The organism is Kitasatospora sp. NPDC058032, from assembly GCF_042885845.1.
Taxonomy (GTDB): Bacteria; Actinomycetota; Actinomycetes; order Streptomycetales; family Streptomycetaceae; genus Kitasatospora.
In genome coordinates, this window is sequence record NZ_JBHVRK010000036.1 from 1 (window position 1) to 53,821 (window position 53,821).

At 75.4% G+C, this 53,821-nt stretch carries 48 protein-coding genes; 25 read left to right on the top strand and 23 right to left on the bottom strand.

Annotated elements, in window-relative coordinates:
* Positions 1–222 precede the first annotated feature (222 nt).
* The 4 genes from ACFVUH_RS33970 (at position 223) to ACFVUH_RS33985 (ending at position 5,122) form a co-directional block, all read left to right on the top strand.
* On the top strand, positions 223–1,647 hold the full coding sequence (locus ACFVUH_RS33970; protein WP_387917336.1) for an acyl-CoA synthetase: 1,425 nt from the start codon (positions 223–225) through the stop codon (positions 1,645–1,647).
* 216 nt (positions 1,648–1,863) lie between these two features.
* On the top strand, positions 1,864–2,760 hold the full coding sequence (locus ACFVUH_RS33975; protein WP_387917338.1) for a C40 family peptidase: 897 nt from the start codon (positions 1,864–1,866) through the stop codon (positions 2,758–2,760).
* 359 nt (positions 2,761–3,119) lie between these two features.
* Positions 3,120–4,187, top strand: coding sequence for an NUDIX domain-containing protein (locus ACFVUH_RS33980; protein ID WP_387917340.1), 1,068 nt, complete (start codon positions 3,120–3,122; stop codon positions 4,185–4,187).
* 107 nt (positions 4,188–4,294) lie between these two features.
* On the top strand, positions 4,295–5,122 hold the full coding sequence (locus ACFVUH_RS33985; protein ID WP_387917342.1) for a DUF4184 family protein: 828 nt from the start codon (positions 4,295–4,297) through the stop codon (positions 5,120–5,122).
* A 117-nt stretch (positions 5,123–5,239) separates the two neighbouring features.
* On the opposite strand, the gene ACFVUH_RS33990 is transcribed toward ACFVUH_RS33985, so the two are convergent.
* On the bottom strand, positions 5,240–6,610 hold the full coding sequence (locus ACFVUH_RS33990; RefSeq protein ID WP_387917344.1) for a dipeptidase: 1,371 nt from the start codon (positions 6,608–6,610) through the stop codon (positions 5,240–5,242).
* 258 nt (positions 6,611–6,868) lie between these two features.
* Here ACFVUH_RS33990 and ACFVUH_RS33995 point away from each other — a divergent pair, with 258 nt between their 5' ends.
* The gene (locus ACFVUH_RS33995; protein ID WP_387917345.1) at positions 6,869–8,116 is read left to right on the top strand and encodes a geranylgeranyl reductase family protein; all 1,248 of its coding nucleotides are present in this window, start codon (positions 6,869–6,871) and stop codon (positions 8,114–8,116) included.
* A gap of 80 nt (positions 8,117–8,196) precedes the next feature.
* Here ACFVUH_RS33995 and ACFVUH_RS34000 read toward each other — a convergent pair whose 3' ends face one another.
* Positions 8,197–10,494, bottom strand: coding sequence for a glycosyl hydrolase family 18 protein (locus tag ACFVUH_RS34000; protein ID WP_387917347.1), 2,298 nt, complete (start codon positions 10,492–10,494; stop codon positions 8,197–8,199).
* 256 nt (positions 10,495–10,750) lie between these two features.
* Positions 10,751–11,050 (bottom strand): hypothetical protein, encoded by a 300-nt coding sequence (locus ACFVUH_RS34005; RefSeq protein WP_387917348.1) that lies wholly within the window; start codon positions 11,048–11,050, stop codon positions 10,751–10,753.
* Positions 11,051–11,135: 85 nt separating this feature from the next.
* Here ACFVUH_RS34005 and ACFVUH_RS34010 point away from each other — a divergent pair, with 85 nt between their 5' ends.
* Complete coding sequence (locus ACFVUH_RS34010) at positions 11,136–12,473, top strand: MFS transporter (protein ID WP_387917350.1); 1,338 nt, start codon at positions 11,136–11,138, stop codon at positions 12,471–12,473.
* Positions 12,474–12,484: 11 nt separating this feature from the next.
* On the opposite strand, the gene ACFVUH_RS34015 is transcribed toward ACFVUH_RS34010, so the two are convergent.
* Entirely contained in the window at positions 12,485–12,907 is a 423-nt protein-coding gene (locus ACFVUH_RS34015; RefSeq protein ID WP_387917352.1) for a RidA family protein, read from the bottom strand.
* A gap of 107 nt (positions 12,908–13,014) precedes the next feature.
* On the opposite strand from ACFVUH_RS34015, the gene ACFVUH_RS34020 reads away from it, so the two are divergent.
* Together ACFVUH_RS34020 and ACFVUH_RS34025 are read left to right on the top strand one after the other, a co-directional pair.
* Positions 13,015–13,584: a Uma2 family endonuclease gene (locus ACFVUH_RS34020; RefSeq protein WP_387917353.1), complete on the top strand. Its 570-nt coding sequence runs from the start codon at positions 13,015–13,017 to the stop codon at positions 13,582–13,584.
* 131 nt (positions 13,585–13,715) lie between these two features.
* Positions 13,716–14,489, top strand: a complete 774-nt coding sequence (locus ACFVUH_RS34025; RefSeq protein ID WP_355369850.1) for an enoyl-CoA hydratase family protein — start codon at positions 13,716–13,718, stop codon at positions 14,487–14,489.
* A 33-nt stretch (positions 14,490–14,522) separates the two neighbouring features.
* Here ACFVUH_RS34025 and ACFVUH_RS34030 read toward each other — a convergent pair whose 3' ends face one another.
* Positions 14,523–15,287, bottom strand: a complete 765-nt coding sequence (locus tag ACFVUH_RS34030) for a maleylpyruvate isomerase family mycothiol-dependent enzyme (RefSeq protein ID WP_387917354.1) — start codon at positions 15,285–15,287, stop codon at positions 14,523–14,525.
* A gap of 175 nt (positions 15,288–15,462) precedes the next feature.
* Between ACFVUH_RS34030 and ACFVUH_RS34035 the strand changes: the two genes are divergently transcribed.
* Positions 15,463–16,221, top strand: a complete 759-nt coding sequence (locus ACFVUH_RS34035) for a DapH/DapD/GlmU-related protein (RefSeq protein WP_355369846.1) — start codon at positions 15,463–15,465, stop codon at positions 16,219–16,221.
* A 106-nt stretch (positions 16,222–16,327) separates the two neighbouring features.
* Here the strand turns inward: ACFVUH_RS34035 and ACFVUH_RS34040 are convergent, their stop codons facing one another.
* A complete protein-coding gene (locus ACFVUH_RS34040) occupies positions 16,328–16,909 on the bottom strand; it encodes a HutD family protein (RefSeq protein ID WP_387917356.1) in 582 nt (193 codons plus the stop codon).
* Positions 16,910–16,952: 43 nt separating this feature from the next.
* Entirely contained in the window at positions 16,953–18,212 is a 1,260-nt protein-coding gene (locus ACFVUH_RS34045) for an MFS transporter (RefSeq protein ID WP_387917358.1), read from the bottom strand.
* Positions 18,213–18,229: 17 nt separating this feature from the next.
* On the opposite strand from ACFVUH_RS34045, the gene ACFVUH_RS34050 reads away from it, so the two are divergent.
* Together ACFVUH_RS34050 and ACFVUH_RS34055 are read left to right on the top strand one after the other, a co-directional pair.
* Positions 18,230–19,519 carry an ROK family protein gene (locus ACFVUH_RS34050; RefSeq protein ID WP_387917359.1) on the top strand — a complete coding sequence of 430 codons (1,290 nt, stop codon included), beginning with the start codon at positions 18,230–18,232 and terminating at the stop codon, positions 19,517–19,519.
* 179 nt (positions 19,520–19,698) lie between these two features.
* A complete protein-coding gene (locus ACFVUH_RS34055) occupies positions 19,699–20,799 on the top strand; it encodes a PLP-dependent cysteine synthase family protein (protein ID WP_387917400.1) in 1,101 nt (366 codons plus the stop codon).
* Between the two features lie 47 nt (positions 20,800–20,846).
* On the opposite strand, the gene ACFVUH_RS34060 is transcribed toward ACFVUH_RS34055, so the two are convergent.
* The gene (locus ACFVUH_RS34060) at positions 20,847–21,299 is read right to left on the bottom strand and encodes a DUF4267 domain-containing protein (protein ID WP_387917360.1); all 453 of its coding nucleotides are present in this window, start codon (positions 21,297–21,299) and stop codon (positions 20,847–20,849) included.
* 113 nt (positions 21,300–21,412) lie between these two features.
* Between ACFVUH_RS34060 and ACFVUH_RS34065 the strand changes: the two genes are divergently transcribed.
* A complete protein-coding gene (locus ACFVUH_RS34065) occupies positions 21,413–21,997 on the top strand; it encodes a TetR/AcrR family transcriptional regulator (protein WP_387917361.1) in 585 nt (194 codons plus the stop codon).
* A gap of 66 nt (positions 21,998–22,063) precedes the next feature.
* Here the strand turns inward: ACFVUH_RS34065 and ACFVUH_RS34070 are convergent, their stop codons facing one another.
* From ACFVUH_RS34070 to ACFVUH_RS34120, 11 genes are all read right to left on the bottom strand, one after another.
* The gene (locus tag ACFVUH_RS34070; RefSeq protein ID WP_387917362.1) at positions 22,064–22,384 is read right to left on the bottom strand and encodes a DUF6191 domain-containing protein; all 321 of its coding nucleotides are present in this window, start codon (positions 22,382–22,384) and stop codon (positions 22,064–22,066) included.
* A gap of 41 nt (positions 22,385–22,425) precedes the next feature.
* Positions 22,426–24,840, bottom strand: a complete 2,415-nt coding sequence (locus ACFVUH_RS34075; RefSeq protein WP_387917363.1) for a right-handed parallel beta-helix repeat-containing protein — start codon at positions 24,838–24,840, stop codon at positions 22,426–22,428.
* A 339-nt stretch (positions 24,841–25,179) separates the two neighbouring features.
* The gene (locus ACFVUH_RS34080) at positions 25,180–26,058 is read right to left on the bottom strand and encodes an MOSC domain-containing protein (RefSeq protein WP_387917365.1); all 879 of its coding nucleotides are present in this window, start codon (positions 26,056–26,058) and stop codon (positions 25,180–25,182) included.
* Between the two features lie 313 nt (positions 26,059–26,371).
* The gene (locus tag ACFVUH_RS34085) at positions 26,372–27,175 is read right to left on the bottom strand and encodes a DUF6643 family protein (protein ID WP_387917367.1); all 804 of its coding nucleotides are present in this window, start codon (positions 27,173–27,175) and stop codon (positions 26,372–26,374) included.
* A 377-nt stretch (positions 27,176–27,552) separates the two neighbouring features.
* Positions 27,553–28,122 (bottom strand): large conductance mechanosensitive channel protein MscL, encoded by a 570-nt coding sequence (gene mscL, locus ACFVUH_RS34090; RefSeq protein ID WP_387917368.1) that lies wholly within the window; start codon positions 28,120–28,122, stop codon positions 27,553–27,555.
* Between the two features lie 196 nt (positions 28,123–28,318).
* Positions 28,319–29,512 (bottom strand): DegT/DnrJ/EryC1/StrS family aminotransferase, encoded by a 1,194-nt coding sequence (locus ACFVUH_RS34095; protein ID WP_355369832.1) that lies wholly within the window; start codon positions 29,510–29,512, stop codon positions 28,319–28,321.
* Positions 29,509–31,092 carry a hypothetical protein gene (locus tag ACFVUH_RS34100; RefSeq protein WP_387917369.1) on the bottom strand — a complete coding sequence of 528 codons (1,584 nt, stop codon included), beginning with the start codon at positions 31,090–31,092 and terminating at the stop codon, positions 29,509–29,511. The genes ACFVUH_RS34095 and ACFVUH_RS34100 overlap by 4 nt, the downstream gene beginning before the upstream one ends.
* 71 nt (positions 31,093–31,163) lie before the next feature.
* Positions 31,164–32,234, bottom strand: coding sequence for a GNAT family N-acetyltransferase (locus ACFVUH_RS34105; RefSeq protein ID WP_387917371.1), 1,071 nt, complete (start codon positions 32,232–32,234; stop codon positions 31,164–31,166).
* Between the two features lie 139 nt (positions 32,235–32,373).
* Positions 32,374–33,543 carry a glycosyltransferase gene (locus ACFVUH_RS34110; protein WP_387917373.1) on the bottom strand — a complete coding sequence of 390 codons (1,170 nt, stop codon included), beginning with the start codon at positions 33,541–33,543 and terminating at the stop codon, positions 32,374–32,376.
* Complete coding sequence (locus ACFVUH_RS34115) at positions 33,540–35,459, bottom strand: tyrosine-protein kinase family protein (protein ID WP_387917375.1); 1,920 nt, start codon at positions 35,457–35,459, stop codon at positions 33,540–33,542. Before ACFVUH_RS34115 ends, ACFVUH_RS34110 begins: the two co-directional genes overlap by 4 nt.
* A 431-nt stretch (positions 35,460–35,890) precedes the next feature.
* Entirely contained in the window at positions 35,891–37,021 is a 1,131-nt protein-coding gene (locus ACFVUH_RS34120) for a glycosyltransferase family 4 protein (RefSeq protein ID WP_387917377.1), read from the bottom strand.
* Between the two features lie 324 nt (positions 37,022–37,345).
* Between ACFVUH_RS34120 and ACFVUH_RS34125 the strand changes: the two genes are divergently transcribed.
* From ACFVUH_RS34125 to ACFVUH_RS34145, 5 genes are all read left to right on the top strand, one after another.
* On the top strand, positions 37,346–38,497 hold the full coding sequence (locus ACFVUH_RS34125) for a glycosyltransferase family 4 protein (protein WP_387917378.1): 1,152 nt from the start codon (positions 37,346–37,348) through the stop codon (positions 38,495–38,497).
* A gap of 104 nt (positions 38,498–38,601) precedes the next feature.
* Positions 38,602–39,285, top strand: a complete 684-nt coding sequence (locus ACFVUH_RS34130; protein WP_387917380.1) for a thiol:disulfide interchange protein DsbA/DsbL — start codon at positions 38,602–38,604, stop codon at positions 39,283–39,285.
* Positions 39,286–39,536: 251 nt separating this feature from the next.
* Complete coding sequence (locus ACFVUH_RS34135) at positions 39,537–40,448, top strand: ABC transporter permease (RefSeq protein ID WP_355369816.1); 912 nt, start codon at positions 39,537–39,539, stop codon at positions 40,446–40,448.
* A complete protein-coding gene (locus ACFVUH_RS34140; RefSeq protein WP_355369814.1) occupies positions 40,438–41,637 on the top strand; it encodes an ABC transporter ATP-binding protein in 1,200 nt (399 codons plus the stop codon). The genes ACFVUH_RS34135 and ACFVUH_RS34140 overlap by 11 nt, the downstream gene beginning before the upstream one ends.
* A 3-nt stretch (positions 41,638–41,640) precedes the next feature.
* Complete coding sequence (locus tag ACFVUH_RS34145; protein WP_387917382.1) at positions 41,641–42,840, top strand: glycosyltransferase family 4 protein; 1,200 nt, start codon at positions 41,641–41,643, stop codon at positions 42,838–42,840.
* 102 nt (positions 42,841–42,942) lie between these two features.
* On the opposite strand, the gene ACFVUH_RS34150 is transcribed toward ACFVUH_RS34145, so the two are convergent.
* Entirely contained in the window at positions 42,943–44,073 is a 1,131-nt protein-coding gene (locus ACFVUH_RS34150; RefSeq protein ID WP_387917402.1) for a glycosyltransferase, read from the bottom strand.
* Positions 44,074–44,139: 66 nt separating this feature from the next.
* On the opposite strand from ACFVUH_RS34150, the gene ACFVUH_RS34155 reads away from it, so the two are divergent.
* The gene (locus ACFVUH_RS34155; protein WP_387917384.1) at positions 44,140–44,910 is read left to right on the top strand and encodes a glutamate racemase; all 771 of its coding nucleotides are present in this window, start codon (positions 44,140–44,142) and stop codon (positions 44,908–44,910) included.
* A 485-nt stretch (positions 44,911–45,395) separates the two neighbouring features.
* On the opposite strand, the gene ACFVUH_RS34160 is transcribed toward ACFVUH_RS34155, so the two are convergent.
* Positions 45,396–46,592, bottom strand: coding sequence for a polysaccharide deacetylase family protein (locus ACFVUH_RS34160; RefSeq protein WP_355369806.1), 1,197 nt, complete (start codon positions 46,590–46,592; stop codon positions 45,396–45,398).
* 439 nt (positions 46,593–47,031) lie between these two features.
* Between ACFVUH_RS34160 and ACFVUH_RS34165 the strand changes: the two genes are divergently transcribed.
* From ACFVUH_RS34165 to ACFVUH_RS34190, 6 genes are all read left to right on the top strand, one after another.
* Complete coding sequence (locus tag ACFVUH_RS34165; protein WP_355369804.1) at positions 47,032–47,301, top strand: hypothetical protein; 270 nt, start codon at positions 47,032–47,034, stop codon at positions 47,299–47,301.
* Positions 47,302–47,549: 248 nt separating this feature from the next.
* A complete protein-coding gene (locus ACFVUH_RS34170; RefSeq protein WP_355369802.1) occupies positions 47,550–48,392 on the top strand; it encodes a polysaccharide deacetylase family protein in 843 nt (280 codons plus the stop codon).
* Entirely contained in the window at positions 48,385–49,569 is a 1,185-nt protein-coding gene (locus ACFVUH_RS34175; RefSeq protein ID WP_387917387.1) for a glycosyltransferase, read from the top strand. The genes ACFVUH_RS34170 and ACFVUH_RS34175 overlap by 8 nt, the downstream gene beginning before the upstream one ends.
* 43 nt (positions 49,570–49,612) lie before the next feature.
* Complete coding sequence (locus ACFVUH_RS34180; protein ID WP_387917389.1) at positions 49,613–50,371, top strand: sugar transferase; 759 nt, start codon at positions 49,613–49,615, stop codon at positions 50,369–50,371.
* Between the two features lie 26 nt (positions 50,372–50,397).
* Positions 50,398–51,024 carry a NeuD/PglB/VioB family sugar acetyltransferase gene (locus ACFVUH_RS34185; RefSeq protein WP_387917391.1) on the top strand — a complete coding sequence of 209 codons (627 nt, stop codon included), beginning with the start codon at positions 50,398–50,400 and terminating at the stop codon, positions 51,022–51,024.
* Positions 51,025–51,053: 29 nt separating this feature from the next.
* On the top strand, positions 51,054–51,542 hold the full coding sequence (locus ACFVUH_RS34190) for an NUDIX domain-containing protein (RefSeq protein WP_355369794.1): 489 nt from the start codon (positions 51,054–51,056) through the stop codon (positions 51,540–51,542).
* 26 nt (positions 51,543–51,568) lie between these two features.
* On the opposite strand, the gene ACFVUH_RS34195 is transcribed toward ACFVUH_RS34190, so the two are convergent.
* Both ACFVUH_RS34195 and ACFVUH_RS34200 read right to left on the bottom strand, forming a co-directional pair.
* Positions 51,569–52,498 carry an NAD-dependent epimerase/dehydratase family protein gene (locus ACFVUH_RS34195; protein ID WP_387917392.1) on the bottom strand — a complete coding sequence of 310 codons (930 nt, stop codon included), beginning with the start codon at positions 52,496–52,498 and terminating at the stop codon, positions 51,569–51,571.
* A gap of 131 nt (positions 52,499–52,629) precedes the next feature.
* Positions 52,630–53,169, bottom strand: a complete 540-nt coding sequence (locus ACFVUH_RS34200; RefSeq protein ID WP_355369790.1) for a PTS fructose transporter subunit IIA — start codon at positions 53,167–53,169, stop codon at positions 52,630–52,632.
* A gap of 286 nt (positions 53,170–53,455) precedes the next feature.
* On the opposite strand from ACFVUH_RS34200, the gene ACFVUH_RS34205 reads away from it, so the two are divergent.
* Positions 53,456–53,713: a DUF397 domain-containing protein gene (locus tag ACFVUH_RS34205; protein ID WP_355369878.1), complete on the top strand. Its 258-nt coding sequence runs from the start codon at positions 53,456–53,458 to the stop codon at positions 53,711–53,713.
* Positions 53,714–53,821: the final 108 nt, after the last annotated feature.

Sequence of the window (53,821 nt, forward strand, 5' to 3'; positions counted from 1 at the left end):
CCCCTCCACCCCCGCGGCTTTTGTGTCCCCCTCCCTGGGTTGGTGGTGGCTCCGGGCGGGGCGGGGGGCCGCGGGCCGGTGCGGCGCCCCCCCCCCCGCCGTCCTTCCCCCGGACGCCGGGCCGGCCGCCGTGGGCCCGTAGAGTCGGTCGGCGGCGCGCGGCGACCCCGCGGCGCGCCGCGGACCACCGTGGACATCCTGGACAGGGGCGAGGGCAGACGCATGACACTCTTGACGGCGCTTCAGGGCGGATCCGGCGACTCGGCCGACGCCCTGCGGATCTCCGACGGCCCCGGGCTCTCCCGCGAGCGGCTGCTCGGCGCGGCCACCGCCGTCGCCGACCGGGTGGCCGGAGCCCCCGCCCTGGCGGTGCTCGCCCGCCCCACCGCCGAGACCGTCGCCGCCGTCGTCGGCGGGCTGCTCGCCGGCGTGCCGGTGGTGCCGCTGCCGCCCGACTCCGGGCCCAAGGAACGCGCGCACATCCTGCGCGACTCCGGCGCCGCCCTGCTCGCCCACGCCGCCGCCGACGGCCCGCCGCAGGACGCCGGGATCCCCGGCCTCCCGGTCGACCTGAGCGAGCGCTCCGCCACCACGCACCCCGAGCCGGACCCGTCGGCGACCGCCTTCGTGCTCTACACCTCCGGTACCACCGGCGCGCCCAAGGGGGCGATGATCGGCCGCGCCGCCGTCGCCGCCGACCTCGACGCGCTCGCCGACGCCTGGCAGTGGACCGCCGAGGACACCCTGGTGCACGGCCTGCCGCTGTTCCACGTGCACGGACTGGTGCTCGGCGTGCTCGGCGCGCTGCGCACCGGCAGCCGGCTGGTGCACACCGGACGGCCCACCTCCGCCGGGTACGCGGCGGCGGGCGGCAGCCTCTATTTCGGCGTGCCGACCGTCTGGTCCCGGGTGGCGGGGGACCCGCAGGCGGCCGCCCGGCTCGCCTCCGCCCGGCTGCTGGTCTCCGGCAGCGCCCCGCTGCCCGTCCCGGTGTTCGAGCGGCTCGCCGCGCTGACCGGCCACGCCCCGATCGAGCGCTACGGCATGACGGAGTCGCTGATCACCGTCTCCACCCGGGCCGACGGTGAGCGCCGCCCCGGCAGCGTCGGCCTGCCGCTGGCCGGGGTGCGCACCCGGCTGGTCGGCGAGGACGGCTCGCCCGTCCCGTACGACGGCGAGAGCGTCGGCGAGCTCCAGGTGGCCGGGCCCACCCTGTTCCGCGGCTACCTCAACCGGTCGGACGCCGACGCCGAGGCCTGGACCGCCGACGGCTGGTTCCGCACCGGGGACGTCGCGGTGATCGGCCCGGACGGCTTCCACCGGATCGTCGGGCGCGCCTCGGTCGACCTGATCAAGAGCGGCGGGTACCGGATCGGCGCCGGCGAGGTCGAGGCGGCGCTGCGCGACCACCCGGCGGTGGCCGACGCCGCCGTCGTCGGCGCGCCGGACGAGGACCTCGGCCAGGCGATCGTCGCGTACGTGGTGGCGGATGGCCCCGTGACGGGTGAGCAGCTGACGGCCTTCGTGGCGGAGCGGCTCTCGGTGCACAAGCGGCCCCGCCGGGTGGTGCTGGTGGCGGAACTGCCCAGGAACGCCCTGGGAAAGGTGCTGAAGAAGCAGCTGACGGCGGACTCGGCACACGGGTGACGGGCGGTCACCCGGCGCCGGGTCGGGTGACGGTCGCTCACCTTGCGTGAGCCTTCCTTTGGCGCACTCCACTGCGCGCCGTGAGCGGACGCGTGCCTAACGTGACAAGCGGCGCGGCCGGGACCGACCAGGCCCCGCGCACCGCGTCCAGCGTTCAGCTCCCAGCGTTCGGCGCGATCGAGGCGCCCGGCGCGATCAGCGAAGGAAGACAGCAGCATGACGACCGTCAACACCGGCGCACCGGGTGCCGCCGACGACGCGACCGGGCAGCACACCGCCTCCTCCCCCCGGCCGGCGGCGGCTGCCCGGCCTTCCCGTGCGGCGCGGATCCGGCGGGGGATAGGCACGGTGGCCGTGATCGCGGCCGGGACCTGCGTGATCGGCCTGGGCACCGGCGCGGGAACCGCGGCGGCCGAGCGGGCGCCCGCCCACGCCGGCTGGGACGGCTCGCGGTACTGGTTCAAGGACGGCCAGGGCCACTGGCGCTGGACCTCGCACTACGACGTCTACCTGGCGCGCACCGGCGGGTCCGCCCCGGCGCCGGCGGCGTCCACGGCGAAGACGGCCGGCTCCGCCGGAGGGATCACCCAGGGGTGGGACGGCTCGCGCTACTGGTTCCGCAACAGCCAGGGCCAGTGGCGCTGGACCTCGCACTACGACGTCTACCTGGAACGCACCGGCGGGTCCGCCGCCTCCTCCTCCTCGGAGGACTCGGCGTCCCCGCCCCCGGCCGGGGCCCCGGCGGCGGACGGTGACGTCGAGACGGCTGTGCAGTTCGCGCTCGCGCAGCTGGGCAAGCCGTTCCGGACGGCCGGCAACGGACCGGACGGCTACGACTGCTCGGGCCTGGTCCAGCAGTCCTTCCGGCGCGGCGGCATCTCCCTGCCGCGGATCGCCAACGACCAGTACGCGGCCACCACGCCGGTGACGGCCGGGCAGCTGCGCCGCGGCGACCTGCTGTTCTGGTCGGACGACCGCACCGCGCGGGGCATCCACCACGTGGCGATCTACCTGGGCGACAACCAGTACGTGGAGGCCGCCCGGCCCGGCACCTCGATCCGGGTCTCGCGGATCAGCAGCGGCTACTACCCGACCCACATGGGCCGCCCCTGACGGGTCCGCGCCGTCCCGCCGGTGCCCCGGGCCGCCGAGGCCCGCACACCGGTGGGACGGGGGAACCCCGCACGCAACGGGGCGCGCGTGGTGCGGCGGGGGCGCGCGCCAAGGGACCGGACCCCGGTGCCCGGAGGGGTGGACGCCGGCGCGCCGGGGGTCGTACGGGAATCGTCGCAGACCCCTGACCTGGGCACATGCCCCTGTCAAGCGGAACGGGAAACCGTCATGAGCGGGGCGGACGTGGAGGTATGGGGACCGGCGTGGCGGGGGTACCACCTCCGGTGGCGCCGGCTCGACCGACGGGGGCGCCGCCCGGGGCGAACGGCGCCGGGGAGGGCGAGAACATGGGGGCGTGCGTGATTGTCTGGGTCAATGGCACATTCGGGGCGGGCAAGACCAGCTCCTGCCGCGAACTGGTGGAGCTGCTGCCGGGCAGCATGATGTTCGATCCCGAGCTGGTGGGCTTCGGGCTGCGCGCGATGCTGCCCGCCGACCGGATGGCGGCGGTGTCGGACTTCCAGGACCTGCCCGCCTGGCGCCGGCTCGTCCCCGAGACGGCGGCGGCACTGCTCGGTGAGGTCCCCGGGCCGCTGGTGGTCCCGATGACACTGCTGCGGGAGGACTACCGGGACGAGATCTTCGGGTCGCTCGCCTCGCACGGCATCGTCGTGCACCACCTCGTCCTGGACCCTGAAGAAACGATCCTGCGCGAGCGCATCGCCCAGCGCGACGAATTCCCGGACGACCCGCAGCGCAGCGAGCAGGTCCGCCGCTGGTGCCTGGAACACCTGCCGCGCTACCGCGCCGCCCGCCGCTGGCTGCGCCGCGACGCCCGGCTCGTCGACACCTCCGGCCTCACCCCGCGCGAGACCGCCGTCCGGCTCGCCCGGCTGGTCGACGACGGCTCGGCCCGCTGCCCGATCGCGCAGACCCCCGACCCCACCGGGGACACCGTGGCCGCCGCCGTCCTGTTCTTCGACGAGCAGGACCGGGTGCTGCTCGTCGACCCCGTCTACAAACCCGACTGGGAGTTCCCCGGCGGCGTCGTCGAACGCGGCGAGGCACCCACCGACGCCGCCCTCAGGGAGACCGCCGAGGAACTCGGCCTGCGCCTCGACCCGGCGGCGCTGCGCCTGCTCGCCGTCGACTGGGAACCGCGCACCGGCCCGCGCCGGGGCGGGCTGCGCCTGGTCTACGACGGCGGGCTGCTGGACGCCACCGCCCGGCAGGGGCTGCGGCTCCAGCAGGAGGAACTGCGCGGCTGGCGGTTCGTCAGCCTGGAGGAGGCCGCCGGTCTGCTGCCCCCGGGCCGCCACCGGCGACTGGCGGCGGCGCTGGACGCCCGCCGCTGCGGGGAACTGCGCTACCTGGAGGCCGGACAGCGGGCCGGCCTGGGGTCGGCCCGCACCGCCGACGCGGCGTGAGCCCGGCTCCGGGGTGAGCCCCGTTCCGGCGCGCGCCCCGCGAACGCGCCGCGCGCCGGAGCCGGGCGCCGCAGACGGGCCCGGCCGGGCGGCGGCAGGATGAGGACATGCCGTTCACCCTGAGCCACCCGGCCGCCGTGCTGCCCCTGCTGCGCGCGGCGGGCCGGCGCGGGCCGCTGGTCGCGTCGGCGCTGGTCGCCGGCTCGCTGGCGCCCGACGTGCCGTTCTTCGCCGAGTCGCTGCTGCCCGGGGTGTACCGGCACGGCGCGCCGACCCACCGCTGGTGGGCGGTGCCGACGCTGGACGTGGCGCTCGCGGCCGCCCTGGTGGCGGGCTGGCACGGGCTGGTGCGCGGGCCGCTGGTCGCGCTGCTCCCGGACCGGTGGGCGGGCGCCGCCGAGGCGCTGACGGCCCGCCGGGCCGGCCGGGGACGGCCGTCGGGCGCGGACCTCGGACGGTTCGCGCTCTCGGCGGCGGTCGGCGCGGCGAGCCACGTCGGCTGGGACGGTTTCACCCATGCGGGGCGTTTCGGGTCCCGGCTGGTGCCGGCGCTGGAGCGGCCGGTGGCGGGCGGCCCGCCGCTGTACCAGGTGCTGCAGTACGGCAGCTCGGTGCCCGCGCTGGCCGCGGTGGCGGGGTACGCGGTGCGGGCGGCCCGGGCGGTGGAGCCGGTCCGCCCGGCCGACCGGCCGTCGCGGCGGGCCCGGCGGGCCGGTGCGGTGGTGCTGGGGGCGGCCACCGCGGCGGGGGCGGCGCACCGGCTGCTGCCGCTGCGCCGCGGGCCGCTCGCGGAGCTGTGCTTCGGGGCGGGGGCCGGGCTGGCGGTGGGCGCGGCCGGCTGGGCACTGGCCCGGGCGGCGGTGACGGGTGCGGCGGGCGTCGCGGGGGCGCGCCGAGGCACAGTGGGTGCGCGGGCGGCGCGCGGGCGACCGTAGGGCGCGCGGGGAGCGGTTCGCGCGGGCGTGCGGTGGTGCGTTGGTGCGCTGGTGCCGGCGTGCGGTGCTACGGGGCGGGCCGCGCCGTCCTGGACGGCGCGGCCCGGTGCCGGGGCGTCAGACGGAGCGCAGCTCGGCGTAGCGGCGCAGGAACAGCGCCTCGGTGAGGGCCATCCGCTCCAGCTCCAGCGGGTCGACGCTCTCGTTGACCGCGTGGATCTGGGTGGTCGGCTCCTCGACGCCGATCAGGATGATCTCGGCCTGCGGGTAGAGGGTGCGCAGCGTGTTGCAGAGCGGGATCGAGCCGCCCTCGCCGGAGGCCACCATCGGGGTGCCGAAGGCCTCGGCCATCGCCTCGCCCATCGCCTCGTAGGCCGGTCCGGAGGTGTCGGCGCTGAACGCCGCGCCGTTGCCCTGCCGCTCCACGGTGATCTGCGCGCCGAACGGCACCCTGCTCTCCAGGTGGGCGACCAGCGCCTCCTGGGCGGCCGCGGTGTCCATGCCCGGCGGCACCCGCAGGCTGACCGAGGCCTTGGCGGACGCCTGCACGGAGGAGGTCGCGCCGATCACCGGCGGGGCGTCGATGCCGAGCACGGTGACCGAGGGGCGGGCCCAGAGCCGGTCGGCGACGGTGCCGGTACCGGTCAGCGCGACGCCGTCCAGCACCTTGGCGTCGGCGCGGAACTGCTCGTCGGGGTACTGCACCCCGCTCCAGGACTGGTCGGCGGCCAGGCCGGCCACCGCGACGTCGCCGTTCTCGTCGTGCAGCGAGGCGAGCACCTTGACCAGCGCCTGCAGGGCGTCCGGGGCGGCGCCGCCGAAGGCGCCGGAGTGCAGGTTGCCCGCCAGCGTGCGGACCGAGACGTCGACCACCGTCATGCCGCGCAGCGAGGCGGTGACGGTCGGCAGGCCGGGGGCGAAGTTGCCGGTGTCGCCGATCACGATGGCGTCGGCGGTGAGCAGCTCGGGGTGGGCCTCGGCGTAGCGCTCCAGACCGCCGGTGCCCTGCTCCTCCGAGCCCTCGACGATGACCTTCAGCCCGACCGGGTAGCCGCCGTCCACCTGGCGCAGCGCCCGAAGGGCCGTCAGGTGCATCAGGATGTTGCCCTTGCAGTCGGCGGCGCCGCGCCCGTACCAGCGGCCGTCGCGCTCGGTGAGCTCGAAGGCGGGGCTGAGCCAGGCGTCCTCGTCGAGCGGCGGCTGGACGTCGTAGTGCGAGTAGAGCAGCACGGTCGGGGCTCCGGCCGGGCCGGGGAGCTCGCCGTAGACGGACTGGGTGCCGTCGGGGGTGTCCAGCAGCCGGATGTTCGTCAGGCCCTCGGCGGCGAAGGCGTCGGCGACCCAGCGGGCGGCCTTCTCGCACTCCTCGACCGGGAACTGGCGCGGGTCGGCGACCGAGGGGAAGGCGACCAGGTCGGCGAGGTCGGCGCGGGCGCGGTCCATGAGGGACCGGACGGCGTCGGCCAGGGGCTGCTGCGGCTGCGGCATCGGGTGCTCCGGGGAGGGCTGGTCCGTCCGAGGGGGTGGTGCGGGCGAACGGCGTTGACGGTGGGTGATGCCGATCATAGGCGGCGCGCGGCGGTGGCCCGCGGGGGAGTGCCGCCCGGTGCCGCCCGGTGCGGTCGGGTGAGGTCGGGTGCGGTCGGCCGACCGTGCCCGACCGGCTGCGCCCGACCGGCGATTCGGTCGCCCGTTCGGGGCGGTGCGGCCGACGGCGGCGGGGGTGGCCGCATAGGATTGCTGCCCGTGACTGACTCCGGAAGCCCCGATTCTCGTAGCCCGCTCGACGCCGAGGCCGGCGGGCCGGACCGGCAGGGCCCGCTGGACGGCGTCTGGGACGTCGTCGTGGTCGGCGCCGGGCCGGCAGGCTCCTCCGCCGCGCACGCCGCGGCCGTGCAGGGCCGGCGCGTGCTGTTGCTCGACAAGGCCGAGCACCCCCGGTACAAGACCTGCGGCGGAGGCATCATCGGCCCCTCCCGGGACAGCCTCCCGCCGGACTTCAGGCTGCCGCTCCAGGACCGGGTGCACGCCGTCACCTTCGCGTACAGCGGCCGGTTCACCCGGACCAGGCGCTCCCGGCGGATGTTGTTCGGTCTGGTCAACCGGGACGAGTTCGACCTGCGCCTGGTCCAGGCGGCCAAGCAGGCCGGGGCGGTGCTGGTCACCGGAGTGACCGTCACCGGGGTGGAGCAGCGCGGCGGCGAGCACCGGACGGCGCTGGTCACCGCCTCCGACGGGCGCACCTTCGAGGCGCGCGCGGTGGTCGGCGCGGACGGCAGCGCGAGCCGGATCGGCCGGCACGTCGGCGTCTCCTTCGACCAGATCGACCTCGGTCTGGAGGCGGAGATCCCCGTGCCGGCGGACGTCGCGGCCGACTGGGCGGGCCGGATCCACCTCGACTGGGGTCCGCTGCCCGGCAGTTACGGCTGGGTGTTCCCGAAGACCGAGTCCGGCAGCCTGACCGTCGGGGTGATCTCGGCGCGCGGCGACGGCGAGCGGACCAAGCAGTACCTGGCCGACTACATCCGGCGGCTGGGCCTGTCCGGGTTCCCGCCGAGCGTGGAGTCCGGGCACCTGACCCGCTGCCGGGCCGAGGACTCGCCGCTGTCGCGCGGCCGGGTCCTGGTGGCCGGCGACGCGGCCGGGCTGCTGGAGCCGTGGACCCGCGAGGGCATCTCCTACGCGCTGCGCTCGGGCCGGCTGGCCGGAGAATGGGCGGTCAAGGTGGCCGAGGCGGGCACGGCGGCGCAGGTCCGGCGCGAGGCGCTGAACTACGCCTTCGCGATCAAGGCGGGCCTGGGGGTGGAGATGCGGGCCGGCAAGCAGATGCTGAACGCGTTCGAGCGCCGGCCGTACCTGTTCCACGCGGCGGTCTGCCTGGTCGACCCGGCGTGGCGGGCGTTCGCCCGCACCACCCAGGGGCACCTGACCTTCGCCCAGGTGCTGCGGCAGTACCGCTCGGCCCGCCGGCTGGCCGCCCTGGCCTCGCGCTGAACCGGCGGCGGCGCACGACGTGACGCCGGGTCCGGCGGGGCTGGTACCCCGCCGGACCCGGCGTGCGCGCGGCGCAGGTGCTACTTGAGGCCGCCGTCGACGGCGTTGATCAGGGTGCCGCCCGGGGTGTCACCGGTCATGTCCCAGATCATCGCGCCGAGCAGGCCCTTGGACTTCAGCCAGGCCGTCTTCTTGCCGATCGACCAGGCGTCGTCGAAGGTCCACCACTGTCCGCCCGCGCCGGTGTAGCCGTAGGTGGCCACCGACTGTTCGTCGTGGTAGACGGAGAGGCTGGGGAAGGTGGTGATCAGGTTGTTGTACCCGCGGGTGCCGGCCTCCTCGGCGAACTGGCCGGGGGCCGCGCCGGTCGCGCTCTGCCACTCGCCCTTGACGCCGCCGTCCGCGACGCCCTGCCAGCCGCGGCCGTAGAAGGCCAGGCCGATGGTGAGCTTGCGCGGGTTGACCCCGGCGTCCAGGTAGGGCTTGACGGCCCCCTCGACGCTGAAGTGGGTGGTGTACGGGTCCTGGGCGTCCACGTAGAGGTTGCCCTGGTGGCCGGTGCGGTTGGGCTCCCACGAGTTGTCGCTGCCGGCGCCGTGGAAGTCGTAGCCCTGGATGTTGGCGATGTCCAGGTAGTTGAAGATCTTCGAGAGGTCCCAGCCCTGGTTGATCTTGACCGGGTCGGCCGGGGTGAAGGCGGTCAGCAGCTTGTGCGAGCCGCCGAGCGCGTCCAGCTGCTTGCGGAACTCGGCGAGCAGCGCGGTCAGGTTGTCCTTGTCGTTGGCGCTGTAGTGGTTGCCGGCGTGGCCGTCGGGGGAGCCGGGCCACTCCCAGTCGATGTCGATGCCGTCGAAGATGCCGGCCGCGACGCCGTCGCCGCCCGCGCCGTTGTAGGCCGGCAGGTTGCCCTTGATCCAGATGTCGAGGCAGGACTTGACGAACTTCTGCCGGGACGCGTCGGTGGCCGCCACGTCGGAGAAGTACTTGGAGAAGGTCCAGCCGCCGAGCGAGGCGACGACCTTCAGGTTCGGGTACTTGGCCTTGAGCTTCTTCAGCTGGTTGAAGTTGCCGCGCAGCTTGCCCCAGCCGTCGTCGGCCACGCCGTCGACCGACTGGGCGGCGCTCATCGGGCGGGCGTAGTCGGCGTCGGCGTCACCCGCGCCGGTGCCCTGGTCGGGGTCCTGCGGGTTGGACGTGGTGCCCTTGGTGACGCCCGCCAGGCAGGTGAGGTTGACCGGGTCGATGTTCTCGAAGGCGTAGTTGATGACGTCGAGCTTGGCGGCGCTGCCCGAGGTGTCGAGGTTCTTCACGAAGTACTGGCGTCCGTAGATGCCCCACTGGGTGAAGTAGCCGACCCGGGCGTACTTGCCGGCGCCGACCAGGTCGGAGGTGGTGACCTTCAGCGGGGTGGAGGCGGGGGAGGCGTTGTCGGCGCCGTCCCGGGCCTTGACGGTGAAGGTGTAGGAGGTGGACGGGGAGAGGCCGCTCACGGTGGCGGTCAGGGTGGAGCCGGTCACCGTGCGCACCAGGGTGCCGTCCTGGTAGACGTCGTACGCGGCGACCTTCAGGTTGTCGGTGGCGGCGTTCCAGGCCAGCGTGACGTCGCTCGAACCCACGGCGGTGGTGCGGAGGTTGGTGGGCGCGGTGGGCGGCACCTGGTCGGTGGACGGGTCGAAGGTGGAGGCGGTGACCGACGCGCTCGCCGGACCGAGGTTGCCGCGGGTGTCCTTGGCGCGGACGGTCAGGGTGTAGCTGGTCGCCGGGGTCAGCCCGGTGACCACCGTGTCGGTGGTGGTGCTGCTGCCGACCACGGTGCTGCCGTTCAGCACGTCGTAGGAGGCGACCGGGAAGTCGCCGCCGGTCGCGGCCGGCCACTTCAGCGCGAGCGTGTGGGCCGTCGAGTCGGTCACCGTCGGGGTGCCCGGGGCGGACGGCAGGACGTCCGAACTGCCGTCGCACTTGTCGCCGTTGATCCGGCAGCCGGTCGGGGTGCCGACCGGGCCGTTGGCGACGAACCAGAAGCTGTACGGCTCGGTCGTCTTCCCCGCGGGGACGTTGGCGTTGTAGAACGCGGCGACGGCGGTGACGTGGCTGCCGTTGACCGTCGCGGTGCCGTTGTAGCTGTTCTGGATGGTCACACCGGCCGGGAGGTCGAACTCCAGGGTCCAGCCGTTGACGGCGGTGGTGTTGTCGTTCTTGACGATGTAGGTGCCCTTCCACCAGGAGCCGTTGTTCTCGCTGGTGAAGGCGGCGGTGAGCTTGCCGGCCGCGGTGGCGGGGGTGGCCAGTGCGGTGATCGCGGCCAGCGGGAGGAGCAGGACGGAGAGCAGCGCGAGCACTCGGTGGCGCGTTCGACGCGCCCGGGTTCGAACGGACATGGTTCTCCCTGCGACTGTGGGGGTTGGACAGGGTGGCGCAGAACCGTACGTGGTGCGGGGAGCGTTCGATGCCCGCGCCGTGGGGAGACGGGGGCATGGGCACTGTAGGAGGTACAGACCAATGCGTCAACAGGTCTGTACCACTGGTCAGTTGGCGGGAAACCGGCGGCGGCCGGGATCGTCACCCGCCGTGGCGGCCGGGAGGCTCACCTGCCGTGGCGGCCGGGAGGCTCACCTGCTGTGGCGGCCGGGAGGCTCACCCGCCGTGGCGGCCGGGGCCGGACAGCTCGTCGCCCAGCGGGCGGAAGTCCGGCCACGGGACGGCCGGGCGGGGCGTCAGGAAGTCCGGGATCCAGCGGTTGGCGGCGACCACCGAGAGCAGCAGCGAGGAGTCCAGCCGCTCGAAGGCGGGCCGCAGCCGCTCGAAGGCCGCGGACTGCAGCGGGTAGCAGCCCGGATGGGTCCACATCCGCAGACTGAGCGCGGCCTCCTGGATCGGCGAGCAGGCGAACCAGGTGGTGGCGAGATCCGCCAGACCGAGCTTGAACCGGTGCACGCAGCCCCCACCGCCCCCTCCGGATATTTGAGGCAGAGCCTCAATCAGTACGCCCCGGCGGCGGTTCCGGGGTGGGATCGTGGGCATGGCCACCACCCCACCGGCGGCGAACGCCGCACCGAGCCCCGCGCCGCCCGCGACCCGGACCTCCCGACTGCTGCACCCCGACCCGACGGTGCGCCGGCTCGCCCGGATCACCCTGCTCAACACCCTCGGCAGCGGCCTCTCGCTCTCCGTCGGGGTGCTCTTCTTCACCCGCTACCTCGGCCTGAGCGCGGCGCAGCTCGGCCTCGCGCTCACCGCAGCCGGGCTCTGCGGCGTCGTCGCGAGCGTCCCCGCCGGGCGGGCCGCCGACCACTGGGGGAGCCGGTCGATCCTGGTGGTGCTGGTCGCGCTCACCGGTCTCGGCACCGCCGGCTACACCCTGGTCGGCGGCTACCCGGCGTTCCTGGCGATCGCCTGCCTGGTCGCCGCCGCCGACCGGGGCGCCGCCGCGGTGCGCAACGCGCTCTACGCCGAGGTGCTGCCCGCCGACAAGCGGGTCGCGGGCCGGGCCTACCTGCGGGTGGTGACCAACGTCGGGCTCGGACTCGGCACCGGCGTCGGCGCCGTCGCGCTCCAGATCGACTCCCGCACCGGCTACCTGGCGGTGATCCTGGCCGACGCGGCCTCCTACCTGGTGGTCGCCGCGATGTTCCACCGGCTCCCGGCGCCGGGACCGGGCGCGGGATCAGCAGCCCGGGCGGGGGCGGGGGCGGACGGTGCGCGGGGGACGCGGACGGAGCGGGATCCGGAGCGGCGGCCGGCCCGGGAGCCCAACCCGGCGCTGCGGGACGGGCCGTTCCTGCTGGTGACCGCGCTCAGCGCGGTGCTCGGCCTGCAGTTCGCGATGCTGGAGGTCGGCGTGCCGCTGTGGATCGTCCAGCAGACCGACGCGCCCCGGATCACCGTGGCCGCCACCCTGGCCGTCAACACCGTGCTGGTCGTCGCGTTCCAGGTCCGCGCCACCCGCGGCACCGAGCACCCGGCCGCCGCCGCGCGCGCCTGCGGCCGGGCCGGACTGATCCTGGCCGCCGCCTGCCTGGTGATCGCCCTCGCCCACGGAGCGCCCGCCGCGCTCGCCGCCGTGGTGGTGCTCACCGGCGTCGCGCTCCAGGCGGTCGGCGAGGTCCTCGGCCAGGCCGGCACCTGGGCGCTCAGCTACGACCTGGCCGGCGAGCGCGCCCACGGCGCCTATCAGGGCGTCTTCAACGCGGGCAACGCGGCTGCCCTGATGATCGGACCGGCCGTCGTCTCGACCGCCGTCATCGGCCACGGCCTGGCCGGCTGGGCCGCCCTCGGTGCCCTGCTCGCCGCCGCCGGCCTCGCGATGGGCCCCGCCGTCCGGTGGGCCGGACGACGGGGCGCGATCACAACGGTCTGAACCCCGGAAGGCTACTCCGGGACCACCGCGAAGGCTTCGATCTCCATCAGCACCTCCGGCAGGAACAGCGCCGCGACCTGCACCGCGGAGGAGGCCGGCAGCGGCAGGTCACCCAGCGCCTCGTTGCGCGCCTCCCGGACGGCGGGCATGTACGCCATGTCGGTGACGAAGTACGTCAGCTTGACGACGTGCGAGAAGTCCGCCCCCGCCGCCGCCAGACACCGCCGCAGGTTCTCGAACACCTGCCGCGCCTGCGCCCCCGGGTCCCCCTCCCCGACCAGCCGCCGCTCCTCGTCGAACGCCACCTGCCCCGACACCGTCACCAGCCGCCCGCTCCCACTGACGACCTGCGTGTACCCCGTCCCCGGAGCGACCCCGGGCGGCTCGGCGATGTGAGTGAGAGGAGCGGCGTTCCGCTGCGATTCCATGGTCATAAGACCATCGTGGTCGACGCCCCACGCACCGCACCAGGCGTTTACTGTCGGTATGCCGGCCCCGCACCTGCGGTGACGAGACCGTCCGGCCAGGAGGAGAGCAACTCGTGAGCACGGCCCCCCACATTCCCGGCGACTACAGCACGGTGAGCGATCCCGAACGGGCGCTGAAGTACGCGATCCAGCACGTCGCGGGCGACCGCGCCGAGATCATCGAGGGAGTCATCACACCGATGTCGCCGTCGTGGGCGCACGAGAGCGCCGCCGAGGTCATCCGCCGGCAGCTGACACCCCGCCTGGAGGAGCTGGGGCTGGTGTCCGGCTCCGGCAACCTCGACCTGCCCGGATCGGAGAACTGGTACGTCCCCGACCTCGCGGTCGTTCCGGCCGACCTCGCCGCCAAGACGGAGGGGGCGCTCCTCCCGGACCGGACGCTGCTGGTGATGGAGGTCGGCTCGCCGTCGAACGGGGAGACCGACCGGACCGTCAAGCGCCGCCGCTACGGCCAGTACGGGGCGCCGCTCTACCTCCTGGTCGACCGCCAGGCCCGCACCTGCACGCTGTTCAGCGAACCCACCCGGCTCGGCTACGCCGTCGAGGACGGGCCGCACCCGTTCGGGGCGCCGGTCGGGCTGCCGGAGCCGTTCGGCCTCGACCTCGACACCTCGCGGCTCTGATCCGCCCCGGCCGTCCGAAGGGGCTGGTCCGGAGAAGGGCGGGCATGTCACAGTCGTCCGGGCGCCCGTGGCTCACCGGAGGCGGGCCGTCCGTTCCGACCCACCCTCAGCCGGAAAGCAGGACCGCACCGATGACCAGCGAAGCGCCCCTCGTCCGCGTCACCACCGAGGACGCCGTCACCACCCTGACGCTCGACTCGCCGCACAACCGCAACGCGCTCTCCACCCGGCTGATGGCCGAGCTGACCGCCGGCCTCGCTGCGGCGGCGGCCGACCCGCAGGTGCGCGCGGTCGTGCTGACCCACACGGGCAAGGTGTTCTGCGCCGGGGCGGACCTCTCGGAGGCGACCGGCGCCGACCCGACGGTCGGACCGCGCGGGCTGGTCGACCTCCAGCGGGCCATCGTCGACTGCGCCAAGCCGGTCATCGCCGTGATCAATGGACACGCCCGGGCCGGCGGGCTCGGACTGCTCGGCGCCGCCGACCTCGCGCTCGCCGGACCGGCCGCCACCTTCGCGTTCACCGAGGTCCGGCTCGGGCTCGCGCCGGCCGTCATCTCGCTGCCGCTGCGCCCCAAGCTGGACCCGCGCGCGGCCTCCCGCTACTACCTGACCGGCGAGGTCTTCGACGCGGCCGAGGCCGCCCGGATCGGCCTGATCACCCAGGCCGTCGACGCGCCGGAGGCGGCCGAGGTCGCGCTCAAGGGCCTGCTGGACGCCCTGCGGCTGGGTTCGCCGCAGGGCCTCGCGCAGTCCAAGCGGCTCGCCAACGCCGAGGTGGTGCGCTCCTTCGAGCGGGACGCCGACGAGCTGGTGGAGCTGTCGGCGCGGCTGTTCGGCTCGGAGGAGGCGCAGGAGGGCATGCGCTCGTTCCTGGAGAAGCGCCCGGCGCGCTGGGTGCGCTGACGCGCCCCGCAGGCCCGCCGGGCGCCGGGGGCGTCAGCCGATGGTGGCGGTCTCGCGCCACAGGTCGAGCAGTGTCTCGTCCCCGGCGCCGACCACCCGCCCGGTGCCGGCCGGCAGACGGTTCCAGAGCAGCAGGTAGAGGTCGCGGGCCGGGCCGGTGAGCGTCAGGTCGGCCGGGCGCTCGGCCTGCTCGGTCCGCTCGACGGCGAGCGGCTGCGGACCGATGGTCAGCAGCCAGCGGCCGGGGCCGTCGCTCGCGCTGACCTGCAGCGTCCGCGGCCGCTCGCTGCGGACCTTGGAACGGCCGAGGGTGAGGAAGCCGACCAGCAGCTCGTCGATGCCGTCCTGGGAGAACTCGGGGTCGGTGTGCGGGCCCTCGGTTCCGGCTGCCGCGTCGGCGTCGATCCGGTGCACGGCCGTCTCGTGCGCCTGGCGGCGGGCCCAGAACGCGAGCGGGCTGGACTCCGGGAGGAAGCTCCAGCAGTCCAGGTCGGCCGGGGCGGCGGTGAGCGCGTCCAGCAGTGCGGCGTGGCCGGTGCGGAACCACTCGACCAGGTCGGCGTCGTCCGGCTCCGGCCCCCAGACGGCCCGCTGGCGCTCGGCGTCCATCGGGGCGGGCAGCCGGTCCCGGACGGTGGTCGTCGCCCAGCGGTGGACCTGTCCGGTGTGCAGGACGAGGTCGCGCAGCTGCCACCGCGGGCAGGTCGGGACGGGGGCGGTGAGGTCGGTGCGGGCGGCGGCGTCCGCGAGCAGGGTGCCCTCGCGGCGAAGCGCGTCGAGGTGCGCGGTGATCTCCATGGCTGTGAGTCTGTCAGCAGTGGCGGTCTTCGGACACCGTTTTCCGAACAGGTTTTCGAGATATCGGGCAGAGTGCCGCGGCCGGTCGACGGCTCTCCGGGGCGGTCTCGGCGGGGGTGTGTGACCTTGGCCGCCCTGTCGCCGGGCGGGCCCTACGGGCCGGTAACGTGAGCGCATGTCGATCACGCGTTCCCTGTTCAGCGCCGCCCGGGCCGGCGGCCGGCGGGCCACGGGCCGGCTCGTCCACCGGGGCTGGCAGTGGGTGCAGCGGGCGGGCGCGGTGTCCAGCGAGAACCCCGGGCCGTACCGGTTCGGCGAGTTGGGCGCGGGGACGAAGCTGACCTTCCCGCTCGGCGCGGTCTTCAACGAGCAGTGGATCACCATCGGACCGTTCTCGATCATCGGCGAACGGGTGACCATCAGTGCGGGCTTCCTGCCCGGGCTGGACCTCGGCCCCGATCCGATCGTGCGGATCGGCGGCGGCTGCGTGATCGGCCGGGACAGCCACATCGTCGGCCACCAGTCGATCGTGCTCGGCGACGACGTGTGGACCGGCCCCGGCGTCTACATATCCGACCAGGCGCACGAGTACCGGGCCACCGACCTGCCGATCGGCAAGCAGTGGCCGCGCAACGAGCCGGTCGAGATCGGCTCCGGCAGCTGGATCGGCACCGGCGCGGTGATCCTGCCCGGCGCCCGGCTGGGCCGCAACGTGGTCGTCGCGGCCGGCTCGGTGGTGCGCGGCGAGGTGCCCGACCACACGGTGGTCGCGGGCGCCCCGGCCAAGGCGGTCCGCCGGTGGACGGCCGAGGAAGGCTGGCAGCCGCCGTTCCGCACCGAGCCGCCGCGGCCGCTGCCGGACGACGTGACGGCCGCGCAGCTGCGGGCGCTGGGCGGGTGGGACCTGCGGCTGCCGGACGAGCCGGGGGCCTGACCCGGGCCCGGGGCTCGGGTGCCGCCGGTGGAATTCGTGGTGCCCGGGATCAAGCACCTGGTCACCGGATCGAGCAGCTGTTCAAGCGACCCGGCGTCCGCGGCCGTCAGCCCCGCGTCGGACTGCGGAAGGTGAGGGCGGCGGTGGTGCCCTCGGGGTGCAGGGTGTGGGTGGCCGGGGTGGTGAGGAGGGCGGCGTCGTAGCGGGCGAGGGCGGCGCCGTCGAGGGTCGCGGTGCCGGAGAGGCAGACCAGCAGCACGGTGGCGTCGGCCGGGACGACGATCGGGCCGGGCCGCTCGGTGAGGACGAGGTCGGCGGTGGCGTGGCCGCGACGGGTCATCACGTTGAAGTCGACGAGCGGGCCGCCGAGCAGCCGGCAGTTGGTGGCCGCGTCGCCGGAGAAGGCGAACGGGCGGAACGGCGCGTCGACGAGGTGCTCGGTGCCGTCGACGGTCAGCGCCATGCCCGGGCCCTCGACCACGGTGATCACCCGGTCGACGCCGGGGAACGCGGAGAACGGCCCGGCGGTGGCGACGTCGGCGAGACTGACCCGCCACCGGAAGTCGTCCGGCCCGCCGGCCGCGGGCTCCCCGGCGACCTCCCTGGTCACCCCGCCCCCGTTGCGCCACGCCGTGGCCGGCCGCTCGGCGGCGCGCAGGAACCGGACCGGAGCCGTGGTGTTCGTCATGGCGTGATCCTCGCACGACGGCCGGTGGGGGCGGGGTGACGGTTCAGCGGGGACGGCGGCGGGCGGTCAGGGGGAGGACGGCGGCGACGGTCGCGGTGGCGGCGACCGTGGTCAGGGCGAGCGGCAGGCTGGTCGCGTCGGCGAGGAAGCCGATCACCGGTGGGCCGATCAGCATGCCGGCGTAGCCGAGCGTCGAGGCGAGGGCGACGGCCTGCGGACCGCCGGCGGCACCGGCCTGGGCGATGGCGAGCGGGAAGATGTTGGCCAGGCCGAGCCCGACCAGCACGAACCCGGCCACGGCCAGCGGCACCAGCGGCGCGAGCGCCGCCAGCAGCATCCCGGCCGCCGCGGTGAGACCGCCGAGGACCATCACCCGGTGCTGGCCCAGGCGCAGCGAGAGCCAGGTGCCGCCGACCCGCCCGGTGGTCATGGCGAGCGCGTAGGCCGCGTAGCCGGCGGCGGCCACCCGGGCGCCGGCGTGGACGTCGTCGGTGAGGTGCAGGGTGGTCCAGTCGGCGACGGCGCCCTCGCCGTACGCGGTGCACAGGGCGGTGAGGCCGAGCAGGAGGACCAGCATCCGGCCGGCGGCGGGCGCGGAGGACGAGCAGGAGGAGTGGGAGGAAGGGGTCGTGGCGAACGGTCGCGGCGCCGGGCTGCGCAGCAGCGCGACGCCCGCGGCCACGGTGACCAGGAGTCCGGCCAGTCCGGCCAGCGCGAGCCACTGCGCGGCCGTGAGCGGGCCGGCGAGCAGGCCGCCGACGCCCGCCCCGAGCAGGCCGCCGAGACTGTACCCGGCGTGGAAGCTGGGCATGACCGGGCGGCCGAGTTCGCCGACGATCTCGACGGCGGCGCTGTTCATGGCCACGTTGGCCCCGCCGTAGCCGGCGCCGAAGAGCAGCAGGACGCCGCCGAGCGCGGTCACCGAGTGGGTGTGCGCGGGCAGCGGGACGGAGAGCGCGAGCAGGGCGAGCGAGGCGACGGTGACCGGCCGGGAGCCGTAGCGCAGGCAGAGCCGGCCGACGACCGGCATGGTGGCGACGGCGCCCGCCGAGACGCAGAGCAGGGCGAGTCCGAGGGCGCTGTGCGAGGCGCCGACCTGGCTGCGGACGTCCGGGATGCGCACCACCCAGGCGGCGAAGAGCAGGCCGTCCACGGCGAAGAAGGCGGTGAGGGCGAGCCGGGCGGTGCCCCAGGAGGCAAAGGGGTGCGCGGACGGGCTGGGGGATTTCGCGCAGATGCTGCGAGACTGGGAGGATGCTCGGCCGGTGGGGCCGGAGGGACGGATTTTGTTTCGGAGCGGCACAAAGTAACAATAGGTCCGTGCAGCTCACACCTTCAAGCCCGAAGCCCGGGACCGGGGCCGACCACGACGCGCAGCGCGACGCCCACCGCCGCGCGGCCCCCGACCGGGGGCGGACGCTGCTCGGCCCCGCACTGCAGCTGATCCACACCGGCCAGGCCCCGACCCGCTCGGCGCTCACCCGCGCGCTCGACGTCACCCGGGCCACCGCCGGCGCCGTCACCGCCGAACTGGAGGCGCTCGGCCTGATCACGGTCGACTCCCGCCCGGCCGGCGGCGGCCGCGGGCGCCCCTCGCACCGGCTCGCCATCGACCCCGCCGGCCCGGTGGTGGTCGCCGGGCAGATCCACGCCGACGGCCTGAGCGTCACCCTGGCCGGCCTCGGCGGCCTGCTCGACCCGCCGGTCCACCTGCCGCTGCCCGCCGCCACCGACCCGGTGCGGATGCTGCGCGCCGTCGCCCAGGCGGGCGCCGAACTCGCCCGCGGCACCGAGCGGCGCTGCCTCGGCGCGGCGCTCGCGCTGCCCAACCCGGTCACCGAGCCGGACGGCACCGCGCTGGCCGCGCTGCACTTCGCCTGGCCCAGCGGCACGCCCGTCGCCGATCTCTACGACGTGGAGGTGGGCCGCGCCGACCACGGGCCGCACGCGCTCGACCCGCTGCCCACCGCGATCGCCAACGACGCCAACCTGGCGGCGCTCGCCGAGTACCGGCACGGCGCCGGCCGCGGCGCGCGGCACCTGCTGCTGGTCACCTCCGGCCACCGCGGCGTCGGCGGGGCGCTGGTGATCGACGGGCGGCTGCACACCGGCAGCGCCGGACTCGCCCTGGAGGTCGGCCACCTGACCGTCGACCCGCAGGGCCGGCCCTGCGGCTGCGGCAACCGCGGCTGCCTCAACTCGGAGACCGACCCGGACGCGCTGTTCGCCGCCGCCGGACTGACCCCGGACCCGGACCGGCCGCTGCTCGACCAGGCCGGCGAACTCTGCCGGGCCGCCGCCACCGACGAGCGGGCCCGGGCGGCCGTCGAGCACGTCATCGACCGGCTCGGCCTCGGCCTGGCCGGGGTGGCCAACATCCTCAATCCGGACCGGGTGGTGCTCAGCGGGCTGCACCTGGACCTGCTGGAGGCCGCGCCGGACCGGCTGCGCGCGGTCGTCGCGGAGCGCAGCCTGTGGGGGCGCAGCGGGCGGGTGCCGATCGTCGGCGCGGAGCTGGAGCACAGCGCGCTCGCCGGGGCGGCCGAGCTGGGCTGGCTGCCGTACCTGGCGGACCCGCAGTCGGTGGCCAGCGGGTGGGTGGGGCGGTAGCGGGCGCGCAGTGGGGCGATAAGCGGAGCCTAGAGGTTCGGATAATGTTACTTATCGTGACACCCGTACACTCGTAGTGAGCATAGGAGGGGGGCTTCCAGGGGGACTCGCACGAGGAGAGTGGCATGGGGACCGAACCGACCGTGGACCAAGGCATCGAACGGGACGCCGAGCGGGGCATGGAACCGACCGTCGACGCGGACCGCTCCGACCCGGAGTACCGGCGCTGGCTCAAGGACGCGGTCCGCAAGGTCCAGGCGGACGCCAACCGCTCGGCCGACACCCACCTGCTGCGCTTCCCGCTCCCGGCGGAATGGGGCATCGACCTCTACCTCAAGGACGAGTCCACCCACCCCACCGGCTCGCTCAAGCACCGGCTGGCCCGCTCACTGTTCCTCTACGGGCTCTGCAACGGCTGGATCCGCCCCGGCAAGCCGGTCATCGAGGCGTCCAGCGGCTCCACGGCCGTCTCCGAGGCCTACTTCGCCCAGCTGATCGGGGTGCCGTTCATCGCCGTGATGGCCAAGTCCACCAGCCAGGCCAAGATCGACCTGATCGAGTTCCACGGCGGCGAGTGCCACCTGGTGGACCGGCCCGGCGAGGTGTACGAGGCCTCGGCCCGGCTCGCCGAGGAGACCGGCGGCCACTACATGGACCAGTTCACCTACGCCGAGCGGGCCACCGACTGGCGCGGCAACAACAACATCGCCGAGTCGGTCTTCGCCCAGCTGCGCCTCGAACCGCACCCCGAGCCGGCCTGGATCGTGGCCACCGCCGGGACCGGCGGCACCTCGGCGACCATCGCCCGGTACGTCCACTACATGCAGTACGACACCCGGATCTGCGTCGCGGACCCGGAGAACTCCTGTTTCTTCGACGGCTGGGTGCACGACGACCCGGACGCGGTGTGCGACCGCGGTTCGCGGATCGAGGGGATCGGCCGGCCCCGGATGGAGCCGAGCTTCGTGCCCGGGGCGATCGACCGGATGATGAAGGTTCCGGACGCCGCCTCGGTCGCCGCCGTGCGGGTGCTGGACCGGGTGCTCGGCCGGAAGGCGGGCGCGTCCACCGGGACCGGGCTGTGGAGCGCGCTGCGGATCGTCGCGCAGATGCGGGCGGCGGGGGAGCGCGGCAGCGTGGTCACCCTGATCTGCGACCCGGGTGACCGCTACCTCGACAAGTACTACTCGGACGAGTGGCTGGCGGGCGAGCGGATCGACATCGCGCCCTACCTGGCCGCCCTGGAGTCCTTCCTGGCCGGCGGCGCCTGGGCGGGCTGACGGTGCCTGGGCGGGCTGACGGGCCGGCGGGCCGTCCGGTCCTGGGGTCAGGACGAGGTGGACCGGCGCTCGGTGAGGAGCAGGGCGCCGGTCGCCGCGACCGCCACCGCCGTGGCACCGTGGATGCCGAACGCGGCGACCGCCGAACCGTGGTGGGTGAGCACGGTGATCGCGTCGCCCAGCGGGATGAGCGCGTCGACCAGCAGCAGCCGGCCGAGCGCCCGACGGTGACCGGTGCCGAGCAGGACCAGCACGGTGATGCCGGAGGCGAGGTCCCGGATGCCCTTCGCGTCGAGGAAGGCGGCGGCCCCGCCGTGCGGCCACTCGGGCAGTCCGAAGCCGGAGGCGGTGCTCTCGGGGGCGAGGAGGTAGTTGACGCCGACGTATCCGATGCCGAGCGCGAGCAGCACGGCGAGGACGGTGGCGACGCGCCCGCGGACGGTGGTGGAGGTGATGGCGGTGGTGTTCGGGGTGGCGGTGACGGTGCCGGTGCCGGACATGATGAGTCCCCTCAATTCCATATTGATCGCTAGAAGTTCTAGCGGTGCTAGGTAGCTGATGGAACGTTAGTGCGAGCGTCGCTCGAATGTCTAGCACTGCTAGGATATTTGGCGTGACAGTCCACGCCCGCCGCGAGCGCGAACGCGCCGAACGGCATCAACTGATCATCAGGACCGCCCGTGACCTCGCCGAGGACGAAGGCTGGGAGGCGGTGACGGTCCGCCGGCTCGCCGCGCTGATCGAGTACAGCCAGCCCGTCCTCTACAGCCACTTCGCCAACCGGGACGCCATCGTCGCAGCCGTCGCCGTGGAGGGCTTCGAGGAACTCGCCGGGGAACTGCGGGAAGCGCCCCGCAACGCCGAAGGACCGGTCGAGGCGTTCACCGCCGTCGTCGGCGCCTACGCGAGGTTCGCGGCGACCTACCCCGCCCTCTACGACGCCATGTTCACCCTCGCCACCGGCCTCCCGTTCGGCCGGCCCGAGGCCCCCGCTCCGCTCAAGGAGGCCTTCGCCGCCCTGGCCGCCCCGGTTGCCGAGGTGTCCGGCCCCCACGACCCGGACACCTTCACCGAGGTCGTCTGGACCGCCCTGCACGGCCTGGTCACCCTCACCCGCAGCGGCCGCCTGCGCCCCGAACTCGCCGAGGACCGCCTGGACCTCCTGATCGCCCTGATGCTCGCCGGCGAACACGTCTGACCGGCCGCGCTGCCACGCCCGGACCCGCCGCTACGCCCGGACCCGCCGCTACGCCCGGCGCCACCGCTACGACCGGCGGGCGTCGGGCCGGATCACCGCCCGGCCACCCGCCAGGTCGATCCCGGTCCGGCGCGGCGCCCCGTCGTGCTCGTCATCGCGGAGCACAAGCTCGACCCGCCGCTGCTCCAGCTGTGCCCGCTTGCCCGGGTAGAGCAGCGCGTGCAGTTCCTCGGTGGCGGCCGCGCCGACGCCGCGCCCGCCGTCCGCGGGTCCGCGCTCGCCCCTTCGGGTGAACAGCAGCCGCCCGGCCGCGCCGAGGAAGAAGAGCGCGACGAGGAAGGCCGGGAGCAGCAGGCCGCCGGCCGCGCCGGTGAGGAGGGTGCTCATGGCGGGCCCAACGGTCGTGCGGCGCCCGGAAGTTCCCGGGGCTACGGCCGGCGGGGGGCCGGGAGGTCGGCGGGGACGAGGAGCTGGAGGTCCTCGGTGGACGCGTCGGGGAGCTGGGCGATCCGCATGGCGTGCCGCTCGACCATGGTCTCGAAGACCTGGCGGGCGGTGCGGCCGTTGCCGAAGTTGGGGCCGCGCTCGATGCCGGCGAAGTGGTCGAGCAGGGCGTGCTCGGTGGCGTCGGCGAGCGCGTACTCGTGCTCGGCGCACTGGGCGCGGGCGATCTCCAGCAACTCCTCGGCCGAGTAGTCGGGGAAGGTGATGGTGCGCGAGAACCGTGAGGAGACACCGGGGTTGGCGGAGAGGAAGCGCTCCATCTCGGCGGTGTAGCCGGCCACGATGACCACCACCTCGTCCCGGTGGTCCTCCATCAGCTTCACCAGCGTGTCGATCGCCTCCCGCCCGAAGTCTCGGGCGCCGTCCTCCGGCGCCAGCGTGTACGCCTCGTCGATGAACAGGACGCCGCCGCGCGCCCGGTCGAAGGCGGCGGCGGTGCGGATCGCGGTGGAGCCGATGTGCTCGCCGACCAGGTCCACCCGGGCCACCTCGACCAGGTGGCCGCGCTGCAGCACCCCGAGCGAGGCCAGGATCTCGCCGTACAGCCGCGCCACGGTGGTCTTGCCGGTGCCTGGGGCGCCGGTGAAGACCAGGTGGCGGCGGAGCGAGGGCGCCTTGAGCCCGGCCTGCCGGCGCCGGCGGCCGACCGAGATGAGGTCGATCAGCGTCCGCACCTCCTGCTTCACGGTGGCCAGGCCCACCAGCCCGTCGAGTTCGGCCAGTGCCTCGTCGGCGGGCCGGCAGTCCGGGATCGGCCCGATCGCCGAAGCGGCGGGCGGGGCGGGCGCAGCGGCAGCCAGGGGTGCCGCGGTGGCGGCGAGCTGGGTGCGCGGGGTGGGGATCTCGGCGGCCGCGGCCGACGCCGCCGGCACGTCGTCCGAGGTGCACCCCTCGACCACCGGTCCGGGCTCGGAGAATTCGAAGCCGGCCCGCTCGTTCTGCTCGGCCCGGCACCGGGTGAGCACCGTGCGGCAGCCGTCGATGATGTGGAAGCCGAAGCCCTTGCCGTGCGAGACCCGGCAGTCCTCGAAGGTGCCGCGCCCCTGGGCCGAGACGTAGACGCCGGCGTCCGAACCGGCCCGGACGGTGCAGTCCCGCAGCACCGGGTCGGCGCCCTTGGTGACGATCACACCGGTCGCCACGTCGGAGATCTCGCAGCCGGTCAGCACGCCCCCGCTGCCGTGGTCGCGGAACCACAGCCCGGTGCCCGCCTCCTGGACCCGGCAGCCGGTGAGCGTCACCGTCGCACCGCCGCTGACCGACACCGCCGAGCTTCGGATCCGGCTGAACGAGCAGCCCTCGGCGACGGCCGCCGAGTCGCGGTCCAGGACGAACAGCGCGTCCGGCAGGTCGTGCAGCGCGCAGTCGGTGAGCGTGAGCCGGGCGCCGTCGCTGACCCACAGCGCCGGGTACTCGCCGTTCGAACTGTGGATCTGGCAGGACTCGGCGCTCGCCTCGGTGCCCTGGTCCCAGACCGAGAGCGCCCCGCGCCCGAAGTCCCGCACGGTGGAGTGGGCGAGGCTGAGCCGGGAGCGGCCGCGCAGGTCGGCGGCGTTCTCCGGTACGTCGTGCACCCGGCATCCGGTGAGCACGAGCTCGGCCTCGCCGTCCAGGGTGAGCCCGTTGCCGGTGACCCGGTGGATGTCGCAGTCGACCAGCCGCCCGCCCGCCTGGGCCTCGGCCTGCACCCCGCTGCCGCGGATCTCGTAGATCTCGCAGCCGGTCAGTTCGGCCGCGCTGCCGGGGTCGGAGAGCAGCACGCCCGCGCCGGCGGCGTGGTGCACCCGGCAGCGCTCCAGCGCGGCGGACGCACCGCCGAGCACCGCCAGTCCGGCCTGGCCGGCGGCGGCGACCTCGCAGTCCTCGAAGGCGGCGGCGGTGCCCGCGCCGCGCAGCCGCAGGCCGAGGCCGTCCGGGTTGGACACCACGCAGCTCTTGAAGGTCGGCCGGGCGCGGTCGGTCACCTCGACCCCGGCGGCCGAGTGGGTCTCCACCCGGCATCCGGTGAACGCGGGGGTCGCCTCCTCCCCGGTGACCAGGACGGCCGGCGCGGACCGGTCGGTGCCCTCGATCACCAGGTCGCGCACGGTCGCCGCGGCGGTGACGGTGAGCGGCACCCCGCCCGGCGGGTCGATCCGGACGCTGCCGGGGCCCTGGGCGGCGATGACCGTCACCGCTTTGTCGACGACCACGTTCTCCCGGAAGGTGCCCGGTCGAACGGTCACCGTGTCGCCGGGTTCCGCGGCCGCCAGGGCCTCCGCGAGCGTGTCGTACTCGCCGGCGCGGCGCCGCCAGCGGGATGCGCTGTCCTGGGTGACCCGGACCCTGTGCTCAGCCATGACGGTCTGTCGTCCCCACCTTCATCGAGCCGGCGATCTGCGGACCGGACGCACGCGGACGCTGCGGCGCGCCCGGACGCGGCGCACCGGGGTGCGCGGGTCGTCCGCCCACCGTAGCGCGCCCGCGCGGGTGCTCCGGCCGCGCGGGCCGGGCGGGTCGGGCGGGGCCGGGGCCGCCGCCCGTCCACCGCACCCGTCGACACCTGCGCCAACGGGCGTGCGCACGTCCGGTTCCGGGACGCGGGTGCGGGCGTGGGTGCGGATGCCGGTGCGGAAGCGGGCGGAACCGGGTGCGGACGAGGCCGCGCGAGGGCGGGCGCCGGCCGTCGGACCGGGCCGTCAGACCAGGCCGTCGGCCGGCCAGTGCGCGCCGCCCTCCAGCACCTCGACCGGGTCGCCCAGCCGCAGCGTGCCGAGCACGTCGCCCTCGACGCCGGCCGGGCGCTCGGGGATCAGGTTCTGTCCGAACGCCGCCTTCTTCAGCAGCCGGTGGTGCCGGGCCAGGGCGCGCAGCGGCTCGGGGCCGCGCCGCTCGCCGCTCTCCTGGTCGGTGGTGGTGACCACGCAGCGCCCGCACGGCTTGACCACGCGGAAGGTCAGCTCGCCGATCCGGATCCGCCGCCAGCCGTCCTCCGCCCAGGGCTCGCCGCCGGAGACGACGACGTTGGGGCGGAACCGCTCCATCGGCAGTTCCTCGTGGCCGTCCGGGTGCTCGGCGGCGATCAGCGCGTTGAGCTCGGCGAGCGAGGCGGTGGTGGTGAGCAGCAGCGGGAAGCCGTCGGCCATCGAGACGGTGTCGCCGGGGGAGGAGAACTTGGGGTCGACCGGCCGGGCGTGCGGGTCGTCCAGGTGCACCAGCCGGTAGTCGCCGATGTGGTCGGCGATCCAGGACTGGGCCTCCTTGCCGGCCTCGGCGGCGCGGAAGCGGGTGCCCCAGACCTCGACGTCGGCGAGCGGGTCGCCGACCGCGGCGGCGGGGGCGGGGATCTCGGCACGCGAGCCGTCGGCGGCGGTGAGCACGAGCGCTCCGGTGGGGGCGAGCTCGGCGCGGACCTGGCCGAGGGCGGCGTTCTCGCGCTGGCTGACGAACCGGCCGGTGGCGTCGGCCAGCATCCAGCGCCGGTCGCCGGCCAGGCCCCAGGGTTCGACGCGGGCGCTCTCGGGGCTCAGTCGGTACATGGACTTGACGGGGTAGACGTGGAGTCCGGTGAGCTGCATTCCCCCATCCTGCCAGTCGCGGCCGGGCCGCCGGCGGGCGCGGTCGGTGTCCGGAACCGAGCGTTCCGGCGGGACGCGGCCACCGGTGCCCGGGTGCGCCGGGAGCTGCCCGGACGTGCGCCCGTCTGCCCGGACGGCCGTCCGGAAGCCGCCCGGATGCGCACGGACCGCCCGGAACGCCGAGTGGGGCGGCGTTCCGGGCGGTCCGTGGATGACCCGTTTCTCCGTACGCCCGGCGGATGTGGGTGCGCCGGGTGGTGCTAGGTGGTGCGGGTTCGGGCCGGGTGGGGCCGGCCCGGAGGTGGCGGTCGCCTCAGTAGTTCTGGGCCTGCGGCTGGTAGCCCCCCTGCTGGAACTGGCCGGGCTCGCCGTACGGGCCGGGCCGCTGCGGCTGCATCGGGCGGACCGGGGCGACCGGGGTGACCGCCGGGCGCAGCTGGGCTCCGCCGAAGGACTGCTCGCCGGAGCCGCCGAAGCCGCCGGGCTGGGCGCCCTGGCCGCTGAAGCCCGGCTGGCCGCCGAAGGACTGCGGGCCCTGGGGCTGGCCGGCCATCGCCTGCGGACCGGGGGGGCCGCCGACCGGCTGGGCACCGAAGGTCTGCGGGCCGCCGTGGCCGCCGACGAAGGTGTTCTGGCCGCCGAAGCTCTGGCCGCCGGACGGCTGGTACCCGCCGGTGGCCGCCTGGGTGAAGCCCGGGGCCGGGGTCTGCGGGCGCTGGCCGGGCAGGTACGGCTGTGGGCCGCCGTAGCCGGGGACCGGCGGCTGCGGCGCGGCGGCGTAGGCGGGCGCGGGCTGCGCCGGGATGTAGGCGGTGGCCGGGCCGGAGGACGGCGCGCTGCTCGGGCCGGGGCCCAGGGCGAGGCGGGCGGGCGGCAGGGCGGGGAGGTTGCTGCCGGGGCTGTCGTAGCCGGTGCCGTACCGGTTGTTCTCGTAGGACGGGCCGGACAGGCCGGATCCGTACCCGGTCGACAGGGCCGGCGGCAGGGCGGCCGGCACGTTGATGGGCGCGATCTGCGGGACACCTCGTTCGGCGACGAGGCTGTCGTAGATGGGCGTGCCGGAGGAGAAGGACGGAGAGGGGTAGCCGACTCCGTCGTAGGAGCGGGGCGAGGTCATGGGGCATACGGTAAGCCCACAACGCGCCTACTGAGGAGACTGGGAGGCGGAGCAGTTCGAGTGTTTACACAAGCTTCGCCCGAACAAAGGTTTCGAAAGTAGGAAGAACGGACATTTCGGCGGCGACTTCCGGCCACCGTTTGGCGGGCCCGAGGGTTCGAACGGAGTCCGGACGGGGGTGCCGAAGGGCCGTGTGGTGACAGGCCGGTGGACGGTTCGGGGACCGTCGAAGAAACTTCTGCGGGCGGGGCGCACACCGGCGCATTCGAGCCCCCGCCGGGGGCGCGGCGGGGGCTCGTGAATGTTTCGGGAATAAAGTCCCCGTCAGGGCCGATATGGGCCCCGCGCAGGCCGGCCGGGGCTCGTCCGAGGTCCGCTCAGCGCGCCGGGGCCGGCTGCTCGGTGGTCTGCTGGGTGGTCTGCTCGGCGGACTGCTCGTCAGGCTGGACGGCGGGCTGCTCGGCGGGCTGGGCGACCGGCTGCTCGGCACGCTGTCCGGCGGGCTGGTCGACGGGTCCGCGCTGCGCCGGGAAGCCCGGGCGGCCGGCCACCTCGGAGGTGCAGAACGAGCAGCGCACCGCCGCGGCCGGGATCCTGCTCAGGCACTCCGGGCACTCCGTCGTGGCGGCCGGCGCCGGCTTGCCGCCCTCCAGCTTCGCCTGGAGCTTGCCGACCGGCAGCACCACGACGAAGTAGATCACCGCGGCGACCAGCACGAAACCGATCAGCGCGTTGACGAAGACCCCGTACGGGAACCGGGTGCCGGCCACCGCGAAGGTCTTCTCGGTGAAGTCGCCGACCGCACCGGTCGCCACCCCGACCAGCGGGGTGAGGAACGCCGTGACGAACCCGGTGACCACGGCCGTGAAGGCCGCGCCGATCACGATGCCGACCGCCAGGTCGACCACGTTTCCACGCAGCAGGAAGCTGCGGAATCCCTTGAGCACAGGGAACTCCAAATCCGTACGGGGGAGGGTGGGCCGGGACCACGGGCCCCGGCCGGACATCCTGCCGACCGAACGGGCCCGCGGTCCAACCGCGTTCACCCGAACCGCGTAACGGATCGCACAACGGCTCGCGCGACGGACCGCGAACCGGCCGCGCGGCCCACCGCGCGAAGGACCGCGGACCGGTGAGGCCCGGTCAGCTGCTGCGCAGGCGCTCCGCGTACGGCTGGATCCGGGTCACCGCCTCGGCGATCCGGCGCACGGTGGCCGCGTCCATCTGCGACCACAGCGGCACGGTGAGCACCGAGTCGGCGAGCCGGTCGGTGAGCGGCAGCGACTCCGCCTGGCCCAGGTGGGCGTAGGCGCGCTGGCGCTGCACCGGCGGGTGGAAGTAGCGGCGCGAGTCGATGCCCTCCGCCCGCAGCGCGTCGGCGAGTTGGCGGGCGGTGAGGCCGAAGGCGGCGGCGTCCAGGATGAGCGTGAGGTCCTTGAAGGTGGAGATGTCGCCCTCCTCCGGCAGGGCCAGGCGCAGTCCGGGCAGCCCGGCCGTGACGGCGGCGAACTCGGCCACCAGCGCGCCGCGGTGGGCCACCCGCTCGGGCAGGCCGGCCATCCAGTTGAGGCCGACGGCGGCGTGCAGTTCGCTCATCCGCGCGTTCAGGCCGGGGAACAGGGTGTCGTAGTCGCCGGGGTTGCCGTAGTCGCGGGCGGTGCGCAGCCGGCGGGCGAGGTCGGCGTCGCGGGTGGCGACCAGGCCGCCCTCGCCGGCCACCGCGACCTTGGTCGGGCTCATCGAGAACACCTCGGCGTAGCCGAAGTTGCCGATCGGCACGCCCCTGCGGCGGCTGCCGAAGCCGTGCGCGGAGTCGTAGACCAGCGGCACCCCGGCGGCGTCGGCGACCTCCTGGAGGCGCTCGACCTGGCAGGGCGTGCCGTAGACGTGGGTGGCCATCAGCGCGGCCGGGCGGTCGGCGGAGGCCAGCCTGGCGGCGGCGTCCTCGGGGTCGAGGGTGATGTCCCGCTCGCGGGCCTCGGCGAACAGCGGGGTGCCGCCGGCCCAGTGGGCGGCGTGCGCGGTGGCGGAGAAGGTGAACCCGGGCATGACGACCGGGCGGTGGCCGTCGACTCCGGCGGCCTGGAGGACCAGCATCAGTCCGGTGGTGCAGTTGGAGACCGCCACCACGTGCGGCACCTCCAGGAACGCGGCTGCCGACTCCTCCAGTTCGGCGACGGTGCGGCCGTTGGTGAGCTGTCCGCTGTCGAGTACGGTGCCGATCCGCTCCAGCAGCGTGGCGCGGTCGGGCACCTGGACCCGGGTGAGCGGCAGCCCGTCGGGGAAGGCGGGCGTGCCGCCGAGGGCGGCGGGCAGGGCAAGGGTGTCGGTGGTCATGGCGCGGTCGATCCCCCCTGGGACGGTGACGGTGACGGTGACATGGTTGACGACGATGGTGCGACGGACGGCACCGACGTGGACGTGGACGTGGACGTGGACGTGGACGTGGACGTGGACGTGGGCACCGGCGACGGCAGCGGCCGGCGCTCCGGCGGCTCGGCCCGCCGCCGGGCCCCCCACTGGCCGGGCGCGACCCGCCACACCGGTGGCGGCCGGCGGCCGGCGGCGACCCCGCGGCTCGCGGCGGCGGCCGGGACGACCAGCAGCACCAGGGCCAGCGGCAGCACCTGGACCCGTTCGCGGGACAGGATGCCCATGTTGTTGATGGTCGAGAAGGCCCAGCAGAACAGCAGCGTGTAGACGGCGGCGAAGGCCACGTAGGAGCGCTGCACGAACAGCCGGGGCAGCCGGCTCAGCCGCGGCCAGGCCCGGATGAACATCACCAGCAGTGCGAAGCACTCCACCGACTGGATGAGGTTCTGGATGTTGGAGGCCTCGAACGGGAACGGGCGGAACAGCACGCTGATCACCGCCACCGGCAGCCCCGCCGGATTGAGGCTGAACTTCGGCGCGGCGTCCTCGGGCGCGGTCGCGTTGATCATCGAGTTGCCCTGGCTGGTGCGTCTGGAGGTCTCCGAGAGCACCTGGTTGACGGCGTCCCCGCCGGTCCCGTCGGTGCCGAAGAAGGTGGAGACCTGCTGGAGCATCAGTACCGCCATCGCGCCGAGCACCACCGCGGTCAGGATGGTGCGCAGCGGCCCCAGCGCGCTGACCTGCTGCGGACGGCGGCGCAGCACGTAGGCGACCATCAGCCCGGCCCCGGCCAGCGCGGTGACGTGCGGGCGGACCATCGCGGTGCCCAGCGAGCCGAGCGCGATGCAGGCGAAGGCGCCGAACCGGCGGTCCAGCAGGCGTGCCGTGCCGTAGGTGGTCAGGCCCAGGCAGAACATCATCCAGGCGTCCTTGCCGATGCTGGACGGCCAGAACAGCAGCGAGGGCAGGAAGAAGACCAGCTTGGCGTACTTCCGGGTGTCGGCCTCGGGGAAGGCGATCTGCAGGGCCCGCCAGAACAGCAGCAGGCCCCAGAAGCCGAGCCAGGAGAAGACCAGGAAGCCGCCGATCAGCGAGGGGCCGGTGATCGCGTAGACCACGCCGGTGACGATGATGATGAAGCCGGTGCCGGCCACCTTCATGCCCAGGTCGTAGTGGACGCCGCCGAGCAGGTCGGCCTGGCCGAGGTAGGCGGCGAGGTCGCTGCCCTTCTGGTGGTACATCTTGGCGTCGGCCGCGCCGCCGTACAGCACGAAGGCCATCAGGTAGCGCGGGAAGGCGCAGAGCAGTTTGGCGGTCATCGCCAGCAGCAGCAGCCGGAAGACGTCCCGTTCGGGGTTGGCGGCGGCGATCCGGGCCAGGATCGGGGTGCCGATCGCCATCAGGGCCGGGAGGATCAGCAGTGCGCCCCAGGTGTCGTACGAGGTGTGCACGGAGGCGAGCACGAAGAGCGTGACGTAGCCGGTGACCAGGGCGGCGGCGACGGCGGACGGCCAGGGGACGCGGCTGAGGACGGCCGTCGCCACCCCGGGAGTCCCCGCTGTCCCGGGTGTCCCCGTCGCCCCAGGTGTCCCGGGCTCCCCGGGCGCCCCCGGCATCAGAAGACCTCCAGGTCGCCGAGGCTGAACCGCCAGTCGGCGGTGCCGAGCGGGGTGGGGCCGGTGGGGGTGCGGGCGGTGAGCGTCATCCCGGTGCGCGGGGCGCGCAGGTAGCCGGTGCGCAGCGCGGCGTCGGCGGCCTCGGTACCGGGGGAGAGGTGGGTGGCGACGTGGTCGCAGCCGCTCTCCTGGGCGGCGGCGCGCAGCAGCCGGGCGGCGCTGTCGCGGTCGCCGGGGCGGACGACGACGTCGGCGAGGGTGAACTCGGCGAGCGGGCCGCGCCGTCGGGGCCGGCCGACGGCGAGGCCGGTCAGCTCGTCGCCGCGGTGGACGGTGAGCACCCGGTAGTCCAGGCCGGGGGCCTCGCCGTAGCGCCAGCGCAGGTACTCGGGGGTGCGGTGGACGGCGAGGCGGTGGTCGACGGCGTCGGCGGCGGCGCGTTCGCGGAGCAGCTCGGCCAGCGGGCCGTGCCTTCCGGCGCCGGCGTGGGCGTCCAGCCAGGCGGCGGCGGTGGGCAGCCGGCAGTCGTCGCCGGCGGGGCGCGCGGGCCCGGCCGGGCGGCGGGCGAGGGCGGCGCGCACGCCCCGGGCGAAGGCGGCCGGTCGTACGGCGCGCACCGCGATCGGTACCCGGCCCAGCTCCTGCCAGCCCATCTTCCGGTAGGCGGGCAGGCTGTTGCCGTTGGGGGTGTTGAACACCAGCGCGGCCTCGTCGGCGACCTGGTCGAGCAGGTCCGAGGTGAGCCGGCGGAAGACGCCGCGGCCTTGGAAGTCGGGGTGGGTGGCGGTGTCGACGGGGCGGACGGCGGCCACCGGGGTGCCGTCCCCGCGCCGCCACTGCCAGCGCAGGAACAGCCGGACGCCGACCAGCCGTCCGTCCGGGGTCTCGGCGACCATGCCGGGGCTGGCGCCGAAGGGGTTGCGGCGGTGCTTCCAGGTGAAGAACTCGGCGGTGCGGGTGCCGGTGGGGCCGCCCGCCAGGGTGACGGTCAGCAGGTCGAGCACGGCGGGCAGATCGGGCTCGGCGAGCGGGCGGTAGGTCAGCTCGGCGGGGGCGGGCAGGGCGCTCACGTCCGGACTCGCTCTCCCATCGGTGGTCGGGGGCTAACACGGGGGGCTAACACGGGGGATTCGTGGGGAACGTCGGTGCGTCGGTGGCCCGGGCCGGCGGCGGGCGGGCGGTCCGCCCGCCGACGCCGGTCGGTGCCGGTCAGTGCCGCAGGACCCGCGCGTACACCGCCTCGACGGCGCGTTGGGCGCCGGCCACGTCGAAGCGTTCGGCACGTTCCCGGGCGGCGGCGGCCAGCCGGGTGCGCAGGTCGGGTTCCCGGGCCAGCCGCTCGAAGGCGTCGGCCAGCGCGGCCGGGTCGCCGGGCGGGACGAGGAAGCCCTGCTCGCCGTCGTCCAGCACCTCGGGCATGCCGCCGACCCGGGTGACCACGGCGGGCAGCCCGGCGGTCATCGCCTCCATCAGCGCGACCGGCAGGCCCTCCTGGCGCGAGCTCAGCGTGAACACGTCCAGGGCGGGCAGCAGTTCGGGCACGTCGGCGCGCGAGCCGGTGAACACGACGGCGTCGGCGACGCCCAGCTCGGCGGCCCGGGCCCGCAGTCGCGCGTCCAGCGGTCCCGCGCCGACCAGCACCAGCCGGGCGTCGGGGCGGCGGCGCAGCAGCGCGGCGTGCGCGGCGAGCAGGGTCGCCTGGTCCTTCTTGGGGGTGAGGTTGCCGACCGTGCCGACCACGAACGCCTCGGCCGGCAGGCCGAGTTCGGCGCGGGCGGCGGCCCGGGCGGCCGGCCCCCCGGGGGCGCCGGCCAGGTCCGGGCCGTGGTGCACCACGGTCACCCAGTCGCCGGGGCGGCGGCGGCCGGGCGGGATGCTGCGGGCGACGGCGTGCGAGACGGCGATCACCGCGTCGTTGCGCCGGTAGGTCAGCGCGTTGGCCCAGCGGGTGGCCGCGCGGTAGCGCTCCCACACGTTGTGCTCGGTGTGCACCAGCCGCGGCGCGGCGCCCGCCAGGGTGGGGGCGAGCACCCGGGCGGCGGCGGCCGGGACGGGCATGTGGGTGTGCACCAGGCCGTACCGGCGCGCGGCGAGCAGCGCGCGCAGCCGCAGCGGCCAGCGCGGGTCGGCCCGGCCCGGGGTGCCGGGGGCGCCGCCCAGGCAGTGCACGGCGACCCCGGCCTCGGCCAGCGCGGGGGCGAGCGCGTCCTTCCACGGCAGCACGTAGGCGACCTCGACGCGGTAGCGCGAACGGTCGGCGTGGCGGGCGCAGTTGAGGAGCAGCTGTTCGGCGCCGCCGCGGCCGAGGCCCTTGGCGAGCCAGAGCACCCGGGTGGGGGCGCCGGCCGGGCCGGGCGCCGCGCCCTGGGGCCCGCTCACCGCTCCTCCGCCTCGCGCAGCAGGGCCGGCTCGCCGTGGTCGCCGCCGGCCGGGCCGTACGGCCGGCGGCCGGTGCCGTGCTCGCCGCCGTGGCCGCTGCCGGCGCCGTCTCCCCGGCCGCCTTCTCGGCCGCCTTCCTGGCCGGTGCCCGCCTCGCCGCCGTGCTCGTGGCCGCTGCGGGCCCCCTGGCCGTCCTCCTCGGGCGCGCGCCGGGCCCAGCTGGGCGTGGGCCGTCCGCCGCCGAGCTCGCCCGGCCGTTCGGCGCCGTGCTCCGCAGCCGGCCCGGCCGGCCGGTGCGGAGCCGAGGCCGGAGCCGCGCCCCGGCCGGCCGCGGCGCCCGTCCCGGAGCCGCCCGCCGGGGCGCGCCGTCGTCCGCCGGCCGGCCCGTAGGTGCCGAGCAGCGCGACCCCGGCCACCGGTACCCCGGTGCGGGAGAGCAGTTCGGCCACCCGGTCGGCCTGCTCGGGAGTGACGTTTCCGCTGCGCACCGTCACCAGCACCGCGTCCGCGTGCTGCACCAGGTCGTAGGCGTCGTTGGCGTGCAGCAGCGGCGAGGTGTCGACCAGGATGACGTCCGCGTGCCGGCGGGCCCGGCGCAGGACCTCGGCGGCCCGCAGCACCAGGGCCGCCGGGTAGGCGGTGGTGTTGCCGCCGGTGATCAGCGAGACGCCGTCGACGTTGGTCGGCCGGATCAGGTCGTCCAGTTCGCCGAGCCGTTCGCCGCTGAGCAGTTCGGCCATGCCCGGACCGTCGCCGACGCCGAGGTGGGCGTGCAGCTGCGGGTGGCGGAAGTCGCAGTCCAGGACGAGCACCTCGCGGCCGGTCTCGGCGAGCGCGGCGGCCAGGTTGGCGATGGTGATGGTCCGGCCGTCGCGGCTGCCGCCGGAGGCGACCAGGACCACCGGCGCGGTCTCGGTGAGCCGACGCGCGACCGCCCGCGCCGGGTCCCGGTCCTCGCCGGCGGCCGGGCGGGCCAGCGAGTCGGGGCCGGTGAGCAGCAGCGTCGAGCGCAGCGAGCGGTACGCCTCGGCGGCCGGGTCGGAGGGCCGGGCGCGCACCAGCGGTTCGCGTACCCGCCGCTGACGGCGCGACAGGTGCGGCACCTCGCCGATCACCGGCAGGTTGAACGCCTCCTCGACGGCGTTGCGGCTGCGCAGCCTGGTGTCCATCCGGCTGAGCATCAGCGCGGCGACCACGCCGAGCGCCAGGCCGAGCACCACCGCGAGGCCGAGCCGCATCCCGCGGCTGGGGGAGGAGAGCAGGTTGCTGGTGCCCTGCCGGGCGTCGATGCTGCCCCACTGCTGGATGGCGTCGGTCTGGGCGCCGTTGGCCAGCTTGCTGATCGTGGTGAGGGTGGTGGTCAGCGAGGTGGCGGCGGCGGTCAGCTTGGGCTGCAGCTTGGGCTGGTCGGCGGGCGAGGAGCGGTTGAACTGGGCCTGGATGTCGTTCAGCTGCTGCTGCTGGGCGTCCGCCTGGGCCTGCAGCTTCTTGATCGTCTCGGCGGCGCTGCGGGCCGACTCGTCGCTGTAGCCCTTGATGATCGCCGCCGAGTAGGCGGTGGCCAGGTCGGAGCAGGACTGCTTGGTCGGGCCGGTGGTGGCGATGGTCAGCATCTGGGGGCTGTCCGCGGTGACGGTCCGGCGGGCGATCGCCTCGGAGGCGTCGGCGATGCCGAGGGCCTTGGCCGCCGCCGCCGCGACGTCCGCGCCCTGCGCGTAGGAGAGCACCTGGTCGGCGCGGACGGTGTCGCCCGCGCCGGCGACCGGGGTGATCGCGACCTTGCACTTCCATTTGGCGTTGTCCACCGTGTCGCCGGCCGGGGTCAGCAGCCAGCCGACGACCAGCGCGGCGAGCGTGCAGCCGACGAGCAGCCGCCAGTAGCGCCGCAGGACGGTGAAGTGGTTTGCCGGTTCCACCGGTTGGATCCCCTCGCGTTCGTGGTGCGGTGGTGCTGTCAGCGCCCGTCGCGCCCCCACGGGAGCACGGCGGGTCCGGGTACCGCTGGGGTGTCACGCCCCGGGGCGTGACCGCTGGGCCCGCACGGGCACGGTGGAATCCCTCGGCTGATGTCGCAACCCGCCCCCCTGACGACTCGCGGACGTACGTCTCGACGACGCGCCCCCCACGGCGTGGCCCGGCCCCGGCGGTGCACCACGAACAGTGCGTGCCGACCGCCGCCCCCGCCGGTCCCCCCGGCGATGCTTCCCGAGCGCCGACGTGCGGCGCAACCTCTTTGGCGATACTGGTCCGGGGAGATCCCCGACGGCCGGGCCCGGAGCGCCGGGATCCGGACAGGGCGCCCCCGGCCCGGCCCGGGCGGGCGCCCCCGGGGCGCGTCGTCCGGCTCTCAGACGGTCCGCAGCCGCAGCGAGCGCTCGTAGAACTCCACCATCTGCGCCGACACCTGATGCAGCGTGAACGAGGTCAGGAACCGTGCCCGCGCCGCCTTCGCCCGTACCCGCGCCGAGGCCCGGTCCTCCAGGGTGTCGGTCAGCGCCGCCGCCAGCTCGGCCGGCCGCTCCGGCGTCACCAGCCGGGCGTAGTCCTCCGAGCCCACCGTCTCGCGCAGCGCCGGAACGTCGGCGGCGACCAGTGGCACCCCGACCCCCATCGCCTCCATCGCCGCGCTGCCCAGCCCTTCCCAGCGGGACGGCACGGCGAACGCGTCGGAGGCCGCCATCAGGTCGAACACGTCGTCGCGCGGCCCGAGGAAGCGCACCCCGGTGGTCGCCGCGGCCAGCGCCCGCAGCCGCTCGCTCTCGGTGCCCTCGCTGCCGGCCAGCAGCAGCACGGCCTCCGGCTCGGCGCGCAGCACCTCGGGCCAGGCCTCCAGCAGCACGTCCAGGCCCTTCTGGTACTGCTGACGGGCCGCCGCCAGCACCACGGGCACGTCCGGCGGCAGCTCCAGCGCCGTGCGCACGGTGGCCCGCCGGTCCGGCGTCACCGTGCCGAGGAGCTCCGGGTCGCGCCCGCGCGGCACCACGTCGATCCGCTGGGACGGCACCCGCAGCCGGCGCGCCATCGCCCCGGCCACGTAGCGGGTCAGCGCGTGGAAGCGCCGGGTGCCCTGCGCGGTCGCCGCGTCCACCGTCTGCGCGGCCCGCACCTTCCACGGGCTCAGCCCGCGCGCGTGGCGGTGCTCCGGCCCGTACGACGCGTTGACCAGGCTGGTCACCACCGGGGTGCGGGCGGCCAGCGCGGCCGCCCGGCCGAGCACGTCCGACTCGTACAGCGTGGTGTGCACCAGGTCCGGGCGGCGCTCGCGGACCAGCCGGTGCAGGGCGGCGACGGTGCGCCCCCGGGAGGGCCGGCCGACCCCGAACACGTCCGCCCCGGCCGCGGTGAGCTCCGGCTGGAAGCCGCCAGGGGAGTCCTTGAGGTACGCGACGTCGAGCTTCACCCCGGCCCGCACCAGCTGGGGGGCCATCGCCACCAGACCCTGCTCGGCCCCGCCGACCCGGCTCACGCTGTCGATCACATAGAGCACATGCACAGGCCAACCCCCGCCCTCCTGGGCGCGCCCGGTCTCCCGTGCCGGGACGGCGCCCTGACTGCCGATCAGCATCGCAGGTCGCGACCGGTGCCCGCCAGCGATTCGGCCACACCGGGAGCGGCCCCGGCGGGCCGTCGGCGAACCGTCAGGGGGCGCACGACAGCGCGGAACAGGGCGCGTCGACCCCCCGAAGGGCGTACGACGGCGCCCGCCCGGCGCATTTCGGGAGTACCCGCGCTGGCGTACGGACCACCGCCGGGTTGCGCGAAGGGGTCGTCCCAGGCCGGAGGCTGTGCCAAGGTCTTTCCCATGCCTGAAGCGACACCGGTCAGGAAGACCGGAACCCGCCCCCGCATCCTCCACCTCATCACCGATCCGCGCCGCCGCGGCGCCCAGGGCCTCGCCCGCGACCTCCACCACGAGCTGCGCCGCCGGGGCCAGGCCTCCGCCCTGCGCGCGCTCGCCCCGCACCCGGACGCCCTGCCGGACGCCGCCGACACCCGCTCCACCACCGTCCTCGGCCCCGGCCGCCTGCACCCGCGCACCCTCGGCGCGCTGCGCACCGCCGCCCGTACCGCCGACCTCGTCGTCGCCCACGGATCCTCCACCCTCCCCGCCTGCGCCCTCGCCCTCGCCGGCACCCGCACCCCGTTCGTCTACGTCTCCATCGGCGACCCCCGGCACTGGACGCCCGGCCCGGTCCGCCGGCTGCGCACCGGCGCCCTGCTGCACCGCGCCGCCGCCGTCACCGCCCTCGCCGACGGGGCCCGCGACCTGCTCGTCGAACGCTTCCGGCTGCCCGCCGCCAACGTCCGCACCATCCCCAACGCCCGCGCCGCCGACCACTACCCGCCCGCCCGCGACGAGGCCGACCGGCGCGCCGCCCGCCAGCAGCTGGGTCTGCCGCCGGACGGCCTGCTGGTCGCCTGGGTCGGCGCGATCGCCGCCGAGAAGCGCCTGGACCTCGCCCTCGACGCCCTCGACCGGCTCCCCGACGTGCGGCTCGCCGTGGCGGGCGACGGCCCGCAACGCTCCGCACTGGAGCGACATCCGGCCGCCGCCCGGGCCCACTTCCTGGGCACCCTCGACGACCCGGCCCCGCTCTACCGGGCCGTGGACGCCGTCCTGCTCAGCAGTGACAGCGAGGGTGTGCCCGGGGTGCTGATCGAGGCCGCGCTGGCCGGCCTGCCGGCCGTCGCCACCGACGTCGGCTGGGTCGGCTCGGTGGTCCGGGACGGCGTCACCGGAGCGCTGGTCGCCCCCGGCGACCCGCCGGCCCTCGCCGAGGCGCTGGCCAAGGTCCTGGCCGGCGACCGCACCGGGCTCGGCGCCGCCGCCCGCGCCCACGCGCTGGCCCACAACGACCTCGACGTGGTGGCCGACGCCTGGCAGCGGCTGTTCGGCGAGATCTGCGACCGCGGCGGACCGGGCGGGAGCGGCGGACCCGGCGGCCTCGGCTGACGCGTCCCGGTGCGCCGGGCCGGGTGCGCCGTTCAGGCGAATCCCGGCCCGACGCACCGGGACGACTGGCCGATGACGTTCCGTCACGGGTCACACTCCCCCCTGTGAAGCCGATCCTTCGAACCACCCTGCTGCTGGCCCTCGCCGCCGGGATCGCCGCGTCCCCGCTGCAGGCCGCCGCCGCCAACCACCGGCCGCCCCGCGAGGGCACCCCGTTCTCCCACCTCAACACCATCCAGCCGGTGCGCGAGAGTGCCCGCACCGAGGCCCTGGAGTTCTTCTGGTACGACTGCGGGCACTCCCAGGCGCTCGAGGAGCCGCTGCGGGCCTGGACCGAGCGCCACCGCTCCGACGTCGACCTGCGCCGCGTGCCGGCCATCTGGCAGGGCAGCCGCGAGGAGGCCGTCCAGCGCGGCCACGCCCGGCTGTACTACACGCTGGAGCGCCTCGGCGAGGTCGACCGCCTGCAGACCGCCACCTTCCGGGCCGTCCACACCGAACGGCGGGACCTCACCAGCGAGGACACCGCCGCCGCCTGGGCACAGGGCCAGGGCGTCGACCAGCAGCGCTTCCGCGCCGCCTACCGCTCGAACGAGGTGGACCGCGCGGTCGACGAGGCCGCCCGGCTGTTCGTCCGGCACGGCATCAACGAGCTGCCCACCGTGATCGTGCAGGACGAGTACCGCACCTCGCCGACCAACGCCGGCGGCGTCGAGGCGATGCCCGAGGTGATGGACCACCTCGTCGCCCAGGACCAGCAGCGCCACCCGGCCCACACCCTGCACTGACCCTCCGTCACCACCCCCGACCGCCCCCGGCGGGCCGGCCGCACCACGGCCGGCCCGCCTTCTCGCTGTCTCCCGGCCGCTTCCCCGCCGCCGCCCCGCCGCTCTTCGACCGGCGGGGCGGATCACCTTCACCGAACCGCCCCCCGGCGGCCACACTCTGTGCCAGAGTGGGGCCGGGCCGCGCCGCCGACGGTGTCAGGAGCCGCTGTGACGGGCCCACTTCTCGATACCGCCGGTACCGGAGAGGGCAGGTGTCCGTGGGGGGACAACGCGCGCCGCTCGTCGACGAGCGCGACAGCCAGACAACGCGGGCCCCGGGGCGCCCGCCGGCCGCCGACGGGCCGCCGCCGGAGCTGATCTTCAAACGCCGGCTCCGCCCGGGCCGGGTGGCCCGCGAGCTGTGGGGCGCCCGGGAACTCGTCCGCGCGCTCGCCGAGCGCGACCTGCGCGCCCGCTACAAGCAGGCCGTGCTCGGCTTCGCCTGGGCGGTGCTCACCCCGCTCGCGCTGTGCGCCATCTTCACCCTGGTGTTCCGCCGTGCCGTGCACGTCGACACCGCGGGCGCCGCGTACCCGCTGTTCGCCTACGTCGGCCTGATCGTCTGGCAGTTCTTCAGCAACACCATGAACCAGGGCGCGCTGAGCCTGGCCAACAACCTCAGCCTGCTCAACAAGGTGTACTGCCCGCGCGAGGTCTTCCCGCTCGCCACCATGCTGGTCGCCACCGTCGACATGCTGATCGGCACCGCCGTGCTGGGCCTGCTGTTCCTGGTCTTCTGGACGGCTCCCGCGGCGACCTTCCTGTGGGTGGTGCCGCTGCTGGGCATCCAGTTCGCCTTCACCTACGGCATCGCCCTGGTCCTGTCGGTGGCCGTGGTGTACCTGCGCGACGTGCGCCACCTGTTGCCGATCATCACCCAGATGGGCGTGTTCGCCACCCCCGTCGCCTACCCGCTGGCCCAGATCCCGGAGCGCCTCCAGGAGGTGTACGTCGGCGTCAACCCGCTCGGCGCCGTGATCGAGGGCTACCGCAACGCCCTGCTCTACGGGCAGGCGCCGGACGCCGCGCTCACCACGATCGCCGCGGTCTCCTCGGTGGTGTTCCTGGTCGGCGGCTACCTGCTGTTCAAGAAGCTGGAGACGGGGATCGCCGATGTCGCCTAGCCGGACCCTCCCGCTCGGGACCATCCGCACCGACCAGGTGTGGAAGCGCTTCAAGGCCGACCAGCAGCGGATGCTGCTGCGCGACAAGGTCGAGTCCATGGCCCGCCGGCTGCGCGGCGAGAAGGGCGAGGACTGGCGCTGGGCGCTGCGCGACATCTCGATGCACATCGAGCCGGGCGAGTCGGTCGGCCTGATCGGCTCCAACGGCTCCGGCAAGTCCACCCTGCTCAAGATGCTGACCCGGGTGATGTACCCGTACGGCGGGGTGATCGACGTGCGCGGCCGGATCGGCGCGCTGATCGAGATCCGGGCCGGCATCCACCCCGACCTGACCGGCCGGGAGAACATCTACCTGTTCGGCGCGCTGCTCGGCCTGCGGCGGCGCGAGGTGGCCACCCGCTTCGACGACATCGTGGAGTTCGCCCGGCTCGGCGGGGCCATCGACCGGCAGGTGAAGTTCTACTCCTCGGGCATGCAGATGCGCCTCGGCTTCGCCGTCGCCGCCTACCTGGAGCCGCACGTCCTGCTGGTCGACGAGGTGCTGGCGGTCGGCGACGCGGTGTTCCAGCAGCGCTGCCTGGACCGCATGCGCGAGGTCGCCGAGCAGGGCACCACCATCGTCTTCGTCTCGCACGACCTGCCCGCCGTGGAGTCCATCTGCCGGCGCGGCATCTGGCTGGAGCAGGGCTCGATCCGGGTGGACGCCGGGATCAAGGACGCGATGGCCGGCTACCGCGACTCGATCGAGGCGCAGTCCGAGGCCGGCGGCCGCACCGGCGAGCCGGTCCAGCTGCTCAAGCACGAGGTGCGCGGCGCGGACCGGGAGAGCCTCACCACCGACGAGCCGATGACCGTCGAGCTCACCCTCGGCGGCGACTACCGCGGCGACGCGACCCTGCACCTGGGCGTCAGCGAGGGCACCTCCAGCCCGATCTTCCAGATCAGCCACGAGATCCGGCTGACCGGCGGGGACCACGAGGTGACCTGCGTGATCCCCCGGCTGCCGCTGCCGCGCGGCCGGTACACGCTGTGGACCGGCGTCTACAGCATCGGCAGGACCGACGGTGGCACGCTGATGAGCTGGCACTCGGCCGGCCAGTTCGACGTCTTCGGCCCGATGCTGGACTCCCCGCCGCGCGCCGTCGTGCTGGCCGCGCCGGTCTTCGTCCCGCACCACTGGGAGGAGTGAGGCGTGCGACCGGTCCGGGTGCTCGTCCATCTCAACAACCTGGCCCTGGGCGGCGCCCAGCTCAACGCGGTCGACATCGCCCGCACCCTGCGCGACCGCGGCCACGACCCGGTGCTGTTCGCCCAGGGCGTGGCCGGCCCGGCGCCGCTGGTCGACGTCGCCGCCGGGCACGGCCTGGACGTGGTGGTGGCGGGCGGTCCCGACACCCCGCACGCCGACGTCCGGCGACGGCTGGGCCGGCTGGCCGCCGAGCACGGCAGCCAGCTGCTGCACGCCTGGGAGGTCCGGGCGGCCCGCAACTCCTACTTCGGGCCCGGGCGTTACGGCCGGCTGCCGGTGGTCACCACCTTCTACGGCATCCGGATGCTGCGCGGCCTGCCCCGGCACCAGCCGCTGGTGCTGGGCCTGGGCGCGCTGATGGGCGACGGCCGGGCCTTCGGCCACCGGGACGTCAGCCTCATCGAGCCGCCGGTGAACACCGCCACGGACGCCCCCGGGCTGGTCGACGGGGCCGAGTTCCGGCGCGAACACGGCATCGGTGACGAGGAGTTGCTGCTGGTCATCGTCACCCGGCTGGTCCCCGCGCTGGAGAAGGACGCCGGCGCGGAGCTCACCGTGGACGCCGTCCGGCAGCTGGACGACCCGCGGGTGCGGCTGGTGATCGTCGGCGCCGGCCCCAGCCTGGAGCCGCTGCGCGCCCGGGCGGCCGCCGTCAACGCGGCGCTCGGCCGCCGGGCGGTGCTGGTCCCCGGGCAGCTGGCCGACCCGCGCCCGGCCTACCAGGCCGCCGACGTCGTCCTCGGCATGGGCGGGTCGGCGCTGCGCGGCCTCGCCTTCGGCAAGCCGGTGGTGGTGCACGGCGCGGCCGGCTACACCGCGGTGCACGAGCCGGGCCCGCTGGTCGAGCCGCACGCCTCGCGCTGCATGTACGGCTTCGGCGACGGTTCGCGCGACCCCGGGGCGCTGGCCGGACAGCTGCGCGGGCTGCTGGACGACCCGGCGCGCCGGGCCGAACTGGGCGACTGGGGGCGGCAGTGGGTGGTCGGCCGGTTCTCGCTGGCGAGCGTGACCAGCTCCTTCGAGGACCTCTACGCCCGGGTGCTGGCCCGGCCGGGCCGCGCGGTGGGCTGGCTGAAGGACCTGGAGCAGATGACCCGGTACGAGTTCACCAAGCCGGCCGCGCTGCGGCTGCTGGGGCGGTGACGCGGGCGACGTCGCGCCACCGGCGGGCGCCCGGGCCTCCTCGTCCGGCGCGAGCCGGGAGATCGTCGGACGGTCCGTCCGGCCGGTGCGGCCCACCCCGGTTCAGTACGTCCGGCCCTTCCAGGCCGCGCCCCGGCCCCGCCAGTGCTGCACCGCCGAGTCGACCGTCATCAGCAGGTAGAGCGAGGCGGTGAACGGCAGCAGCAGTGCGGCCGCCGGCGGCTGCCCGTAGTAGCGCAGCATCGGCAGGAAGGTCCCCGCCATCAGCGCCCAGGCCGCCCCGCCCGCCGCCGCCACCGGCCACGCGCCCCCCGCGAGCCCCGCCACCGTCGCCACCGGCGGCACCAGGTAGACCAGCGCCAGCCCCAGCACCGTCCCCAGCAGCAGCACCGGCGAGTGCCGCAGCTGGGCGTAGGCGCTGCGCGACACCATCCGCCACAGCAACGTGAGGCGCGGGTACGGCCGCACGCTGTCCACCTGCTCCGCGAGCCCCAGCCAGGTCCGGCCCCCGGTGGCCTTCACCGCCCGGGCCAGCGACACGTCGTCGATCACCGCGCCCCGGATCGCCGCCACGCCGCCCGCCCGCTCCAGCGCCTCGCGCCGCACCAGCGAGCAGCCGCCCGCCGCCGCGGCCGTCCGTCCACCGGGCCGGTTGCTCCACCGGAACGGGTACAGCTGGGCGAAGAAGTACACGAAGGCCGGCACGATCAGCCGCTCCCAGCCGGTCTCCACCCGCAGCCGGGCCATCTGCGACACCAGGTCCAGCCGGTTCCCCTGCGCGGCGGCCACCAGTTCGGCCAGCGAGTCCGGTCCGTGCGCGATGTCCGCGTCCGTCAGCAGCAGGTACTCGGCGTCCGGACCGGCCAGCTCCACCCCGTGCCGCAGCGCCCACAGCTTGCCCGTCCACCCCGGCGGCAGTGGGGGAGGGGTGGTCACCGTCAGCTCCAGGCCACCGGGGGCGGCGAGCGAACGCGCCAGCGCGCCCGTCCCGTCCGTGCTGTGGTCGTCCACCAGCACCACCCGGGCCCGTCCCGGGTACTTCTGCGCCAGCAGGCCCGGCAGCGACAGCGGCAGCACCTCGGCCTCGTCCCGGGCCGGCACCACCACCGCCACCTGCGGCCAGCGCTCCACCGGCCGGCGCGGCGGCAGCCGGACGTCGGTGCGCCAGAACAACCCGTGGCAGCCCGCCAGCCAGAGCCAGACCAGCAGGGAGAGCGCGGCGATCCACAGCAGGACGGTCACCCGGGCAGTCTGCCGCACGCGGGGGCCGGCGCGGGCCATCGACTAAAGTCTTGACCCGTGAAGATCGCACTGATGGACTCGGGAATCGGCCTGCTGGCCGCCGCCGCCGCACTCCGGGCGCTGCGTCCGGACGTCGATCTGGTGCTCTCCTCCAACCCCGCCTCGATGCCCTGGGGGCCGCGCACGCCCGAGGAGGTCACCGAGCTCGCGCTCGGCTGCGCCCGGGCCGCCGCCGCACACCGGCCGGACGCGCTGATCGTCGCCTGCAACACCGCCTCGGTGCACGCGCTCGCCGCCCTGCGCGCCGAACTGGAGCCCGCGCTGCCGGTCATCGGCACCGTCCCGGCGATCAAGCCGGCCGCCGCCCTCGGCGGCCCGGTCGCCATCTGGGCCACCCCCGCCACCACCGGCAGCGCCTACCAGCGCGGGCTGATCCGCGACTTCGCCGGGACGGCCGACGTCACCGAGGTCGCCTGCCCCGGGCTCGCCGACGCCGTCGAGCACGGCGACGACGCGGCCGTCGAGGCGGCCATCGCCGCCGCGGCCGTCCGCACTCCGGCCGGCACGGCGGCCGTCGTCCTCGGCTGCACCCACTACGAACTGGTCGCCGACCGCATCCGCGCCGCCGTCGCCCCGACCTCCCTGCCCTCGCTCACCCTGCACGGCTCCGCCGACCCGGTCGCCGCCCAGGCCCTGCGCCGCGTCCTCGACCCCACCCGCGAGGGCACCGGCACCCTCACCGTCCTCCACGCCGGCACCCCCGCCACCCTCCCCCCGGCCGCCCTCGCCTACCCCCAGACCCTCCCCCTCACCGCCCCCACCGTCTGACCCCCGCGCCGCAGCGCCCGCCACGGTCCCTCCCGCCGCCCTCGTGGCACCGCTCACCGGGGTGCTTGTCGGCCTGCGGCCCGCGCGGTGGCTCGCGCCGACCCTGCGGAGGCCGGTCTCCTCACGGTCTCCTGTCCGATGTGACGGCACCGCCCGCCGGGACGGCCCCAGGCCTGCGGCCCTCGGCGGTTGGGCGGCCGTTCCGCACAGGAAGTCGGCGGAGCCGACTTTCGGCGACAGCGGCGGGGCGGGGGCTGCGGCCTGGGCGTCGGCGTGACCGGCTTCTGACGGCGGGAGTGCCGGTCGGCCGGTAGCCGGGGTGGCTGTGGTGGCGTGGAAAGTCGGCGGGGTCGACTTTCGGTGGCGCGGCGGGCGAGAGCCCCTGCGAGGTCGCGTGGGTGGGTGGCCCGTCGGCGGGGTCGACTTCCCGGGGCGGCGCAGGAAGTCGGTGGGGCGACTTCCTGCGCGGGGTGAGGGGGGGAGGGTCAGGCGGCGTGGCCGCGCCAGCGGCGGTAGGCCGGTTCGAGGCCCGAGAGGATGGTGTCGAACCGGCGGGTGCTGGTGGTGGAGTCCACCTGGAGGCGGCTGATCTGGAGGGGGTGGGTGGGGAGCCGGGGGCCGAGGCGGTGGTCGGAGAGGAAGCCCAGCCGGTAGCCCAGTTCCTGCAGGACGGTCTCGGCCCGGACGTCGTGGCCGCCGTCGGGGTACGCGAAGGCGATCGGGGGCTCGCCGAGCCAGCGGGTGAGGGCCTCGTGGGCGCCGGTGATCTCCGTCCGGACGGTGGCGTCGTCGCAGCGGCCCAGGCACGGGTGCCCCTGGGTGTGGTTGCCGATGGCGACGCCGCCCTCGCGCAGGGCGAGCAGGTCGGCGGGGGTGAGCTGTTCCTGGCCGGGCGGGCGCCGGTCGGCGCTGACCCGCAGCTCGTGGAGGCTGCGCCGGCGGTCCGGGTCGGGCATCGCCTTGAGCCGGCGGAGCAGCTGCGAGGGGTGGCCGCAGTCGAGCGAGCGGGCGCGGCCGCCGTGCCGGGCGAGGAAGTCGGCCTCGTGCCACCAGAACGGCTTCTCGGTGCCGATCAGTTCGGAGATGACGAAGGCGGCGGCCGGGATGCCGCGTTCGATCAGTGCGGGCAGCGCGTGGGTGAGGACGCTGCGGTCGGCGTCGTCGAAGGTCACCAGCACGCTGCGGGCGGGCAGCGGGCGCCGTTCGGCGACGGCCTGCTGCACGGCGGCGAGCGAGACGGGGGTCGCCAGTCCTCGCAGCCGGTCCAGCTGGGCGCCGAACGAGCGGGGGTCGGTCACCCCGTGGTAGGCGAGGACGGCGAGCCGCTGCGCCGCCCGGGCGCGGAACAGTGGCTGGACGGGGGCGAACCGCAGCCACTCACCGCGCGCGTCGGCCGAGTGGCCGGCCGGATGGTCGACCCGCTCGGGCTCGGCCGACCGGTGGACGGGCGGGGAGCAGGTGCGGGTGGCGGTGGAGCGCAGGGCCCGGCCGCCCGACGGGAGGACGGCGGGCGGCCGCGCGGCCGGCGGTGTGACGATCGGCTGCCCGTCGATCGTCACGGTGTCGGGTCCGGGCGGTGCTGCGGTGGTCGGCGGGGGCCGCAGGTCCGACAGGGCGGTCACCACGGCCCTGGTGCGGGCCGTGGGGCCGGAGGTCGACGTCGTGGAATGGGACTGCGGCACGGTTCCCCCTCGGTCGCCGATGCGGCGTGGCGGTACCGCCGGAGGGCGGAGCCCGGCCTCCGACTCCAGGGCACGGCGGCTCCGCCCCCTGGGTATCTCCGGTCCACGGCGGGGACTCCCAACCCGCACCGCGGACGGCTCCTGGATCGCTCAATGTAAGGGAGACAGCTACGCCCCGTTGATGGTTGTACCGGACGGGCAAGGTTTTTTCGCACACCGGGAACCATTCCGGGATCACCCCGAAACGAACCCGGGACAGCTTCCGGACGCCGCCCGGGCATCTCCCGGGCACCTCCGGAAGTCCTCCAGAAATCCTCCGGAAGGCCTTCGCAACACCTCCCCGAACACCCGTCCCTCCCCTCGCGACCGTCACTCGGAGTGCCCGCCCGATCGCTCCGCGCGTGCTGCCGGTGCGGCGGTGCCGGGGTACCTTGGGCTCATGGCAGATGCGGAACGTGATCACTTCTCCCCGCGCGGCGCGACCCGGATGGCCCGGTACTGTCACGGTGGCCCGCTGGTCACCCACCAGGTGCCGCTCGCGCTGGTGGGCCTGGCCTGCCTCGCGCTGGGGATCGTGGTAGCGGTCGTGGTTCCGGACAGTGACGGCCCGGCGTGGGCGATGGCGGTGGCGGGCTGCCTGGCGGCCGGTGTGCTGCTGCTCGGCCGGATCGGTTTCGCGCTGTTCCGTCGCCGCCGCGCGGCGGCCTGAGAACGGACTGCCGACGGGCCGCCCCCGGGCCCGCGTTCGGAATCACTCGAACATCGCTCACCCGATCGAGTTCAACCGGTCAGATCGGCAGGTTTTCAGCCCATCTGCCAACTCCTTCTCGCTTCTTTCACAATTCCAGGGCACCAGCCCCACAGTTCCCCCTACTGTGATGTCCGTCCGGGGCGCCAACCGCCCCGGATGCGAGGCCACTTGCCGGCGCCGGGGAGGGCGCCGCAGAGGGGGGAACGATGAGCGGCACCGCCGCGCCCGGAACGGCCCCGGCCGGCGGGGGCATCAGGGCCCAGGTGAAACGCCAGCTGGCACGCCGGGCCGGAACCAGCCCCGGCGAGGGCGCCACCGTGCTGATCTACCACCGGGTGGGCGGCGGCAGTCCGGACGAGCTGGACGTGTCCGCCGCCGACTTCGCCGCCCAGGCCGACCTGCTCGCCGCGCTGCCGCCCGGGCGGGTGGTCTCCCTGGACGAGGCCACCGACCGGATCGAGGCCGGCCGCAGCACCCCGGGCGTCGTCCTCACCTTCGACGACGGCTTCGCCGACGTCTACGACAACGCCTGGCCACTGCTGCGCGAGCGCGGCCTGCCGTTCACCGTCTACCTGGCCAGCGGCCACGTCGGCGGCGAGATGCGCTGGGAGGGCTCCACCGCCAAGGCCACCGGCGCCCCCGCGCTCAGCTGGGCGCAGCTGCGCGAGATGACCGCCTCCGGCCTGTGCACGGTCGCCAACCACACCCGCACCCACGCCCGCCCCGAACTGCTCTCCACCGCCGAGCTGGACGCCTGCGGCGACGACGTCGAGGAGCACCTGGGCGTGCGCCCCAGCCACTACGCCTACACCTGGGGCGTGCCGGTCCCGCACATGGAACCGGCCCTGCGGGCCCGCTTCCGGACGGCCGCGACCGGCGAGGTCGGCCGCAACACCCCCGGCGTGGACCCGGTCCGGCTGCGCCGGGTGCCGGTGCGCCGCACCGACCCGATCGACTTCTTCCGCGCCAAGCTCCACGGCCGGCTGCTCCCCGAGCTCGCCTACGCCCGGATCGTCGCCACCGCGAAGGCGGTGGGCGCCCGTGCCTGAGAGCCGGATCCCGCCGCGCCTGCGCGGCCCCGGCGGCCGCCCGCTGCGGGTCGCCCACCTCACCACCGTCGACATGAGCCTGCAACTGCTGCTCGCCACCGAGCTGAAGGTCGATCTGGAGGCCGGCTTCCACACGTACGGGATCAGCGCGCCCGGCCCGTACGTCCCCGAGCTGGAGGCGATCGGGGTGCGCCACGAGCCGCTGCACGCCCTGACCCGGGCCTGGGAGCCGCGCGCCGACGCCGTCGCCGCCCGCGAACTGCTCGCCGTGCTCGACCGGATCCGCCCGGACGTGCTGCACACCCACAACCCGAAGACCGGGGTGCTCGGCCGGGTGCTCGGCCGTCTCGCCCGCGTGCCGGTCGTCGTCAACACCTGCCACGGGCTCTGGGCGCAGGCCCACGACCCGCTCGCCAAACGGGCGTTCGTCCTCGGCGCGGAGGCCTTCGCCGCCCGCTTCTCGCACGCCGAGCTGTACCAGAACGGCGAGGACCGCCGCACCCTGGCCCGCGCCGTCCCGGCCCGCCGCTCGCGGGTGGTCGGCAACGGCGTGGACCTCACCCGCTTCGCCACCGACCCGGGCGAACACGCCCGCATCCGCGCCGGGCTGCGCGCCGAACTCGGCGTCGGGCCGGACGAGCTGCTGGTCGGCGGGGTCGGCCGGCGGGTCGCCGAGAAGGGCATCCGGGAGTACGCGCAGGCGGCCCGGGCGCTGGCCGGCAAGGCCCGGTTCGTCTGGATCGGTCCGGACGACCCGGACAAGCCGGACGCCCACGGGGCCGAGTCGGGCGTCTCCTTCCTCGGCCCGCGCGGCGACATGCCCGCCGTCTACGCGGCCCTCGACGTCTTCGTGCTCCCCTCCTACCGGGAGGGGTTCTCCCGCTCCGCCATGGAGGCCGCCGCCGGCGGCCTGCCGATGGTGCTCAGCGACATCCGCGGCTGCCGCGAGATCGGCACCCACGACGAGCACCTGCTCCTCGCCCCGCCCGGCGACGCCCGGGCCCTCACCGACGCGCTGGACCGGCTTCTCACCGAGCCCGGCCTGCGCGAGCGCCTCGGCGCGGCGGCCCGCCGCCGCGCCACGGCGCAATTCGACCAGCGGGCGGTCGCCGCCGTCTCGCTGGCGACCTACGCGGCCGTCGCCCGCACCAAGGGACTGCCCTGGACGGTCGGCTGAGCCTGCCCACGACCCACAACCGCATCAGGGGGGAAGGACCGTCATGAAGCGAGGGGGGGACCTCGTGGTCACCGTCCTGGCCGGGATCGTCGCGATTCCGCTGGGACTGCTGATCGCCCTGCTGATCCGCTGCACGATGGGCGGACCGGTGCTCTTCCGGCAGACCCGGACGGGGCTGCACGGCAAGGAGTTCGAGATCCTCAAGTTCCGCACCATGCGGGACAGGCGTTTCCCCGAGGAGCCGGACGCACCCCGGATCACCCGGCTCGGCGAGCTGCTGCGCCGCACCAGCCTGGACGAGCTGCCGCAGCTGTGGAACGTCGCGCGCGGCGAGATGGGCGTGATCGGGCCCCGGCCCACGCTGCCCGAGCAGGTCGTCCACTACTCCACCCGGCAGCGCGGACGGCTCGACGTCCGGCCCGGCCTGACCGGCTGGGCCCAGGTGCGCGGCCGCAACTCCATCACCTGGCCCGAGCGGATCGAGCTCGACCTCTGGTACGTGGGCAACCGCTCGTTCGGGCTCGACCTGCGGATCCTGCTGCTGACCGTCAAGGTGCTGCTGCGCCCGGCCGGGATCACCGCGGCCGGTGGCGTCAACCCGGGCTTCCCGGCGCCCACCGAGCCCGCCGACACCGGCGCCCCGGTGCCGGCGGCCCCGGACCACCGGGCGCCCGCCGTCGAACGCGCCCCCGCCGTGATCGGCCTGCCCCGGCAGAGCACGGCGCCCCGGCCGGTCCCGCCGGTGCGCACGGCCCCGTCCCGGCCGTCGCCCGTGCACGCGGCCGTCGAGGAGGCGTCCTGACCACCGGAACGGGCAGGATGGCCCCCGTGCTCCCCGAAACCGCCCCCGACGGGCTCTGGATCGCCGGCGCCGGGGGCGTCGGCCGCGAGGCGCTGGACACCGCGCTCGCGGCCGGCGTCCCGGTCGCGGGTTTCCTCGACGACCACCGGCACGGCGCCACCGTCCGCGGCCTGCCGGTCCGCAGGCCCGCCGAACTCGGACCCGGCGACCGCTACCTGGTCGGGATCGCCGACCCGGCCGTCCGGCGGCGGCTCACCGCCCTGCTGGACGGCCTCGGCGCGGCACCGGTCACCCTGGTCCACCCCCGGGCGCTGATCGCCCCGGACACCGTGCTCGGCCCGGGCTGCCTGGTGATGGGCGGCGCGTACGTGTCCAGCAGCGTCCGGCTCGGCGCGCACAGCCAGGTCCACTACAACGCGACGGTCGGGCACGACGCGGTGCTCGGCGAGCGGGTGACGGTCTACCCGGGCGGCAACGTCTCGGGCGCCGTGCTGCTGGCGGACGGCGCCACCGTCGGCTCCAACGCCGTGGTCCTGCAGGGCCGCAAGGTCGGCGAGCACGCCTTCGTGGGCGCGGCGGCCGTGGTCACCAGGGACGTGCCGCCCGGCGAGGTGGTGGTGGGCTCCCCGGCCCGCCCGCTGCGCCGGGACTGACCCGGCGGCGCCCGGATAGGGTGCGGGCCATGGCCATTCCCGAGTTCCTCGCCGACCTCCGCGCCGTGGTCGGCCCCCGCATGCTCTGGCTCAGCGCCGTCGTCGCGGTCGTCCTGGACGACGACGGCCGGGTGCTGCTCGTCCAGCGCGCCGACGACGGCAGCTGGACGCCGCCCGGCGGCATCCTCGACCCGGGCGAGCAGCCCGCCGACGGCGCGGTCCGCGAGTGCCTGGAGGAGAGCGGGGTGATCGCCGTCCCGGAGCGGCTGGTGGCGGTCACCGTCTCGCCGGAGATCACCTACCCCAACGGCGACATGACGCAGTACCTGGAGCTCGTCTTCCACTGCCGCCCGACGGGCGGCGAGGTCCGGCTGGACGAGGACGAGACCCTGGCGGTCGGCTGGTACGCCCTGGACGCACTGCCGCCGATGGGGGAGAAGGAACTCGCCTGGATCCACCGGGCGGTGGCCGGCCACGCCGAGGCGGGCTTCGAGTGGAACGGCCTGCCGCGCCCCTGACCGCAGGCCCGAGGCCCGAACGCGTCCTACAGCCCGCGGAACCAGTCCGCCGTCCGCTCCAGCCCCTCGCGCAGCGGCACCGGCCGGACGTCCGGGAACAGCTCGCGCAGCCGCGCGTTGTCGGCCTGCGAGTCCCGGACGTCGCCGGGCCGCGGGTCGACGTGCGCCACCTCGACGGGGTGGCCGAGCACCGACTCCAGCTCGCCGATCAGCTCCAGCAGCGAGGTGCGGGTGCCGAAGGCCAGGTTGACCGGGTCGGCGTGCACCACCCGGCGCAGCACCGCCTCGGTGATCACCTGGGTGACGGTGCCGACGAAGGTGAAGTCCCGGCTCTGCCCGCCGTCCCCGTGCACGGTCACCGGACGCCCGGCCAGCGCGGCGTCCAGGAAGGCCGGGACCACGGCCGCGTAGGCGTGCCCGGCGGGCTGCAGCGGGCCGAAGACGTTGAAGAACCGCAGCGGGAGCACCCCGAGCCCGTAGCAGTGGTGGTAGGCCGCCAGGTAGGACTCGGTGGCGAGCTTGCTGACCGCGTACGGGCTCATCGGCGCGGTGCGCATGGTCTCCCGCTTGGGCAGCTCGCGGTTGGCGCCGTAGACGGAGGAGGAGGACGCGGCGGCCACGTAGAGGCCCCCGGCGCGGCGGGCCGCCTCCAGCACCTCCAGGGTGCCGGTGGCGTTGGCGTGGTGGCTGGCCAGCGGGTCGGCCACCGAGCGGGGTACGGACGGCAGCGCGGCGAGGTGGACGACGGCGTCGGCGCCGGCGAAGGCCTCGTCCAGCAGCGCCGGGTCGAGGACGGAGCCCTCGTGGAGCAGGGCGCCGGTGCCGTCCAGGTTGGTCTTGTGCCCGGTGGAGAGGTCGTCCACGACCCGGACCTGGTCCACCTCGGGCCGGGCCAGCAGGGCCCGGACCAGGTTGGCCCCGATGAATCCGGCTCCGCCGGTGACGACCACGCGCATGGCTGAGGTTCCCCCCTCACGGCCGGCCCCGCGGCCGGTCCTGCGCCGATGGTAGCCGCGCGGTCACCCGCCGTGGGCCGGATCCCGCAGAACGGCCGGAAGCGGACACGGCGGGCCCGGGGCGGAGGGTTTCAGCCCTTGGGCTGGCGGTAGGCCTCCTCAGCGGCGTCCAGCACCGCCGCGAGGTCGCCGCCGGCCGTGGCGGTGGCCACCGCGGCCACCGCGCCCTCGACGAACGGGGCGTTGGCGAACCGGACCGGGAACGGCAGGCCGTGCTCGTCGGCGTCGGCGAGCAGCCTGCGGACGGTGGTCACCGCGCCGCCGAGATCGGCCAGCACGACCACGCCGTGGCCCTGGTCGACCCGGCGGGTGGCGGCGGCGACCAGGACGGCGCTGATGCCGGGGCCGGCCACCAGGTCCCCGCCGCTCGCGGCCACCGGGGCGGGGGAGCCGTCGTCGGTCAGGGCGAGGGCGAGGGCGCGCACGGCGTCGGCGAGTTCCTGGCTGTGCGAGACGAGGACGACGCCGACCCGGCCGTGCGTGGGGGGCCGACCCGGGGCGGGCCGGGGCTGCGGGGCAGGGGCGGGCGGGGTGCGGGGCGCCGGGGGGTGGGCCGAGGGGGCGTCGGAGATGGGGATGACATCGGCGCGGCTGCCGTCCCGGCGGCTCATCGGCTGCTCCTCGGGCGCTCGGTGGGGGCTGGACGGTGGGGTGCTCGGGCGGGGGTGCTCGGGCGGGCGTGCTCGGTGGGGGCTCCCCACACTCTGGCAGTTCGCCCGCCGCCCGCCCGCGTGGGACACGCTTCCGGCGGCGGGCCGGGCCCGCTGACGGTCCGTCGGCCCCGGCCGGGGGAGTCCTGCCGATCCCGCTGACCGGGGGCCGCGCGGGTGACTAGGCTGGGGCCGTTCAGGCCGTCGGGAGGAGAGACCAGCAGTGGCAGCCAACAGCGGGACCGGGGTGGAGTCGGCCGGGGTCGGGACGGAGCCGGCCGGAGCGGCGGAGCTCGGCGCGAACGGGAAGCCGAAGGTGGACTTCACCGGGGCGACCTGGCTGTGCAGCAGCCAGGGCGTGGGCGACGTCCAGATCGCCTTCGTGGACGGCTACATCGGGATGCGGGACGGCCGTCAGGAGGACGGCCCGGTCCTGGTGTTCACGCCCGGGGAGTGGCGGGCCTTCGTGCTCGGCGCGCGGGACGGCGAGTTCGACCTCACCTGACCGGATCCGGCCGGACGCCCCGCGGGGGGGGCGGCCCGGGGCGGGCGGAGTAGGTACAGTGGGCGAGCGGGACGGAGGAGCGAAAGTCAGCGGGCGTAAAAAATACGA

What these genes read in the sequence shown, in the direction of transcription:
- ACFVUH_RS34095 (WP_355369832.1), bottom strand. Translation starts at nt 29,512, where the DNA reads ATGACCACCGACACCCTTGCCCTGCCCGCCGCCCTCGGCGGCACGCCC.
- ACFVUH_RS33985 (WP_387917342.1), top strand. Translation starts at nt 4,295, where the DNA reads ATGCCGTTCACCCTGAGCCACCCGGCCGCCGTGCTGCCCCTGCTGCGC.
- ACFVUH_RS34035 (WP_355369846.1), top strand. Translation starts at nt 15,463, where the DNA reads ATGTCGATCACGCGTTCCCTGTTCAGCGCCGCCCGGGCCGGCGGCCGG.
- ACFVUH_RS33975 (WP_387917338.1), top strand. Translation starts at nt 1,864, where the DNA reads ATGACGACCGTCAACACCGGCGCACCGGGTGCCGCCGACGACGCGACC.
- ACFVUH_RS34055 (WP_387917400.1), top strand. Translation starts at nt 19,699, where the DNA reads ATGGAACCGACCGTCGACGCGGACCGCTCCGACCCGGAGTACCGGCGC.
- ACFVUH_RS34075 (WP_387917363.1), bottom strand. Translation starts at nt 24,840, where the DNA reads ATGGCTGAGCACAGGGTCCGGGTCACCCAGGACAGCGCATCCCGCTGG.
- ACFVUH_RS33990 (WP_387917344.1), bottom strand. Translation starts at nt 6,610, where the DNA reads ATGCCGCAGCCGCAGCAGCCCCTGGCCGACGCCGTCCGGTCCCTCATG.
- ACFVUH_RS34190 (WP_355369794.1), top strand. Translation starts at nt 51,054, where the DNA reads ATGGCCATTCCCGAGTTCCTCGCCGACCTCCGCGCCGTGGTCGGCCCC.
- ACFVUH_RS34015 (WP_387917352.1), bottom strand. Translation starts at nt 12,907, where the DNA reads ATGACCATGGAATCGCAGCGGAACGCCGCTCCTCTCACTCACATCGCC.
- ACFVUH_RS34195 (WP_387917392.1), bottom strand. Translation starts at nt 52,498, where the DNA reads ATGCGCGTGGTCGTCACCGGCGGAGCCGGATTCATCGGGGCCAACCTG.
- ACFVUH_RS34180 (WP_387917389.1), top strand. Translation starts at nt 49,613, where the DNA reads ATGAAGCGAGGGGGGGACCTCGTGGTCACCGTCCTGGCCGGGATCGTC.
- ACFVUH_RS34030 (WP_387917354.1), bottom strand. Translation starts at nt 15,287, where the DNA reads ATGGAGATCACCGCGCACCTCGACGCGCTTCGCCGCGAGGGCACCCTG.
- ACFVUH_RS34165 (WP_355369804.1), top strand. Translation starts at nt 47,032, where the DNA reads ATGGCAGATGCGGAACGTGATCACTTCTCCCCGCGCGGCGCGACCCGG.
- ACFVUH_RS34080 (WP_387917365.1), bottom strand. Translation starts at nt 26,058, where the DNA reads ATGCAGCTCACCGGACTCCACGTCTACCCCGTCAAGTCCATGTACCGA.
- ACFVUH_RS34025 (WP_355369850.1), top strand. Translation starts at nt 13,716, where the DNA reads ATGACCAGCGAAGCGCCCCTCGTCCGCGTCACCACCGAGGACGCCGTC.
- ACFVUH_RS34060 (WP_387917360.1), bottom strand. Translation starts at nt 21,299, where the DNA reads ATGTCCGGCACCGGCACCGTCACCGCCACCCCGAACACCACCGCCATC.
- ACFVUH_RS34170 (WP_355369802.1), top strand. Translation starts at nt 47,550, where the DNA reads ATGAGCGGCACCGCCGCGCCCGGAACGGCCCCGGCCGGCGGGGGCATC.
- ACFVUH_RS34200 (WP_355369790.1), bottom strand. Translation starts at nt 53,169, where the DNA reads ATGAGCCGCCGGGACGGCAGCCGCGCCGATGTCATCCCCATCTCCGAC.
- ACFVUH_RS34125 (WP_387917378.1), top strand. Translation starts at nt 37,346, where the DNA reads ATGCCTGAAGCGACACCGGTCAGGAAGACCGGAACCCGCCCCCGCATC.
- ACFVUH_RS34010 (WP_387917350.1), top strand. Translation starts at nt 11,136, where the DNA reads ATGGCCACCACCCCACCGGCGGCGAACGCCGCACCGAGCCCCGCGCCG.
- ACFVUH_RS34085 (WP_387917367.1), bottom strand. Translation starts at nt 27,175, where the DNA reads ATGACCTCGCCCCGCTCCTACGACGGAGTCGGCTACCCCTCTCCGTCC.
- ACFVUH_RS34040 (WP_387917356.1), bottom strand. Translation starts at nt 16,909, where the DNA reads ATGACGAACACCACGGCTCCGGTCCGGTTCCTGCGCGCCGCCGAGCGG.
- ACFVUH_RS34140 (WP_355369814.1), top strand. Translation starts at nt 40,438, where the DNA reads ATGTCGCCTAGCCGGACCCTCCCGCTCGGGACCATCCGCACCGACCAG.
- ACFVUH_RS33970 (WP_387917336.1), top strand. Translation starts at nt 223, where the DNA reads ATGACACTCTTGACGGCGCTTCAGGGCGGATCCGGCGACTCGGCCGAC.
- ACFVUH_RS34000 (WP_387917347.1), bottom strand. Translation starts at nt 10,494, where the DNA reads ATGTCCGTTCGAACCCGGGCGCGTCGAACGCGCCACCGAGTGCTCGCG.
- ACFVUH_RS34070 (WP_387917362.1), bottom strand. Translation starts at nt 22,384, where the DNA reads ATGAGCACCCTCCTCACCGGCGCGGCCGGCGGCCTGCTGCTCCCGGCC.